The organism is Mycoplasmopsis agassizii (genome assembly GCF_002272945.1).
In the GTDB taxonomy this organism is placed as follows: domain Bacteria; phylum Bacillota_I; class Bacilli_A; order Mycoplasmatales; family Metamycoplasmataceae; genus Mycoplasmopsis_B; species Mycoplasmopsis_B agassizii.
Genome location: NZ_NQMN01000001.1, coordinates 200,326 through 251,848, shown reverse-complemented (window position 1 = coordinate 251,848; position 51,523 = coordinate 200,326). Strand labels below are relative to the sequence as shown.

The window sequence follows — 51,523 nt, the reverse complement described above, 5'->3', positions numbered from 1 at the left end:
GCATTACAATGCTCAAATCACAAAAAGTGTGTTTACACAGTTTAATGATGCCTCAAGTGTTAAATATGATTTACAAATTATAGGTGATCTAAAAAAACCTGACATCGAAACAATTTTCACTGATGGTGGCGATGGCAAGGGAGGAGCAGATAATTCAGGAATAGACCCTAAAATTGTAAAATATATTGACCAGAAAAATTCAGAATTAAAAAATGAGTTAATCAATACCATTGATCAAAAAAATTCAGAATTAGAATCTAGACTAGTTGCAAGGATGGATCATAAAAATCAAGAATTAGAATCTAGATTAGTTGCAACTATGAATCAAAAAATTGATGAAGTTCGTCAAGAATCTAGAGAACAAAATCAAGTTCTAAATCAAAAAATTGATGAAGTTCGTCAAGAATCTAGAGAACAAAATCAAGTTCTAAATCAGAAAATTGAAGAAGTTCGTCAAGAATCTAGAGAACAAAACGAAAAATTGAACAAGAAAATTGATGACCGTTTTGATCAACTTCTTGAAGCTATCAAAAACATTAAAAAATAAGTTCTTAATCACCAAACTATTAACAGATTTTTAAAATCGTGCAAAAAATAGCGCGATTTTTTAGCCCCTTTAAGATCTTAATAAACAAGATTTAAAACTATTTTCTACCTTATTTAAATAAAAACCTATTTCTCTTTTACAAGAAATAGGTAGTTTTTAAGTTGTTTTAAACTTGTTGAACTTGTTTAACAGCCTTTTTACCAATACGGTAATTAAAGGCAGTAAATGAGTAAATAAAGCCAAAGATTAAGTTTAAAATTCCAAAGAATAATAAGAATAATCCATAAATATTACTTTGTCCTCAATTAGTTTTTGTAATCGAAGTTGCTGTTGTAGCATCATTTATATTATTTTGGAAAGCTTCTATAACAGCTGAAAAATTCAAGGCTAATAAAACAATTCCGATGATTAAAGTAATTACTCCGAGTACCATAAAGAAATTAAATGCTACTAATTTTTTATGTTTTTTCATTGTTAAATTAACTTTTGAATTAGCCATTTTAACTCTAACTGAATGTTTTCAAGTTGCAAAATTTGCCATTTTTGAAACTTTAGTTTCACTAACTTTAACTTCTTTAGTTTTAAGAACTTTTAATAATAAACCATAAACTAAAACAGTTGTTGCTGAACCAGCGATGATTGCAATAAAGAAGAATAAAATACCTAAACCAAATTGCAATCCTGAATTACCTACACCGATGAAATTACCACTAATTCCCCCGACAATTCCAATTCAAGGTCCACCATGACCTACGGCTGAAGTAACTCCTAGAGCACCAGCAATTGCTCCTGCAACTGCTGAACCAATGATATTTGCTGGGAAAACACGTTTAGGATCGGCCACGGCAAAAGGAATTGCTCCTTCAGAAATCCCAACAAATCCCATGATAATTGCACTAATTCCTAAACCACGTTGATTTGCATCAAATGATTTTCTGTAAACTTGGCTAGCAATTCCCATGCCAATAGGTGCAATTGGAATTGCAGCTGCGACAATTCCCATTGGATTTTGAATATTTTGGTTTAATAAAGCAACTGATAAAACAAAGGCGATTTTGTTAATAGGTCCACCCATGTCAAAGCCGATCATGGCTCCAAGTACTAGCCCTAGTCCAATTCCTACACCGACCCTTGTAGCAATTGCTGAAGATGCACTACCTTCAAAAGCGCCTCTTAATAAGATACTGATTTGGTCCATCACATAACCTATCGGTGCACCGATCACAAAGATTGCTAAGAAAGCATAAAATAGGGTAACTAAAACAGGGATAATAAAAATTGGAACTAAAGCAGAAACATTTTTATTAATTGTTCAAGAATTAACTCATTTAGTTGAATATCCGATTAAAATCCCGAATAAAATTGCTCCAATGAACCCCATTGGTGTTGTCACTGCTGTTCCAGTGATTGGGAATAATAAGGATGCATTATTAGCAACTAACGAGACTATCATAGCAGGTGCTATCGCCGCTCTACCACCAATAGAATGGGCAATATAAGCACCAAGCACACCAATCATTACATTAAAAGCAATTACCCCTGCTTGGAAAATATAGTAAATAAAAGTTCCTTCAGGTGTTGCGCTTGAACCATATAATGCATTAGCTAGTCCAAGGGCAATAGCGATTAATAATCCACCAAAAATAATGAAGGGGATTAAGTAAGATACCCCTGCTAATAAGTGTTTAACTACGTAAGATTTTTTCTCACTTGAGCCTGTATTTTGACTCTGATTTTTATTTTCAGAAGCAATTACTTTAGCTTCTTTAAAAGCCTTATCAACTAATCCTTTAGGATCTTTAATGGCTTCTTTAGTGTTAGTATAATAAACCTTTTTATTAGCAAAACGGCTCATATCTAAACCGATATCACTAGCGATTACAATGTAATCTGCTTGATCAATTTCTGCTTGGCTAAAAACATTTTTAGGTCCAACTGATCCATGGGTTTCCACCTTGACATTATGACCTAATTCCTTGATTGCATTTTCAATTTTTTCAGCAGCAATATAAGTATGAGCCACACCTACAGGACAAGCTGTAAGCGCTAAAACATTTAGCGCTTGATGATTAGGTAAAACTGAAGTTTCGACTTTAGTTTCAGTTTTTGGTTTTTCTTCGATTCTATTTAAAATCGCTTCTTTAATTTGTTGGCGATCTTTTGAATCTACTAATAAGTTTTTAAAATCATTATCTAAAAGCGCAATAGCGATTTTCGATAAGACTTCAACTTGAGAACTTGAGCGCTCTTTTTGAGGGATAAATAAAGCCATAATATAACGGCTATCTTTGCCATCGAGCGCTTTTCAATCTAGACCCTCACTTACTCTAAGATAAATTATTGCACTTTTAGTAATTTTATTACTTAGAGCATGAGGGATGGCAAAGCCATCTTCAAGACCAGTAGTTGTTTCATCTTCACGATGAATAAAGGCTCGATAGATTTCTTCTTTTGAACCTTGTTCAATGATGTTTAACTTTTCTGCTGCAATTGATAATAATCAAAGGCATGGTCTCGTGATTTTAAACTTTTGTCTAAAATAACTTCTACATTCATGTAAATCCTTTCAGAAACTATTTTAAACAAAAAAGTTTTTTATAGCGAAAATAGTTTCAATTGTCGTTTTTTGTGAAAAATATTTTCAGTATTTGAGTCACTAGCACTAGCAAAAATGTCAATTGTTAAGGAAACAATTGAAACATAGCGAGGTTGTAAATCTTTTAAGAAGGTGATTACTATTTCAGTAATTTTATCGTTAAAAATGATTTTTTGAGTTATATATTTGTTGATTTGGCTTAAGTTATTTTTTGCTACTTTTACATAGATAAAATCACTACTATTTTCTCTTTTATACTTAACATTATAAAAAGCATCGTGTGCTTCTTGGTTAAAATAATCAGGTGAATTTTTAAATAATAAGTTTAAATTAGCAATATTAATAGCACCATTTTTGGCTTTTAAAGTAAAAGTAATATCTTTATCATCACCTTCAGCGATTCAAGAATTTATTGAATTAGATACAAAAACATTTTTAGGTAAATGGTTTTTGTATCATCTTGATAAATAATCAGAAGCAGAAACATCTAGTAAAGATTTAGTTTGTTCATTACTTAATAAGTAAACTTTATCATCATCTTTTAACTCTCTTACTTCGTTAATAATGATTGCATTTTTAGAAATTTTTTCAGTGTTTAAATCTTGTCTTGAATAACCCCTAATAATGTAATCAATTAAAACTTCTGACATATTTTTATCAGGTTGAAATCGATCAATTGTTGGTTTTTCTGATGAACCTTTCATGTAAATATAAATTAATAATTGGTCACTAGAATATTCTTTGAATTTAGTATTTTTATCTTGACTTCCATACATTGATTCAATTAAGTTATCATTCAATAAAAAGATGTCGTTTGTATCTCGATAATTATTAAAAAATGTAATTCCTTTTTTAGTTGCACTAGAAATTCTTCGTTTCAATAAATAATAAATTCCGTAATTTTCTCTTGCTCAATAAACTGATTTGACAGGTGTATTTTCATAAACAATTAATTGCAATAATGCATTAATTCTAAACATGTTTCTATATGATCTAATTTCATAATATTTGCGCTCAGGAAATTTAATTCTTGTTAGTGTATAACATTTAGCTAGAGAGAAAAAAATTACATCTATAAATTTATTTAATGACTCATTTAATTTAAGTGCTCTTCTTCCAAAAGAAATTGACTTAGAAGTATTTTTTGATTCAAAAATATACTTTTGAAATAAGGTGTGAACAAAACCACCTCTAACATTTGCATCAGTAAAAAAATCTTCAATTCACTGATTAAAAATTTCAGTATTTTTTTGATTATTAAAAAAGTCTTTGACTCATTCTAAAATAAAATTTATAAATTCTGTTCTAACTACATTTTTTTCTTTAACTATATTTGATGATGTTTTTTTAAAAATTTCTAAATAATTATTTGAAGATATATCATAAAAATTAATATTATTTAAAAATGATTTTGCAAAATTAAAAATCATTTCTTTATTATCAAAAACTTTAATTAATTCTTTAATTAATAATTGTGTTGATGAAATGAATTTTTTGTCAATTACTAAATTATTAAATAAATTTGAAACTTTAAAACTAAGCGATTCTAAAACAAATTCATTTGTTTTTATTATTCTAGTTATTGATGGGATATAGTGAAAGAAAGTTTTTAAAAAAGCTTCTTTAATAACTGAAATAAAAAATAATTCTTCATCATCATTTACACTACCACTATTTGCTTTTTCTTTTAATGTTTTTATTACGTTTTTAATAACAGCTGAAATATTATCAAATGAAAGTAATTCATCAAAAATGTAGCTAGCGCTATCGTTTTTGATATCAATTCAGTTTTTAAATGATTCAATTAATTTAGATTTTATTTCAGTTTTTTCATTTATGTATTGGTAAATTAAAACTGAAATTATGTTCGTAAATTTAGAAATATTTGAAGGAGTTTTCATTAATTCACTGTTTGCAAATGATTCTAATAATAATGATAAACTTTCGATATTACTTAATGTATTTGCTACTGTTTTTGAAAGCTCTTTAAAGTCAATTGTATAAGAAACATCTTCTCTTATATTTGCATAAATTTGATTTTGAATTAAGACATATACATGATTAAAATAACGATAATTAATTATCGAATTTAAAAATTTAATTATGTTATCACCTTCTAAGATGAAAGATTGTAACATCTTGTTATCATCAAAAGTAATCATAAATTTTGATGCAAAAATACTTTGCAATAATGAAGGAATATATGTCTTAAAAAAGACACTACCTGAAACCGTTCTATTTACTAAATTTTCAATATTGAATTGGTGTTCATATTGTTCAATTGATGAATCTTTAAAGAATAAATAATCATTTGTGTTTCCATAAATTATTAATTTAGTTTTATCAATTTGATTTGTAATTTGTAAAAAAGGAGTTAATGTTTTTTCATCGGCTTCTAAATATTTTTTATTTTCAGAATTAGTTAACCTTCCTTTTTTAGAAACAAGAATTTTAGAAATAATTTCTTGTGCAATTTTTTTATATCCATATTCATTAGGGTGGATATCAAAGGTTGCAGAGGTTAATAAATTTTTATTTTTAAGTCAAAATTCATCGTCATAAATTTCAATATAATTTATTGATTCATCTTCTTCTTTTAATTTAGAAATTACTTTTTTTAATGTTCCATTTAATCAAGCCAACATGTCTTCAGAAAAATTATTTCTGACATGATGAGCAATTTTAAATTTCTTATCTAAAGCATTTACAAGTTGAATCATGGGCATTGGATATGAGATAAAATTAATTACGACTGACTTGTTATTTTGTCGAATATTTTGAACTAATCTTTTAACCCCATTTGTAATATTTGCAATTGTTTTTTGCTTAACACTTTTTAAATTTTTAAGTGCTTCATCAGAAAATCTAATATCAAAAAAAGTTCATAAATCATACACAAATAATTCTTCTAAAAAATCGTTTGCTCCTAATGAAATTGTAACTAAATTTGCCTTCTTTAAATTATCAATAAATTCATCTTCGTTTTCTTTAAGTGGTTCATAAAATTTTGTTTCTTTTAGTTGTTCATATTTTTTTTCAAACAACAAATTTCAATGTTCTAAAGTAGATCCCGATAAACCATAATTATTAAAAGATTGTAAAACTCCTGAATCAATTTCATCAATAAAACGAGCTAGATATGAAGGATATGAAAGACCTATAATTTTTTTATAACGGCTTGATTGTTCACCAAGCATTTTACCTGGATAATCTTGAGGCAATTTTGCGTTTCAACCTGCAGAAATTGAGTCACCAAAAGCAACATAACGAATGTCTTTTTTAACAATTTTTACAGGGTTAAATGATTTTGTTTTCTTCTTAGTTTCTTCTTGCATATTTGCCTCTTTAAATTATTTATATTTATTATTTTATAATTACTAATATAGTAATTATTTTACTATAATAGGTTATATTTATATAGCATCAAAACAGTTATCAAGATGCCATTTATTTATTATTTTAAAAGAATAAACATCAAAAAGGAAAAAAATGACAGCAGTTTTAGTAATTTTAATACTACTAGGTTTAATCATTATTGTAATTTCTTTAATTATGTCGCCAGATAGTAATGGTTTTTCTGGAGCCTTAGTTGGTTCAGGAGACTTAGAATTATTCAAATTCTCAAAAGAACGTGGCTTTAAAAAATTTATTAAATATGCCATGATTATCACTGGAATAATTTTTATTATTTTAGGCATTGTAATTAGAATTTTCTTTTAAAAAAACAAGACAACAACCAAAAAAATTTAGGAAGCAATGAAACAAGAATCAAACACATTAAGAAATCAAATATTAGACTTTTTAATTAACAACTCACCAAAGGCATTCACTTTCTTAGAAATCGTTAAATCTCTAAGAACCTTAATAAGTGAAAATCACGCTGTATCTGACACACTAGCATCACTAGTTGAAGAAAAACAGATCATCCGTACTTTCGAAGATAAATTCGTTTATCTAGAAGTTATCAAAGTAGTTCAAGGAACTTTTAAATTATCACAACGAAGCTTTGGTTTTGTTGATGTCAGCGAGAACGAAAGTTATTTCGTTGCTCGTGAAAACTTTAATAATGCTTTAGACGATTATTTTGTCGAAGCAAATATTTATCGTGATACAAAAGATGAAAATAAAACTTTTGCAATCATCACGAAAAATATTGAAGAAAAAGAAACTTATTTAATCGGAACTATTGAAGAATTTAACAACATTAAATTCTTCAGTCCTTATAATTTTCAATATCGACCATACCGTATTTTCTGAGATCGCCGCTATGTCGATGCTATCGCTGACATTGTCCACGGTGACATTGTTAAAGCATTAGTAACTTCAGTTAATCGAGATCGTTTAGAATTAAAATTTATTAAAAAAATCAGTCAAGCTGATTTAGTACTTTCACCTGTAGATATTATTTTAGAAAAATATCAAGTTGATACTGCTTGACCAGCAAATGTAATTACTGAAAGCGACCAAATTGAAAAGGAAATTAATCCTGATGAGATTGAAAATCGTAAAGATTTAAGAGAACAATTAATTGTTACAATCGATGGTAATGACACTAAAGATTTTGATGATGCAATTATCGTCACACGTGAAGATAATTTATTCAAATTAGGAGTGCATATTGCTGATGTTAGTCACTATGTTAAAGAAGATAGTGCAATCGATTTAGAAGCATTAAAAAGGGGTACATCAATTTATTTACCTCATGCTGTAATTCCGATGTTACCCGAAAGTTTATCAAACGGCATTTGTTCGCTAAATCCCAATGTCGATCGTTTCACTATGTCTGCTGAAATTTGAGTAGATCAAAACGGAGAAGTAGTTAAAAGTGAAATTTTTGAATCAGTTATTAATAGTAAACATCGTTTAACTTATGAAAAAGTGAATGAATATTACAAAGCTAAAACAGAAAATACTTTAGAAGAATTTAAATCACAAACACCTTCATTCAATGATGAATTAATGGCTATGCTTGATGATGCTTTAGCATTATCTGAAGTTTTAAAAGCTAAAAAACTACGTGATGGTTTTATCGAATTAGAAATTGAAGAAGCTAAAGTAATTTTAGATCATGAAGGTTACACTAAAGAAATTAAAGTTAATAAACGTGGTTTAAGTGAAGTTTTAATTGAAAACTTCATGGTTTTAGCAAATGAAGTTGTTGCAACTGAATTTGAAAAACGTAAATTACCAGGAATTTTTAGAATTCATGAAGCACCTGATTTTGATTCATTACAAAATCTTGGAGCAACTTTAAAAATTTTAGGTATTGATGTAGCAGTGCCTCAAAGCGTTGACCCAAGACAACTTGCAAAAGTTATTGAATCAATTAAAGAAAAAAGTCATTTTGACAATTTTCTAAAATTAATGATTCTTAGAACCATGCAAAAAGCGATTTATTCAGATGTTAATCGAGGGCATTTTGGTCTAGCTTCAAAAGCATATAGCCACTTTACAAGTCCAATTCGCCGTTATCCTGACTTAATTTTACATCGCATGATTAGAAGAATGATCTTGACAGATAAAAATAAGGAAAATGTTGAACATTTTCACCAAATTTTATCTTCAGTCGCAAAACAATCAAGTGAACAAGAGCAAAATGCAGTCACAATTGAGCGTGCTGTTAATGATATTAAAAAGGCTGAATTTTATAAACGTAATATTGGTGTAACTTTAAGAGCACAAATCGTTTCTATTTTAAATTTTGGACTATTTGTTGAATTTGAAGATACTGTTTCAGCAATGATTCATATTTCAAACTTAATGGGTGATGAATACAAAGTTAACGAAAACAAATTACAAATTAGTGGACATCATAACAGTTTAAAAGTTGGTGACATAGTTGAAGTTATCGTTGTTAAAGTTGATGAAAAACTAGGGAAAGTTGATGCTGTTTTAGCAAAAGACTATGATGCCTATCTAGAAAAAGAACGTTTATTTAAAGAAAAACGTACTAACGATCGCTCAAAAGGTGGCGTGAATCAAAAATTTCTAGATCGCAAAAAAATCGATAATCAGCAACGTGATGAAAGAATTCGCCGTGAATCTTATTCAGAACGACCACGTTTTAATTCTGATTCAAGAAGACCTTATGCAAATAATCATTCAAGCGACAATCGCCGTTTTGAAAGAAATGACCGCAGTGAACGACCTAGCAGAAATAATTATTCTAATGATCGCTATGGACAACAAACTCGCAGTTTTAATCCAGATTATCGACCTCGTACTAATGATTCGTATCAACCTAGAGAAAGCCGTAATAACTATTCAACACCTAGAGAAAATGGTTATAGAAATAATAATTATGGTGATAAACCTAGAAGTTTTAATCGTGAACCTAATCAATATAATTCATACAGAAATAATGATGATAGACCACGTTCAAACTATGGAAGAAGTGATCAAGAAAGACCACGAACTTATGAAAAACGTGAGCCTTATTCACCAAGACCAACTTACAATAATAATGTAAGTTCGCCACGATCTTCATTTAATCGAACAAGTACTTTCGATAAAGCACCAGTGCGTGATAGTTATACAAGAACTAGTTCTTTTGATAATGGCTTTAATAATGAATATAAGCCCCGTTTTAGCGACAATTCTTATCAAAACAGAAAAACATATGGCGATAAAAATAAATACGCTGATAATCGCTTTAAACGTGAAGAAAAAGGTAGAGAAGAAGCTAGACCTTATAAAAAAAGAAGTAATTCTTTCTGAAGCGATAAGGATAACGATTAACAAATGAAAGTCATTGCTAGTAATAAATTTGCACGCAGTGATTATGAAATTCTTGATACTTATGAAGCAGGCATTGAACTGCTTGGTTGAGAAGTAAAATCAATTAGGGCAGGCAATATTAATTTAAAAAATTCATATTGCACTTTTAAAGATAATGAATTATTTTTAACTAATGCTTTTGTGAGTCAATACATGTTGGTTGAAGCAAATGAAACAAGAAGCCGTAAACTTTTACTTCATAAAAATCAACTTAGAAGAATTCAAACAAAAATTGAAACACAAGGTTTAACCATGATTCCTTTAAAAATTTATTTTACTAAACGTAGTTTAATTAAACTAGAAATAGCAACTGTTAAAGGAATTAAAAAACATGATAAACGCAGAGTTTTAAAAGAACTTGAATTAGCAAAAGAAGTGCAAAAATATCGTTAATAAAAAAGCAAATCAGCATCACTTTTAGATGCTGATTTTTACATATTTTTTTAGGTTAGATTTTTAAGTTTTTATTATTTTCTAATTCAATAATTTCAGTGCCAATTAAGTCTGTATCATCAGGATGAATTGTGCTCATGATTTTTGTTTTATTAAAAAATTGTTCATCAATATTTTTACGATTCACTTTCTCATCAGGGTAAATTAAATTACGACTTAAATATAAACTTTCCATGTGTAATGATTCAGCTTTAAATTTAAAAGGTGAAAATAAAAAGATCTGCACAAACGATAAAATAATTAAGAAAATATTTCACGCTAGAAATAAATATATAAATCAGAAAGTACTTTCTACTTTTGCAAATGAATAAAATAATAATGACATTGAAAACGCTGCACGAAGGTGTTTAAAAATTTGATAGTAAAATCCAATTGAACAAATATTAATTGAATGTTTAGGATACATTTTTATTTTTTTACCTAGCAATAAATCTCTATGTCTTAGCTTTCTAAAAATATAAAGTCTAATTTCTTTAAAAGTAAATTTACGTATTTTGATGTCAATTATGATCATCATAAAAAGTGTTGAAACGCCCGTAATTAGGGCAATTACGATCGCTAATGTCTTGACATTTTCATCACCTTCTCTGTTACTAATAAAGTATCAAGCTCCGACTGCTAAAAAAATGGTTATTAAAATAAAGGCTACTAAAATGATTAACATACCTTTAATAAAATCATTGCTAATATTAAAATTGAAGTTTAATCTTTTTTTCTTTTTGTCTTGTTCGGGGTAATTATTTCTCATCTCTTAATTTTAGTTTAAAATTTAAATGTAGGTGAAAAATGAATAGATTTTTTGTAGATAAAAAAACTGATAATTTGTTCATCATTAATGATGAACAGTATAATCATTTAAAAGTAATTCGAGCATTAGAAAAAGAATTTATAGTTGTTTTTGAAAGCAGATTTTATAAGGTAAAATTGGTTGATAAAAAGCATGCAGAAATTATTGAAGAATTAAATTTAAATCATGAATATGATCAAGAAGTAGTTTTAGCAGTTGGTTTAATTGATTGAAATAGATTTGAATTTATTTTAGAAAAAGCAACCGAATTAGGAGCAACTAAAATCATTCCTTTTACTTCTAATTTTACTAATTTTAATGAGCAAAATTTTGAACGTAAAAAAGCAAGATTTATGAAGATAATTAAAGCTGCTGCTCAACAATCTTTTCGCAATCAATTACCTATTTTAAATGATGTAATTAAGTATGAAAATTTATTTAAAAATAACCACTTAAAAAATATTTATTTGGCTCATAGTGACTTAAATGATAGTCAAAATAAAATAACTAGTTTTGATCAAAATTGCTTATTAATAGTTGGTCCTGAAGGTGGCTTTAATAATTCAGAAATTGATTTTGCTCTTAATAATAATGCAAAAATAATTTCGCTTGGTAAAACTATTTTAAGGGCAGAAACTGCCGCTTTAAAAATGTTAGCGCTTGTAAAATAGCAAATAAAAAACAGCCTTTTTAGGGCTGTTTAATTTTATTCTAAGAAGTAAATTTTTTCAATTCCAACTCGAGCAGTTACTTTGCCTTTGGCATCAACATCATTAACATCTTTTAAGAAGTTTCATGATGTTTCAGGTGCTCATGAACGATATTTACTTTCTGCGTTTGTATCGTATTCATGTTTACCTTTTCAGTATCAAACTCTGAATTGAACTAGATCTCTTTTGACATTTGTAGTTAAAAACATCATGTAAGTAACATCTTTAACTGAATCATAGAATCCAATTGGAATTTGGTCAACGTTTAAAGCATCTGCAGTTAAAACTTTTAAATTTGTAATTGTACCGATTTCACTTCCTGAAGGATAAACAACAACTTTATTTAAGTTAGTTGGTAAAGTTACACCTGAATTGAACTTGTTATCAGGGTCACTAATAACGGCTCATTTAGCATCCTTTTTAGTAGATCAGTAATTCATTTGATCAATTGATTTTAATGATGTACTTTGCTCGTAATAGATTTTTCCATTAACTGATGGATTAACAATATCAAAAGTCAATAACAATAAATCTTGAGGTGTATCGCTATTAGTGATTAAATCTGTACCTACGAAGTTTAAGGTTGATCAGTTCAATGTATCAGGCGCATCCATGATTTTCATTGATTGATTTGCTCACATTAAATTATTGTTTGAAGTTGTTCAAACAATTTGGTAAGCAATAATTACACTTTTAGCTTCAGTTTCTGAATTTTCTTTAACTTTTAAATAAATTGTGTCAACAATTTTATTTGCTTGAACTTCACGTTTGCTTGTTCAAGTTTGGTTATAGTTTTCAGCTGATGTATTAATATCTGTATATTTACTTGTTAATGAAGCAAATCCAGGGGTGTAAACTTGATTTACATCGTTATAGCGATGTTGAATTTTCATTTTTAATAATTCAAGATTTTGTCCTTCTAAAAAGACACTTGGGTTATTAACATCACTTGAGATAGCATTATTATTTAAATTATTAATTACTAAATCAACACCTAAGAAGTTTGAATCATGAACTTGATTATTTGTATTAACTGTTAAATCATCTTTAATAATTTTTACTCTGAAGCGAATTTCACCTTTAATAGGATCCATACCTGCAATATCAACATTGGTTTTATAACCTTGTTTTAATAAGTAACCTTCTAAAGCAGGAACTTTGAATGAAGTTCATTCACCGATTAAAGCTAAACGACCTTCGATGGTTGATTCTTGTAGTGCTTTAATTGCTTCATTGAAACTTAAATTATTAATAGCACTAGCAGTTTGTTTGTAATTTGCATAGGCTTCTTTAACATATTTAGCTCTTGATTTTAAGTTTTTAAAGGTTATATAAACTTTTGAACTATAAATTCCGCTTCCGATGTTGTTGTATCCACTATAACTATAGAAAACTGTTAAAGCATAAACAACTGTACCATCAAAATCACTGGTTTTGTCGGCTGTAGGTTCTTTAACTCAAGTTAAAGAAACATCAGTTGGTAAAGCACTTAAATTTTCTTGTACAAGTTCTTTTAAACTAGCAACACCTGATAAATTTAAATTAACTTCACTAGGTAAAACATTAGCAAAACTTGAACTATCTTTAATAGTTAAAGTTGGTGGTAATAGTTTTAAGAATTTTTCACCGTGATTAACATCTTGTTCACTTGCTAGTTGGTTTAAAATAAAGGTTTTACTTGCATAATTAGCTGAAGGGATGTTTGAATTATTAACGATTCTTCCATCTTTAGCAAGAGCAATTGTGAATTTTAAAACTCCGTTTTGATTACTTTTTTCAACAACATTAAAAACAAGTGTGTAACCACTAGGGATAGTCATATTGAATTTACTTGAAGCATTTAATAACTCATTTAAGTTAGTAAAGTTTTTTTGAATTGGCTGTAAAATCTCATCTACGCCATTTGCTAAAATTTGTTTTGAAACAACTGCTGTTAAGTTAGTGCTGTGTGAAGTTAAAGCATTATAGAAAGTTTTAACTGCACTAGATTGTGATGAATCAACTACTGAAGTTTGTGAACTTCTAGTTGCAAAATTATTGATAAAAATGCTTTTTCCAAAAGTATTTGAATTAACACGACCACTGATATCGTAAGTATTAACGCCGTTTGAAATTCTTAAATTTAAAGTAACACCACGAGTAGTTGTGTTAAATGATGAATAATTTAAATTAACTTCTAATTTATAACCACTAGGTAAATTAGGTAATTTAGTTGTTAATAAACTATTTAAATATGTGTAGGCATCATTTTTATATTGTGCTTGTAAAAATGATTTTAACTCATCAACTGTTAAGGCTTTACCTGTTGAATTTAATGTATAAGCCACATTATTTTTTAAATTTGTATAAAATGAAGTAACTGTTGGTTCAACTTTAGAAAGAATTGAATTATCAACTTCATGTTGTGAAGAACTTACTTTGCTAAAACCTGTAAATGTGACATTAGAGCCTGCAAAACTAGTTGTTAAATTACCTGAAGTATCATATAAATTAGCGTTATTAGTTGCTACTGAACTAAAGACTGTTACTTTGAATGTTAAAGTTCCGTTTGCATCGTTTGCACTTAAAGAATTAGCAACAATTCTTGCTTGTAAACCTGTTGCTAAAGTAGGTAAACTAATTGAGGTTAAATTATTTAAAGCTGAATAAATATTAGTTGTGCTTCCTAATGATTTTAACTCTTCTAATACAAAACCTGCTCTGTTTGAAGGATTACTTGTGCTAAAGGTTTTGTTATTAATTGCTGCATAAAAAGCAGTTGCACTTTGTTTTAATAAAGTATCATTAGGATTTGAAGGAGTAGTTGTAGCGCCACCACCTGTTGTTCCTCCTGGTAATCCTGGAGTAACGGTTGTTGGTGCAGCAAGTTGTGAAATTGTCATTAACTTACCAGTGTAGTTTCTATTTACTAAACCAGTTGTGTCGTAATAATCACTACCTTTTTTCAGTCTTAAAACTAAAACTACACTGCGTGAATTATTATTAGCAGTTGATAAGTTACGATTAATTTCTAAAGTGAAACCACTAGGTAAAGCAGCCACTTGTGTTGTTAAGAAATTATTTAAATTAGATGGTGTGACACTTGTTAATGCTTTTAACTCGTTTAAATAGTCATTGGCTGTTAAAGTGCTTTTGCTTGTGCTAGCTCGATTTGTTGAAGCTAGATTAGCATATCAAGTTTTAACTAAAGCAATATTAGGATCGACTGGTTCTGGATTAGTGTTATTTGAATTAGTTTTAAAGCCACTAACACTCATAGTTGTACCTTCATATGAAGCCTGCACATTACCTGCTGTGTTATATCTAAAGCCAGCGATATCTAATGCTAATTTAAACGTTAAAGTTCCTGTAACATCATTTGTAGTAACTGAATCAGCTACGATTGTAATTGATGATTTATTAGGAAGAGCAATAATTGATTGATTAAAGAAGATATTATATGAAACTTCATATTTGGCTGTGCCACTTTTAAAATATGTATTAACAAAATCACTAGCGCTGGTTAAGCCAGCGTAAGCACTTGTTAATGTTAAACTTGTTGGTAATGAATTATAAAAAGTCTGCGCTTGTTGCTTTTCAGTTGCATCAGTTTTTAAACCATTAATCACAAAAGTTGCTTTTGAAGTTACATTATTAATTGTCACTTCAGCATCAACAGTTACTGATGAAGATTGTTCACTCGGTTGATAAACCTTGATAATCTTATTGACAGTTACTTGCTTAATAGTTTCTTCACTAAGATCACTTGTAAAGTTTTTAAAACTTGAAAGAAAATCACTAGCTGGCAAAGCATTTAGTTGATTGTAAATATCTTTAGCACTAAGAGTTTTTGAAACTGCATTTGCTTCATAAGAGCGTGAAATCGTTTGCGCTGTGATGATTGATAAATTCGGAGGTGTACCAGGAGGATTAGGATCTGCTGGGTTTCCGTTATTTGAACAAGCAATCACAGTAGCCGAAATAGCCGCTACTGAAGTAAGAGCAGAAATAAATAATCATGACTTTCGATTTAATTTTTTCATATATCTCCTTAAAAAAACAAATCACTTACATGCAAAATATATACCAATTTCAAAAAAAACGGGTTAAATAGTTGATTTTGGACTATTTTTCCTGCTTTTAGGATAAATATGCTTTTGCTTGGTATTATCGTAATTTATTTTTTTTGTAAAAAATCGAACTTATATAAAACACCAACAATTAGATTAATTGTTGGCATTAAATTTTTATTTTGCAGTTAGCTCTGTAACTCTAATTTGAATTATTGTTTCGTAGAAGCTGTTTGCATCATCTTCTTTTTGTTTATATGAAACTTTTAAATTTAATAGCCCAGTAGTTAGACCACTTGTTCCAGGACCTGATGGTAATAATGATTCAAAAGTTACTGTTTTAACAGAGTTTTCGATATCAAATTTTGCTAGTAATGCATCTAGAACGCTTGCTTGATCTTCTGGCAATTGTGCTTTAAACTCATCCATTGAAGATTTATCTTTCATTGCATCATTGATTTCAGCAATTGAAGTATTTTCTTTAGATTTTAAAGTAGTTCCTTCATCTGTAGCAGCTTTTAATGAAGCTTGCTCAGTAGTTAATTTAGAAATAATTGCTTCTGTAAGTTGAACTTTTGCAGCGAATTCTTGATTTTCTTTTTTCAGAGTTTCAATTTCTTCATCTGTATAGAATCCAGTAATTGTTAATTCAACATCTTGAGTATTTGATGCACCTACTAAGTTAACTGTTACAGTTGCTTTAACAACTTTGACAGTTGTAGTAGTAACTGCTGGTGTTTCTTCTTGTGGAGTTGTGCTTGAAGTTGAACCATCACCTGAACCTATTCCTGAAGAAGTACCATCTCCTTCTGAACCTACTGTTGATCCACTTGTGGTGTCTCCTGATCCTGTTGTTCCAGCATCTGAACCATCTGCATTACCTGCAGTTGTTCCACCTTCTGAACTAGTAGTTGCATCTCCTGATCCTTCTGTGTTACCTGTAGTTGCACCATCTGTTGAACCAGTTGAATTTGTTCCAGTGTCTGCTCCACCTGTAGTTCCTGTAGAAGCAGAAGAATCTGAAGTTGTTTGTTCTTCAACTTTTAAAACAATGCTTACTGATGTTGCTTCATCTAATTTTGCTTTAATTTCTGTTTCGTTTGTCACGAATTCGTAAATAAAGTCAATGTTTGGATTAGGTGTTGCAGCAAAAGTTGTTGCTGTAAATTTAGTTGCACGATCTTTATCGTAAGTTAAAGTTTTATCTTTAAGTGCATCAACAATTTCTTTTAATTTAGCATCTTGTTCAGAACTAATTGCACCTAATTCTTCAGTTGTGTATAGGCCTTTAATTTTTAGGCTTACAGTTTTAGCACTTGTTGAGCCTTCTTTATTAATAGTGAAACTTGCAGTAACTTCAGTGTTATTTCCTTCAACTGCTTTTAGAGTTAAGTTAGCACCTAATTCTAGATCTGCTAATTCAGGTGTTAATAATGCTTGTGATTCAGAATTTAATAAACTTCTTAGTTTTTCAAGAGTTAAAGTATTATCTGCTACTAAAGTTGCAACTGTATAGTTAGTTGTTCCACCTTTAGCATATGTTAAATCTAGAGCATCTAGTTTTGTAACTTTTGCTTCTAATTCAACATCAACTTCAGTCTTAGCAGCTTCTGTTGGGAAGTTGTTAATTAAAGTTTCAACAGTTTGAGGTGTTGTTGCATTATCTCTAGTAATTGTTGTACTTAATTTAACAGTTGTACCATCAACTGTTGCTTCAATACTTGAAACTGTAACTGAATCAAATGCTGTAGTAACTTTTGTATAGTTATCGTTTTGTAAAACGACTGATTTTAAGTATTCTAATTTTTCAGCTGTTGTAGTTTTTGTTTCTAATGTAGTTTTAAATATTGTTGCAGTTGTATTTACTTCTAATCCTGAATTATAAGAAAGTGCTACACCTGTTAATTCATTTTTTAAATCAAGTAATTGTTTATCAATTACTTTAGGATCTGTTTCAGCTGCAAAACCACTTACAGTTGTTGAAATAGTTCTATCTGCCACTTCTGCAGTAGCATTTTCCTTATTAATAACTGTTGAAATTACAACATTATTTCCACTCATTGTTGCAGTTAAAGAAACTACAGTTGCTTTTGCTAATTCAGTTTCAAATGTAGTTAAATTAGCATTTGCTGTTGAAGCTGCTTTTAATACTGCTAATTTTGCACTGTTATCTGCAGCTCCATTAAAGTCTGTTAAAAACTTGTTAGCAGTTTGGGTTGAAACTGCTGTTAGAGTAACATTTGCAAGTGCTGCTTTAATTGCTGTTAATTCTCTATTTGCTTTTTGGCTAGCTGTTTCTTCTGCTGAAACTTTCAATCCATTTACTGTTACAACTGCCGAGTTCTTAGCATCATTTAATTGAAAACTTAATGTAACTTTTACTTGGTTAGCATTTGTTGAATCAACTGCTGCATTTAGAGCAACTGTTACACCTGAAGTATTAAGTGCTGTTTTTAAATCACTATTAAATTGCGCCTTTGTAGCATCGTTTAATAATGCAGAAACTGAGTCAATTTTTTGAGTAATCGATTGTGTTGCACTAATTCCATTAATAGCAGCTACAAATTCAGCAGCAGTTTTATCTCCTTTTGCTGTTACAGTTTTATTATCGACAGAAACTTTAATGTCAGCAATAATTGTTAAATCTGATCTTTTAGGGTCTGTTTGTCCACAAGAAATGGCAACCGCCGCTACAGAAACAGACATTATTCCTGCTAAAGGTAATAAAAATTTAATTTTCTTCATATTTTATATATCTCCTAGTGTCCTTAAAATTTGCATAATAAGGCTTATTTTTACATTATAATTTTACCAGTTTTTTAAAATTAGTCTATATTTTTAATTGTTCTAATTTTTTTTACAAACTTTTAAAATTTCATGTTCGTTATTATTTCAGGTCTTCTTACAACTGTTATCAGCGAACTTAATCCTGGAATAACTTTTAAATATTACCTTATTTTTCAAAAAAACCTGCTTTTTTTAATTTCCCAGATTTTTTTGCAAAATTTTATTTTATCTGCTTAGTCTGAGTTAACTATTTAATCTTACTAATAAAAAATCTTATTAGATTACTTACAAATAACCTGATTAAATGAATATTAGTAGTAAATTCTAGATGCTTTAGCCAAAAACACTAGCTAGAAGTTCATAAAATTTAAAATAAAAGAGCCACTAGGACTCTTTTACCTGAACGCATGCACCGTGCATGTCAGCCCGTTCCACACTTGAGAACATACTAGTTAGACAGTTTTAAAAACTCTATCTCATATCTTATGCCTTTAGCAACTTCTATCACGGCAACGGGGCAATACTGATGTGATAGCTTTAACACTAATGTGGGGGATTAATTTGCATACATAAATATTACTTATTAATAGATTAATTATATTTTAAGATAATTAATTTTACCTATTTTTGCATCTTATTAGGTGAAGAAATACCGATTAGATCAAAACTTAATTTCAAAATTGTTTGTGTTGCTTTTACTAATGCTAATTTAGAAATTTGATTGTTTGAACCAATAATTTTTTCTTCTGCATAAAAAGCATTAAAAGCATTTTTTAGATCAATTAAATAAGGAATAATTAAGTTAACTTTATAAGTTCTTACAATCAAATCAAAGATGTTTTTAAATTCATTTAAAAACATAATTAACTGTCTTTCTTTATCGTTAGTTAATTGACTAGAAGTAACATTTTTAAGAGTTGCTTTTTCTAATAATGAGACAGTTCTTACATAAGCATATTGCACTGAATAAACAGGGTTATCTTGGCTTGCTTCATTTGCTTTATTTAAATCAAAATCCATTTTTGTATTTAAATCACGAGCGATCATATATCAGCGTAAAGCATCAACTGTTGAATAAGTTAACATCTCTCTAAGGAATAAACCTGTACCTGCTCTTTTTGACATTTTAAATTCAGCACCATCTTTAATTAATCTTACAAGCTGAATAATTTCAATATCATAATTAGAAGAATCATAACCTAAAATATCAATGGCAATTTTGACACGTTTAACATAACCACCATGATCAGCACCTCAATATGCGACCAACTTATCAACGTTTTGAAATTTTTTATTATGGTAAGCAATGTCTGGTAAAAAGTAAGTAAAAGTTCCGTCTTTTTTAATTAAGACACGATCTTTATCATCACCAAAAGCAGTTGTTTTTAAAAATAAGGCACCATCTTTTTCATAAGTATGTTTTTTAATTTTAGCCATTGCATCTTCAATTGGTTTACCATATAAAGTTTTTTCACTGAAAAATAAATCATGCTTAATATTAAAAAGTTGCATGTCTTTCTTAATTTCATTTAAAGCAATTTCTGTAACTAAATTTTTAAATTCAGGATCAGTATAAAAATCATCTTTTTGATTTAAAAATTTATCGTGATATTTATCTTTAATTACTTTTGCAAATTCAATAATGTCTTCACCTTTATAAGATTCTTCAGGTAAAGTTATTTCTTTTCCAAATAATTCTAAATATCTTAAATAAGTACTTTGACTAACAATATCAATTTGATTACCTGCATCATTAACATAATATTCTCTGATTAAATCGTGTCCTGCATGGATTAAAAAATTATTTAATGTGTCTGCATAAATTGCACCACGTGCATGACCAAAATGTAAAAAACCAGTTGGATTAACTGAAACAAATTCATCATTAATTTTCAATTTATGCTCAGCTGAATCTTTTAAATAATTTGTTCCTTGTTGATTAATTAAATTTACAATATCAATTAAAACTTGATCATTAAAAATGAAATTTAAAAATCCAGGAGAGGTTACTAAAACTTCTTTTATTAAATTAGATTCTTCCAAATATGTTTTCATTTTATTAGCTAAATTTAAAGGATTAGTTTTAAAATTTTTAGCATTAACTAAAGCAGCATTAGAACTAAAATGATAAAACTTTTTTTCTAAATTTAAGTTATCAGGAATCTTGGTTTCACCGATAAAAAAGTCATTTATTTTAATTTCTGAATCTGATTCAAAATTAGATTCTTTCATTATTTTATTTAAAATTTCAAGAGTTAAATTTTTAAGTTGTGTTTGTAAATTCATATCTTTTATTTTAACAATAAAAAACGATTTTGAATTAATGATTCAATTAATTTATTTAAGTATTTTTCATTGGTTTTGATCTCATCTAAATAATTAAAAAACTTAGAAAGTAAATCTCTCTAAGTTTTAATTTAATTCTTATAATTAATTTTTTGGATTAAAAATTATTTCTCATTCATTAAAATCAAATTCTGTCAATTTAGTTTTTTCAATTGGAATCATGAATGAATTTAATCTTCCAGATTTATCAATCTCAACTGCTAAAGTAACAGCAAAACTTTCACCATCATTTGTTTCAGGTTTACCACCAGTTTTTAAAGTTAACTTTTTATTTGTAACATCAATTTCATAATCTTTTAAATCAATACCACCATCTAATCTAGAAACTGCTTCGCCATGATTTAAAATTGTTTTATGAAAATCTTTTATAAATAGGTAGTTATATTTTTTAAAATCTAATTTTGATTTGATAACATCAAAATTAAATGTGTTTGATCATGGCATATATCTTTCTTTAAAATAAGCAACTTCATCTTTGACATTTTCAAGTTCACTTTCAGGTGTTATCGCTTTATAATAATTTTGATATTTAAGTTGCTCTTCATCAGTTAATCTTAATGCCTTTTTTAATTCATCATCACTTTTAATTAAACTGATTGATTTTTGATAATCCTCAAATCTTTCTTGCATTGCTTTATCAACTACATAAAAATCTCTTTTTAATCATTCATGTTTAGAAAGTTTTTTGTAATCTCATTTTGCTTTGATTGCAAAATATTGGAAGAGCAATTCATCATTAAAAGCTTTTGCATCTTCACTAGTTTGAGCACCTTGACCAGTGATCACTGATCCATTTGCTTTAACAATTGGAACACCTAAATAAACTAAAGATCTTTCATCTGTAATTGCTCATTTAAAATCGCTAAAAGTGTAATCTTTAAAACCATATGTGTTTAGTTGCACATATGGTTTATCGCCTTCTTCAGTTTTTTTCTCATAAACTGCAGCTTGTTTTCAAATAGTTGATGATTGTTGACTACATGAAATAAAAGTTGCAACTGTTGCAGCACTAGTTAGTGCTGTTAAAGCAAGAAAAAGATGTTTTCATTTTTTATTGCTTCTAGTTTTTGAACGGAACATAAAATCCTACTTTCTCATAAATTGTTGAAAAGATTAACCTTTTCATTTTTAATTATAGCAGTCAAGATTTAGTTGGTTATTATTAGGAGTAAAATCTGTTTAAAAATGAAAAATTTTTCAGTTTTATTTCATAAATAAAAAATAAATTTTCCAAATTTTTTTTGCTTAAAAACTAGTTATTTGCTTTTATCATAATTTTTTTATAGTGGATATAAAAAAATTAAAAGATTGCACTTAAATAGATTTTTTAGCCAATGTGTTATACTGAATATCATGAATAAAAAATTATTATTAAAAATGACTACTCTTAGTCTTTTCCCCTTGGCATCAGCTGTTCTGGTTGCTTGTGCTAACGAACCAAAACCAGAACCTGTAAATAAAGATAAAGATGAAGCAATTGCTTGGTATAAGGAAATCAGTGCAACTAATAATGCTTCAACTACAATTAAAATAAATACTGCAACTTCAATTACAACAATTGATGCAAATTCTTTTGCAACAAAATTAAAAGTTGCACCTGAAGATTTTACTGTTAATTTTTCAATTGTGGCTAATTCTGCAAATGATACTGATGGAACTTTAAAAGTAAAAGTTGTTCTAGCAAAAGCAAGCAACTTTTTTAATATAGATGGTGAAACTAAAACTTCAGTTTCTGAAGCAACTGGTAAAGAAATAACTTTAAGTGGCTTTAAAAAAGTTGACTTATCAACTTTAAATGCTGATCAAAAAACAGCCGTTGAATGATATAAAAAAGTTAGTGAAACTAATAGTGCATCTGCAACTATTAGTGCTAGTTTAGCTTCATCAATTTCAACTATTAATGCAACTTCTTTCGTAACTAGTTTAACAAATACGCCTATTGGTTTTAAAGTAGATTTAAAAGTTGTGAATCAATCTGCAAATGATCAAGAAGGTACTTTAAAAGTAAAAGTTGTTTTATCAAAAGGAAGCGATTTTTACAATCAAGATGGAACAACTAAAACAACTTTTGATCAAGCACATGGTAAAGAAATAACTTTAAGTGGTTTTAAAAAAGAAGTTAAACAAGATGATTTAAGAACTCAGTTAAGTGACTTACTTCAAAAAACAAATATATTTTTAGTAAAATTACACGAAGCAAAAGCAACTGATATTTTTGATGATTTAACATTTAATAATTTAGGTGAACTGAAAAAATATGTTTATGAATCTAATTCTATTTTAGATTCTAAATTTAAAATTACAAATGTTAATATGACATCAATTGATTTTAATAAATTAACTTTTAAGTTTAATTTAGAAGATTATGCTGATCAATACGTAATTAATTTAACAGGTTTTTTAGTTAATGATAAAACAAGTGCAACTGATAATTTAACTGCTGAACAAGTTAAATTATATTTAAAGTTAAACACCTTATTTAGTTTAGATTATAAAATAAGCGATAAATTTAATAATACTTATCAAGGTAAAAATAATGAACTTTTAGTTTTTTTAAAATCTAAATTTCCTGCTTTTAATGAATCTGTAAATAAAATAACTAATGCTACTTTAAGTTTAGAATCTTATACAGTTAAAAGCGAAAGATTAGTTAAAGCAAAATTAAAATTAACTGAAGCTAATAATAGTGTAAGTTATGATTTTGATTTTGAATTTGATAAAGATCAAGCAAATCCATTTGACCCTAATAACCCTGGAAATCCTCCAAATTTGCCTCCTAATTTTCCACCAACTACAGGTAACAAATTAGAATTACCACCTGCTGCAACTGCGACATCAGCTTTATTGACAGAGGCAGAAGTAAGACAAAATATTTTTGATAAAACTTTTGCGATTACTTTTTCTGCTTCTTCAAATGAAGATCCTAATTCTTTAGTTTACAACTATCCAGTTGGTACTGCATGATTATTAGATTATGCAAAACATGATAGAGAAACCAATAAATACACTTTATTTTTAGCAACAAATGCACACGTTGCTGAAAGGGCATATAATGCTTTTCCTGATAATTCAGTTGAAGCAAAACAAAAATATAGTGAATTATTTTATGAGCAAAATGCAAACATGAAGTGAAAAGGTATTGCTTTAGGAGTTGCTGATAAATCTAAAATGGAATTTAAAAATGATAATAAAGACATCAGTAATCAAGTTAAATTTGTAACAAATGTTACTTATTCAGGTGCAGATACTACTAGATATCAAGATATTGGTGATACAGGAATTACAAAGTTAAATACTATTTTTGTTGCTGCTAATTTCCTAGATGAAACATCTAATAGTGCGCTAGAAACTGCAGTAAATGAGCCTAATGGATATATAAAAGATTTTGCAGTTGTCTCTGTTACAGTTGATTTATCAGTACTTGAAAAAACAGAAGGTAATCCAAAATTACTAGCTGCACATATTAAAAAAGCAATGGAAACTCTTGATAAAGAAATTGCTAAATATAAAGGCGAAACTGATATTCCAAACCTATATAACAAAAACCTACCTTTTGTAGATGTTGACCAAGCAAGTATTTATTTAAAAAGTGTTAATGCTAAAAATACTATCAGTGATAAATATAATTCAGTTTTATCTCATTCATATCCTAATACTAGAAAAATTTATATTTCAGGTTATCCAAGTAACGAAAATATTCAAAGATACATGCAAAATAATCCCCAAGATTCTGATGAAGGAATGTTTAACTTTAGAAGTTTTACAAATGGATCAGAAGTTAATTTTTTAGGTAAAAAATATGCAGGTATTTATACCAATGCTTGATTAGATAATTCTAGTTTATATTATGGTTCATCAGGTTCTTTAGCTGTTAATGAATACGGTTTAATTAACGGAATTTATTCAGTGGTATCTGCTAGCGTGAATATTAATGATGTATCTAAAAAAGGTGGCTTTACTTATTTAGTTCAAGCAGGCGATATTCATTATGAACCTTATTCAGGTAAAGGTGCAATTGTTTATGCACATAATTTAATCGATGGAACTAATAAAGATCTTTATCCTAAGCAAACTAAATCATATCGACAAAACTTACAATATTTAATTAAACAAAAAGCCATGACAGGTTTTAGTAAAACAGCTCTTTTTGATAAATTAACTGAAGAAAATAATTAAATGTAATTTAATTAATTTAGCTTAATTTAATTAAAAAAATTAAGCTAAAAACATCTCTTTAAAATTAATTAAAACTGCAAGGTTTTAATTATAATTATTTGAAGATGAATAATAAAAAATTAACAAATCAACCTTACATAAAAAAGTTTTTTAATAAAACTTTTTTCTTTATTCTTTTTGGATTAATCGGTTTAGAAATTTTATTATTCATAATTTTATATTTTTCTTTTGTATCAGCAAGTGTAAAACTAGATGTTATTTCACATATCTATTTTGGAATCTTTGTAGTTTTATTATTACCAAGTATTTTTTATTACATTAGTTTTAAAGCAGTTAGCACTAAAAATTTTCGACAGAAACATAATCGTGAAGTTAAAATCAAAAGTACTGATAAGCGTTTAATAGATAGGTTTTATATTAATGCAGAACATAATTTTAATAATTATCGTCAAGCCTTAATTAGAGCAAATTATTGATATGCAGCAGTTATTATTTTACCAGTTATAGTTGCCTTAATAATTGCAATTGTTTTTGCACTAATTTAAAAAGTTTTTAAAATAATTTATTTCAAAAAATTATTTTATTGAAAAAGGAGTTATTTTTATGAACAATAATTTATCTAAATTAGATGATCATAAAAATAATAATAACTCTAATTATTTAAATGTAGTTAGCCTATTTTCATGTGCAGGTGGAATGGATTTAGGTTTTCGTGGTGGCTTTGAATATCTAGGTGAATTTTATAAAAACAATAACTATAATTTAATTTTTGCAAACGATATTTTTGAAAAAGCTGCAGATGTTTATGAAGCAAATTTTAATCATATAGTTGAAAGAAAAGATATTGCTGATTTAGATTTAAATAATGATTTACCTAATTTAAAAGTTGATGTTGTATTAGGTGGTTTTCCTTGTCAAACTTTTTCTTATTCAGGAAAAAGAGAAGGTATAAGTGATAAAAGAGGACAACTATATTTACAAATGATCAGAGTAGTTGAGCATTATCAACCTAAGATCTTTATCGCTGAAAATGTTGATGGAATCAGAAATGCTAAGAAAAATATTAATGGTGAAAACATTGATAAATCTGCTTTAGAAATCATTATTGATGAGTTTAAAAAGCATGGTTATGATGTTAAATATAAAGTTTTAAATGCTGCAGATTATGGCGTTCCACAAAATCGTAAACGTGTCATAATTATTGGTTTAAGAAATGATTTAGGAAAAATTGATGATTCATTTTTTCCTAAAATAAGTCATGATCAAACAGGTGAATTAACAGGTAATAAATGACTAACTGCTAAAGATGCAATTGATGATTTATGAAATAAAATTGATGATCCATCAATTTTTAATCATACAAGTAAAGACATTTCAAGAGCTAAATTTTATCCCAATAAAAAGATGCAAGGTAATAACAGGATTTATGAAAATAAACCTGCTCCTACGATTAGAGCAGAACATCATGGTAATATTGAAGCACATTATAAAACCTATTTAAAAGATTCTGATGATGTGAGTGGCTGAAGGCGTTTAAGTGTTCGTGAATGTGCACGTTTGCAGTCTTTTCCTGATTCATTTAATTTTAATATAAGTGCTTCATCTGCTTATAAAGCAATCGGTAATGCAGTGCCACCTTTATTAGCTTGACATCTAGCAAGAAGTGTTTTTCTAGCATAAGAAAAACTAGAATTAACTGAAAATAAAATAGTTGATTAACCTAATAAATTAATTGTTTATAAAACAATAAATCTTGATGATTTTTATGTATGAATGTATTAATTTAGTAAATTTTCTAGATTACAAATTGTATTAATCTTATTTTTTTAATAATTTTGAAATAATTTGAAATTGTTACAAATACAAAATATCTCATGTGAAGTTTATTTTTACCAAACATTTACTTTAATCATTAAAGAATTAGAATTAAGATAAAATGCTTATTTTTTTAAATCCTTCTTTTTAATTTATGATATATTAATATTGTTGTATGTTAAATAATGGGTTAAACCAATAAATATATTAATTAATTATTTTATCCATACAACAAAATTATAAAAAAATGAAAGGTTTATTAAACATAAAAATATGAAAAAATTTTTTAAGAAAAAATTATTGTCTTATTCAATGTTAGCAGCAACTTTTATTGTCGCAGGTGCAACATCTGTTTCTGCAGTAGGTTATAAAACAAATAGCAATTTAAATCTAAACCTAGAAAAAAAATTTACAGCAGATGAAATCAATTTGTTAGGTTTTCAATCTAGAACAAATTTTGATGTATTAAATTGAATTGCTGATTTAAATTTTGAAGTAGATTCTTTTGATGAAATTAAAAATAATTTGTTTAAAATTAAGTCTATAACTGATGATCAAAAAATATTTATGTATCAAAATTTAGTTGACAAACATAATACTTACTTATTTAATAAGGAAAATCTAGGTTCAAAACAAAATAATAATACGAACCAATTTGCTGCTAATAATTCAGTAATAACAACTATGCCTTATTATTTTGATGATCCCTCAGATTGACATAGTTGAAAATTATTGAGACATCCTAAATCTAAAAAAGTTTTTATAAATAAAGATGGTAATAGTGTTTTTATTTCAGGGCAGAATTCTAAAACATGAGAAATATACGATTATGCATTCGCAGATGATGTTTCTTACCTTTTTTTAGATAATCAAGAAGTATTAAACGGTTATTTAAAGTCTCTTAATCAATATGAAGTTATTAGGATAAGGGAACTAATAAACAAAATGCATATTTTAACCAAATTCATAGCTTCATTAACGAGGGTACAAAAATATCATAATGCATCCGTTATTAAAGAGATTCAAGATACACTTTCAAAACTTGCTTATAATGTAGGCATTCTTTTAGAAGAGGAAGGTTTATTAAAATCGTTAGGTCTATATAGAAATGATATAATTACTTTTCAATCTGAAATCATAAGATCACTATCTTTGGTTGAAAGAAACTTATCAAGTTCAGCTGATGACTTTGTAAAAAATTCTATCCCTACAATTGCAAGGTCAATAGCAAGATTGGGAAACACAATATTTATAGCATTGGGTAGTGTAACAATGGTTGTTAATGAACTTCTTAGTTGAATACCAACACATAATGGTTATACTGTAATGGAAAATATGCATGATCACGGTTTAAACGATTTTAGATATCAATTAAAATACAATTACAAAAATATGATGGGTATCGCAAAAGAATGATCTGAAGATTATAAATACGGTATTGTTTGAAAAGTCACAGATGGCTGATTCACAGTACCTGAATTGTACATCGCAACACAAAAAGATCCTAATCATTTTAAATATAAAAACTTATCTCCAAATGATGAATTTAATTGAGGTCATCATATTCCTTTTGTAAAAAAAGGAAATAATGATTAAGAAAAGGAAATTAATTGTAAGCTTATTTACAATGATTTCTACACTACCCTTAATTGCAGTTTCATGTTCTGCAAACGAATCTCTAAAAAAGCCTTATTGAGAGGAAACAGAATTTGAAAGTAAATATAAGGATTTAAGAGCTTCATTTAGCGACAATACTAACGAACTATACAAGTACAATGTAAATGCTTTTACATTGTTTACTAAGATAGAACCCAGTGAAATAACCTTATATAAAAATAACATAAAATCTGATTATGATAAATTAAAAGATTTTCTTATTCAAAATAAGAATATGTATGTTGCTCCTTCTGACTTTTTAAATAAGTTAGAGTTACTTGAAGATTGACTAAATAAAATAGTCGGTCCAGATCAAGATTCTTATATTGATCAAATTACAGACTATATTAATCAATATTTTGAGTGAGCGAAAATAAGAATATCTGCTCCTAATTAATTCAAATTTAATTGAATAAAAAGTGTTCGCTTTTGGTGAACACTTTCTTTAGCATTTTTTAATTATATAAATTCCGTTTAAACACAAATTAAAAATACCTTTTTTCATTAAATTTGAAAAAGGGTATTTTGTATCAAATATTTTTTAAAAGCTATTAAGCAATTTTACCTAGTAAATCTGTCTCAATATTTTTGCCTTTAAAAATTTTCTCCATGGTTGATTTATAAGAAGTTTTTTGCCCTTCTACGCCACCATAGATAATGTCATAAGCAGGTGTTACATAACCGTTATAATTATCATGAGCATGTCCATCACTTTTTAGTGCAAAAGCAGTATTATTTTCTGATGAAGATGAGCCCAGCGAGTGAATCCCGACAATTTGATTATCCTTATTAGTTATTTTAGAACCTGATGAACCACCTGATAAACCTGAACGAGAAAATGAATAAGTTAAAGCTCAAGTTGTATGTGGAATATCACGATATTCAATTTGTAAGTAAGGTAAGTTTAATAAAATATCTCCGATACCTTTTTGTGAATTAAGTTCAAAAGCTGAATAGGCTTTATTTTCATAAAATGAATCACCTAAATTATATTTTTTAATCGCTTCATCTAATTCAGCTTGACTTCACTGTGGATTATAAGCAGTTAAATTAGAATCTTTTTCTCCAATTTTTTCTTGGTTAATACGTGGTTTGCCATTAGGAAAACCTGCCATGTAAAAATTGTCTTTTAGATCTAAATTTTTATTTTCATTTGTTTTAGTTAAATAATCTTTATCTAAGAAATTAGCCTGATCACTATCTGATCAAGTAGCATAATTGCTGGTTGCTTCTTTAGCAATTTCTTCATTTTTAAATTTAACTTCTAAAACAGCAAAATCAATTAATTCTTCTTTTAAATTCTGATTTCAATTTGTTGGTGAATCTTCTAAATAGTCAATTCCTAAATAAACTATTTTAGGTAAACCATCAAGCAATTGTTCACCTTCTTGATAAGTTCCTTCTCTATCAACTACTCCACTAGCATAAGCTTTTGCTAGTGAATAATCATCTTCTTTAATTTCTGATTTATAAGGAGTATTTTGATTTGCTTCATCAACTAAATTTCATTTTGTTAAGGAAACTTGTCTAGTTCAAGTAGCATTTGGCTGTTGATAATATTCAAAAACAGGATCTGCTTCTTGATAAGTATTTTTATTATATAAAGCAGAAGCAACATGGACATTTGTTGCAATGTATCAAGTTAGTGGATAAGATCCATCAGTTGTTTTTTGATAATCTAAAATTCAACCTGTACCTAAAATTACTTGTTTATCATAACGGTTTGATTCTTTATTATATGCTTGATTTTCAAAACGTAAGGCAAAGCTAGTTTGAAAATTTCTTAAATAATTAGCATTTGGTGCATATCAACCTTGATCAGGAATTAATGATGAATTATCTTGAGGTAATACTAATGAACCATCATAAAGTGGCATTGATGAGATTGGTCAAATTAATTTATTTTTCGAATTTTGATCAGGGTTAGGAATCATCACACGATAACGTTCACTTTTAGCATCTCAGTTTCAAGTTGATAAATTATAACCAGCACCATCTAATGCATTTAAGTTAAAACAACTAACTGCAACAGCAGAAGGGATTACTAAAGTAGCAGCAAGTGCTGAAAAAATCATGATTTTTTTAGTTCTCAATTTCATTAGTAAACCACCCTTATTTTAAAATTACGTAAAGAATTAGCTACACCTGTTTCACCTTCTTTTAAGTGAAGTGTTAAATAATAATAAGTATCTGTTAAACCAGCAAAAATGCGATAGCCTTTTTCAGCTAGAGAAACTTTAAAAGTATATTTACTTAAATCTTCCTTTTTAAAAGGTGTTGCTTGTCCTGAAGATGATTCATTAGCCAAAACATTTATGCTTGCATTTTCTTCATATAAATATTGACCTTCAAAAATTGAATTGAAAGTTTCTAAACGCTTATTAACTTCATCTTCACTTTGGTCGCTAGAAATTAAATTATCAAACGCACTCTTTGATATATCAACTCCAAAATAGATTTTATAATTGCTTTGTCTAAAATTATAAAATGTTTCTTCTTTTGGTAAGTCAACAGTTGGTCTATAAGTGATTGTTTTATCTTCATCAACTAAATCAAAAGCTAGCATTTGTGAATTAAAGTTATAAGATGAATAAGGCTCACCTACTAGTTTTTTGACAGCTAGCAGATGATTTTTCCTATTATTATTACTACTATCTAAAAAAGTTACATGAGAAAATTCTAATGCATTAACAATCTCTTGACTTAAGGCTAATGACCCTTTTTGATTTTCAAATGTGTTTTCTTGAAAGATTCTAATTAACTTATTTACTGCCTGATATCTTTCATTTTTCTCGATATCAGTAGTTGCAGGAATTAAAATTGCTCTTAATTCGTTAAGGCTTAATTTAATTTTTGCATAACCATCTTGAGTTGAAGCAGATTTTTGAAAAATAGTTCACATGATATCATTATAAACTGGATTATTGGCAGCAACTAATTCTCTTCTTAAAATAGGGTTATTCTCCCTTTCAAAAGTACAAGAAACTGCTGTTGCAGTTACTGCTAGACCTGCAACAGTTAAGGATGATAAAAGAAATAATTTCTTAGTTGATTTTTTCATAATGTTATTTTAATTTAAAACCTAAAAAAATAACTGTTATTAGGTTATTTTTTAGAATTTAAATAATCCTCTATTTTTTCATTTAAAGCTTTTAGTAAAAGTGGTTTTTCTACTTCATAATTTTCTAATGTAGCACCTGAAGCTCAAGCGTGACCTCCACCTTTAAATTGAGCAGCAATATCATGAATTTCGGGTCCATTACTTCTAATTCTTACTCTATAAGTACCATCTTGATTATCCACAAAAAAGACTCAAACATGGTTATCATCGATATTTGCTAGTAAGTTATTAAAATTAGCTGCTTCATTTGGTTTATAAGAAAATTGTTTTAAAACTTCATCAGTGACACTAAAATGTAAGACTCTGCCATCTTTTTTAAAGTTAGAATAAACATAGCCACTAAATTGCAAATCTTTAAAAGTTTTCTTATAAAGATTTTCATATAAGTATTGCACATCAAAATTAGTTTTTAATAAAGTTGAACCATAATATTGTGTGGCAACACGATTTTTGGAATACATGTATCTACCTGAATCAGTCATGATTCCTAGATAAGTTTTTGTTGCTGCTTCTTTAGTAATTTTTAAATTATTATCAATTGCTAATTGAGCCACTAATTCTGCAGCTGCTGCTGCATCAGGATCATTTCATGAATAATCATATAATTCATTTTCTCCTACTTCATGATGATCAATTCTTGCTCTTTTAGTAAAACGTTTATCTAAAAAAAATTCTGCATTAAAAATTCTTTTAGGATCGCTTACATCAACAACAATTGCTAATGAATTTTCAAAATCAAATTTAGTTTGATCATCAAATTTTCAATTTAAAAAATTGAAATTATTTTCATTATCTCCGATGATAAAAACATTTTTTGATGGGTAGTTTTCTTTAATAATTTCAGCTAAACCTGCTTGACTTCCAAGGCAATCTCCATCGGGTCTAACATGATGAAAAATGGCAATATTTTTTGCTTCATTAATTGCCTCTAAAATTAATTTACTATTACCTATTATTCTGTGATTATTTACTTGCATTTTTCTCCTTAATAAAATAGTATAAATTCAGAAATTTATCAACAGATAATGACTGTGCTCTGCTAGTTAAACTGAGATCATTTTGTTGACAAAATAAATCATATTCATTATAATCTAAAACTGTTTTTAAATTATTTCATAATGTTTTTCTTTTAAATTGAAAAGCTATTTTTACAACATTTAAAAATTCATTAATTTCAAAATTTTCTGGCAGTTCATTTTTAATTAATTTGATTACCATTGAATCAACTTTAGGAACTGGATTAAAATGATTTGCAGGTACAATTGATACTAATTCAATATCGTATAACATTTGCAAACTAACAGATAATTTTGAATATTCAGAAGTGCTTTCAGTTGCTAAGATTCTTTCTCCAACTTCCTTTTGCACCATGATCGTAATTTGTTCGAAAACGCCGTAACTCTCGATAATTTTGAACAATATTTGACTAGTAATATAATAAGGAATATTAGCCACTATATTATATTTTTGATCATTATCAAAATTAGCTTCTAAAAAATCTTGATGAATAATTTCAAGGTGATTTTCTGAAACATCTTTTTTAAAAAGTTGATTCAAGTAAGGTATTAAATCATTATCAATTTCATAAACTTTTAAGTGCTTTGCATAATTAATTAATTCCTTAGTTAATGCACCTTTTCCTGGACCTATTTCTAAAATATTATTTATTCCGAAATCAACGCTTTTAATTATTTTATTTATACTTTTTTGAGAGATTAAAAAGTTTTGCCCTAATGATTTTTTTGCTTTCATAATTATAAAAAACACCTTCTAGATTATTCAAATTAAATACACATAAATTATTTTATATTTCTTTATTAAAATTATAAATTAAGGAACTCATTTAATTTAATTATTAATTAAATTATTTTTAACTACAGAAAATAAATTTAGATATGTAGATAAATAAAAAGAGATTTCAATATTTATAAAAAATTTTTTAATAAAAAAGTTACACCATAAAGATGTAACTTTTAGAGTTTCAATTTTTTTGTTCAGTTTATAAGAAAATCTTGTTATGGTCTTAAGAATGATCATTATAGATTAATATTATTTAAAAAAATAAATTCAATATTAATTGGATATTTGTCTTACTTAGATTTTTAATTATCAATCAAGACAATTACAAAATCAAAAGCAGTAAGATTAACAAATTCTGTTAGTAATGGTCGCTAAAAAACTTTTAATAATTTCTTGATTTTGAGACTCCTAAATTATTTGACTCTTTCAAAAAGAATTGGGTCTATGTCAATTGGCACTTTTTCAGGAATTAACAATTTAACAATCTCATTTTCCAATCAAAATAATTCAAGTGGTGGAAAATCTACGTATTTTTTCTCCATGAATTCATAAACATCTTTTCTTGTAGGAATTCTCCCTAATGAATCCAAGTATTCTTTTACTACAACTGTCATTCATTCTAGATACTGTTCTGGATTAAAATGTTCCTCATCAGGAACCCGTTTCATAGTTAAAGGATTACTTGGAAAAATTGGATCAGATGGATAATCACTTACATCCATTGGATTAAATCTAGTTTGTAATACTGAAAATTTTGGTCCTAATGAAGAAACAGTTTCTGTTGAATAGTAAGGATTAGATGATGTGTTTGAAAAATTTCTAAAATCAACACCCTTTAAATTTTCATTATTGAATGGTTCTTTTACTTCTTCAGTGTTTTCTTTTTTAGATTCTGCAACAGGTAATATTGCAGACAAACTAAAAGATGATAGAGCCAACAGAGAAAAAACTATGATGGCTGATTTGAAAAATTTTTTTCTCATTTTATTCTCCTTTTAAAAATTATTGTGCTAAGTCAACACTATAACCAGATAGATCAAAAATTTATTATTATTTGTTTTTCATTAATGTATGTTATAGCCATTTAAATAACATTAATATTATATATTTTGTTTTAAAAATTTTTAAAATTTTTAAAATTTTTTTAATAAATTCATAATTATTTCAAATTTTAAATATTATTATTTTCTAAATATGTTTTTAAATATTATTAAATGCTTTTACACAATAATTAAAATACATTTATATTGAATTAACATTCTATTTGATAAAAGAAAATTATTTTTTTATGATTTTAAACAAGGATTTACATTAATTTATTTTCAATTATTAACATAATTATGTTAGTAATATAATCAGTAAATTTTGATTTGTATCAAATGTTAATGTAAATTATTAAGTAAAAAATTCCCCTTCACCAGGAAAGGGAATTAAATTTAATTATTTTAATTTGAAGGTTTAGTTGGTAAACCAGGTACAGGTGGAAAATTAAAATCATAAGCAAATTGTAGTGAATAAGTATAAGTATTTGAAACACCACCAATTCGTGATACTTCTCATTCTGTATCAATTTCCATTAAAGGAATTACAGGGGCAGCATCTTTAATAATTTTTTCATAAGATGCTGCAAGAGCAAAGTTTTCTTTTTCAGTTCAACCTTCTGCTTTTTCTGCATCGGTGAATTGATATGCAAAGAAAGAATTTACTCTATCTTTAAATTGCTCATCAGTTTCAAAAATATTGTTTCCATCAGCATCTTTAATTAATTGATGAACTGAAAGTTCTTTGATTTTGTTTCAGTGTTTTTCACTAATATCTAAACGTTTTCTAGTTTCTTCTTCAATTGAACCACCTGGATAATTTTCTAAATCGAAGAAGTAATTTTGATAGGTTCATGAACCTGCTGCATTTTGTCTAAATCCAATAGTTTTTTGATCTTCTAAATTAATACCATCAGGGAAAATAAAGGTTTTGATATATGAATCATATTCAGTACCAAAATAGTCAAAGTTAGTATATGCTAGATCAAATTTTCCTTCTGCTCTAAATTGCTCATAAACGTTAGCAGGATAACCCTTAATTTCAATTTCAACAAAACCCCCAAAAGCTTTATTAATTAAATCTTGAAAAGCAACTCCTGCTTTAATGTGTTGTTCGCTTGAATCGTGAACATATTGCATAGTAACTTTTGAAACATTTGGATTTCTCTTTTTGTATAAATCCATGTAGTATCGAGCAGTCTCTAGTGAGAAGTTATTATCACTTCGGTCAACATTTTCAAAGGTATAACTTTTAGCTAAGTGATCTTGATAAGTAAAAGATTGAAGTGGATAAGATTTATCATCTTTCATTTTTACATCAGTATTTTCAAATCATTGCTCAACTGCAATACCATCTGAAGTTTTTGCTTGACCAAAGGCTGTTCAAGTAACAACAGGGAATGAAGTATCAAGTCCTACTAATCTTAGAACATCATTACGGTCGATAGCAAAATAAAGTGCATTTCTAAAGTCACTATCTAATAAAGCCTTAACACGATTAGTGTTATGATCTAAATTAAGTTGTAACCCGATTGTTCCAAAACCGTTTTTCTTATGCATTAAGGTTCTTTTTGCAGGATCTGCTCAGAAACGATAAATATAAGTTGTTGGAATATTGGTTTGCGCAATTAAACCATCTTCAAATAAAGCAGCTTTAACAGTTTGTTGAGTTTGGAAGAAAATCTTGATTCTGTTTAGCATAGTTTTTGCTGAAGAATAGTATGAATCACGTTTTGTTAACATGATGAATCCACCTTCACCAAGTAACATTTCACTAGGATCAAAGGCACCGTTTCAAATAAATGTTTCTCGAGAAACTCCGAAGAAATGAATTCCACCGATACTTTCGATAAACTTACGGTTAACAGGTTTCATATAGTTATTTGTTAATGAGTTATTAAAACTAAAGAAACTAGGTGGGTCAGTTGGTTCAAATTCATAACGAATTTGTCACTTGGTTTGAGCATATAAAGCAAGTGTACCTGTGACTTCGTTATTAGCATCTAAAACTCATGTTTGTCTAGGATCTGCATAACGGTTAGTTGGTTTTAAAACTTCATCAGGTTTAATTGAATCAATATCAATAGGACCAAAATCCCCTGTATAAATTCCTAAACCTAAAACAGCTTGCTTAATTGCTTCAACTTCTTTTTCATCACCTTCTACTTGTGATTCTCATTCAGGAGTTTCATAAATATTTTCACGCTCAACTTGCTTTCCATCGACAACTTTTTTACGGTTGAATGGATCTGAATAAGGAACTTTATGTTTTTTAACATAAGCATTTTGTGCATCAACAACTTTTTGAGCATTTTTAATATTTAAGTTTAAAAAGTCTGTTAAGTATTGACTTCCTGAGTTAATATCTAGAATATATTGAGCTGAATCAATGAAGTCTTGTGGTGTTACACTATCTTTATTTCCTGGTGCATCAGGTTTATATGTTGCTCATGTTGATTGACCATTATTTGCACGCAATTTCATAGATAAAATATTATTACCTGCTATTTGAATTGCAATTGCACTTTGATTTTCTGCAGTAGGCTCAGCAACTCCTGTTGTCATTCCGAAAGTATCATAAGGATAAAATGAATTTCCAAATGTTGTACCTGCAGCAGTTGGATGCTTATATTGATCTAAATTTTTAACGTCAACTCTTTCAACACCAATATTTAACTTAGGCATTCCCCCGATTGCATTTTTAACTTCTTCAGTAGGACCATTTTTAATAAATCCTTCTATGAAAGTCGGAGTAATTATAAAAGTAGACTTATTTTTAATGTAATTCAAATTATTTAAAGGTATTGTTGAAAGACCTAAATCATAAGATAAACCAGTGTTAGTTTTATTACTAGGGTGGTTACCACCTTCTGATGTTGAACAAGCAATTAATGTTGTTGCAGCAGCTACTACTGATAAAGCACTAGCACCTAGAATTAATTTATTTTTCAATTTCATAACATCTCTTCCTTTCTATAAGTTAAATTGATCGATTGAATTAAAGTATAATTTACCATTTTTATCAACGAATGCCATTGTTGGACTTTGAATTTGTGTTTTACCATTTTCAGTAATTGCAGTTCTTGTTCCAATATTTAACAAGCCTTCAATTTCTTTGTTGTTTTCATCAACAAAGAAAATTCTTTGCTTACTATCAGGAATAATGAAAGCATTTGAATATTTAGCAAAGATCGCAAAGTCTGAGATTCAACTTGTATAACCTTCATCTGCTAAAGTACGTTTTGATGTGCTATCACCTTGTGTTTGGAAATAGAATAAGTTATTAGTGTTTTCGAAGTTAACTTTTAAGTATTTAACTTCACCAGTTACAGCATCTTCAAATGCTAGGTTTTTAACTTTTTGTGCATCTTCAAGTTTCATGAAACCTCAAAAGACATTGCTATCTTTTTCTTTATCACGATAAATACCTGTTAAGGTTCTTTCGCTAACACCTTTTGATTTCAATAAATACATTCAAAAAGCACGTGCACGATCAGTTACTACTTTATTTTCTAAGTCAGTAATTCTTAGATTTGTATCTTCAATAGATTTACCTGAATCATCATAAAGTGCTCAATCAACAATTTCTTTTTGTCAACGATCTTTGAAGAAACCGTTATTTAATTTATTAATTTGTCCAAAGTAATTCGAAGTAGCAACTCAGTTACCATAGTTTGTGTTTAAGGCTTCAGCAGTATGAAGTTTTTTAACTTCTCCTGAAACTCTATTATAAACTCCTCTTAATGCTGTTAAATAAGCACCTGATTGAGCAACGGCATTTTCATATGTTGAAGCAGCAGTTAATGCTTCAAGATAATCACTAGCAAACATTGAACTTAATCTTAATAATTCATCTCCTAAAAGTGATCTTTGAATTCTCACTCTTTGAATTGCTTCAATTGTGATTTTTTCTTCTTCAGATAAAGCTGTTACTAAAGTATTCTCAGCATCAGTTAAATCTGTAGCAGATTTAACTTTTTCTAAAGTTGTTAATACAGGAGTGTATTTAGCTAATTCTGTTTGTGCTGCAGTTTTTTGCTCATCACTTGCAGTTTTTGATTCAACAATTTCTTTATTTTCATTAATTGTTTTTTTATATTTTTCAATATATTTATCTAATGAATTTAAATAGGTTCCAAGATCTTGTTGGTTTTCAGATTGTAAGTAATAAATTACTTTTGCAGATTCATAACCTGCTTCTACCAATAATTTATTTAAGATAACTTTATCTTCAGCAGAAAGATCTTTTGTTCATGTTGAATTATCAGAAGCAAGCTGAGATAAGTTAACTGATTTTATTTTTGTAAGTCTCAAGATTTCTTTTACGATCTGGTTTTCCTTAATTGAAAGTGAAGAATCCTGTTCAAGAGCCATTAATTTTAGGAATTGTTTTTTTGCAAGTTCTTTTTCTGCTTCAGATGAAGAACTGCTATTAAATATATCAGTTTTTTCTAAAATAATCGATTGATAGTAGCTAAGAAGCGAAATATATGGAGCAAATTCCCCTGAAGCTTGAATAGCTGATTGGTTAACATGAGATAAAATATCGTCACTACTTGCTGATACTAGATCTACATTTTCATCAAATTCATATTTACTAAAAAAATGTCTAAATTCACCAAATATTCTGTTTGTAAGATTAGAATTTACCCCATACGCTGAAATTAAATTATTTTCTTCATCTGTAAAGCCTCGGTTGTTTTTATAATTTTTTGCTGCTTCAACTAAAATTTTTGCTTTTGCTTTTTCTTCATCACTCGATGATGAAGAATCAACAATCGCTTGATACTTATCTTCAATTGCTTTCACTTGAACTTTAATTGTTTCAGCTGCTTGATTCTGATTATTAATATAATCTTGATTTTTTGCTTTAATTTCAGTAAATAATCTAGTTAACTCTGCAGAGTTAGCACTGTAGTAGTTTTCACGTTCTTGTATTTGTTGCTCAAGTGTAGTAGTTGTAATAATTGTATGTGGTTTTAATTTGGCAAGTTCTTCATTTAATTTTTCATATAAGGTTTTTGCTTTTTCAGCAGCTTCTTTGACATTAGCTCTTGGAGAAGATAATAATTCATCAGATTCTTTTTTGATTTTTTCAAAAACATTTCTATTTTCACTAACACTTAACTGTGAAAATGCTATCGCTAATTCTCTAACATTTAAACTAGTATCATTGTCATTTGCTCTTTGTGAAGCCTGAAAATTGACTTTTGATTCATTTCAAATTAAGGTTGATGAAGGATCTAAGAAGTATTCGAATCCTGTATTTGATTCGGTTGCTCCAGTTAAATAATCAGGTAAATTATGTAAGTCGTTTGTGTCAGGAGTATAGGTAATTTGAATGTAATCTCTAGTTAAAACTTCAGCAATTGAATATACATAGTCAGTGAATTTTTGACTTATATCTGTATCTAATCTTTGCTCATTATAAGTTATTACATCATCTGAAGGTTTTGAGTTGAATATTACATTAACAGTGTCACCATCGTAAACATTAAGTTTTGGATCATTTGTAAATGACCAAATGTTCATTAAATAAAATGCGTCAGAAATAGTAACTTTATTGACATTTTCAGTGTCTAAGTTCAAGCTTTTTAATTTCTTAATTAAACCGTCTTTAACTTCTGGTGCTGTAAATTCTGAAATTGCTTTGTTTGGATTTTCTAAAACAAAACCGTCTTTAAAAAATGAACTTACACCAGTAGCAGGGTCCATTAGTTTTCCTAGTGTTTCAAAATTTTCTCCTAATTTAAGATTTACTAGAAAAACGTTGTATGCTGATTTTTCAAATAAAGACATAAGATGGTTAGCTAATTTTTGTTCATCATTAGCAACTTCATTTAGTTGTGCTTCATCAGTGAAATTTTTTGCTTCAATTTCTGATTCTGCATTTGCTAAAAGTGCAGTTTTATACGCTTCTAAGTCAAATTTTGTTTTTGCATAATTTATGTCAAAAACTTTACCTTTACCATCTTCACTACGTGTAATTTTGGAATAATCTAATGATAAAAACTCGATTGCATCAACTAATCTCTTTGGTTTTTTTACACTTTCATTAAATGCTTGATAAAAGTTAATATTTTGTCCACTTACTTGTGCATTCATCATTAATGTGGTGTCAATATTAGTTACTTGAAAAAGTGCATTTGAATTTGGAGCATTAGTTATTTGAAATAATCGTGTCAATCCAGATCGATTATCTTCAATTCCGTAATCTGCTAAACTTAGAGGAGTAATACCACCTAATAAATTTAGATTTCTGGCATTAACAAATCTTGAACCATTGTAGGTAGTTGGGTTAGGAACAAAGGATTTCATAACATCTTCGCCAGTTTCAAGAGTTGTTTTTGTATCAATAAAGTTAAATGATGTATAACCATGTGATCATTCATCTACTCTCAAATCAGCTCCACCACGACTAGTGTTATTTTCAGCAGTAACTGGAATGTAAGCCGCTAGGTCAAATAAAATTGAACCAGCAGCTGCAGAACTATTTAAAATTGATGTGTCATAAGGTAAATTTAGATATTGTCTAATAACTGGCAATGAATATCTATTACTATTACCTCTTCAATTTGTTGCAAATGGAATATAGTTAGTTTCATTTTCATTGAAATTATTTTCTCAGTATTTAATAAAATACTGTTCAGTTCTTCCTATATAAGCACTTGTATATCCTGTATAGGTAGTAAAAGTTGGTCCATTTGTTAATGATGTTTGATCTGTTTCTCAACCATTATTTGTATAAGGAACTTGAATTAATTCTAAAATTGTCCCTTCAATTTGCTTAATTATTGCTCGATCAGTATCTGTAAGATCTTGACCTACTGCAGTAGAAATTACTGGTGAGCCATCTTTATTATGAATTAAAACTTCGGCCAGTTTTTTCTCAGAACCTTCTTCAAGTCTTACAACTTGAGGCATTCCATCGATAAAAGTTATTGGTTTTCCTTGACCATCTTTTATAAAAGTTGAACCATTTTGAGGAATTTCAGCAGCTTGAAATGATGCTTTACCATTTTCATCAAAAACATAATATTTAGCTTTACCCGAAATTGAAGGATTTAATGTCCCTGAGTAAAAGTCAAAGGCATTAAGTAAGAATAAATCAGATAAAGTAACACCACGCTCTGCTGCTGCTTGTTTTAAACCATCAAAAGTTTGTAAAAATCTTCTTTTGGTATTTGATAATGTTTCATTAATATTACCTGCAGTTTTACTTCCGAAAATTAAATCATCAGTTTCAACAACTTCATTACCATTTTCATCAGTTCAACTATATTGAGGGAATGAACCTGCACCGTTTTGAGTAATATTCTTTTTATCAAAATTAATTTTGCTTGTACGAGCTTTTAAATATAAATTGTAAACATCTGAATCAACAAATGAATCATAGTTCATTCCTGCACGTGGGCTAATACCACCAACAATTGAAGTACCTTTTTCACCAACATCTTTTAAGTTTTGTAATGTGGTGTGGTGTCCATATTCATGGGCACCAACATATTTAAGAAAGTCTGCACCAACACCTTTAAATTTAGGATCAGTTGCTTTTAATAAATATAAGAAACTAATACGGTCACTAGTTGTAAAACCTTTATATGTACCTGTTTCAAGAGTGTATTCCATTATTCCTTTATCATTAATTTTTCTAACGATATGTTCACCTGATAGATCTTTTAATAAGTAAGGGAATTCACGAGCAACACGGTCTAAAAGACCATCATAAATTTGTGTATAAATTGAAAATTCACGATAAGTCTGACCATCTTTACGAGTTTCTAATTCAGAATTGATTAAATAAGGATTAACAACACGTTTATATCCGATTGAACGTACAAAATCATCAAATAAATTCAACTGCGCTTGATCAGTTGTATCTGCTTGAATTTTAAATGATTTAGTAACATTTGCATCATCTTCTTGAACTAAAGAAATAGTTAACTCATTGTTAACAACATCTAAAGCAGTGACTTTATATTTTTTAATATTTTCACTTTTGAAGCTTGTACCTAATGTATTTGAAGCTGATTGTAAGTCTTTAAAAAATCTTTCAACTGTTACTCCGTTAACGGTTTCAGTATTTAAGTGGACAAATGTTTCCTGTCCTTTTTCTTGTGAAGCATATTGCTTAATATTTGCAAAATCTCTAAAGATTACAAAACTATCAGTTACTTCTTTTTGTGCTTTTTCTAAAGCATTTAATACATTAAGCGATTCATCATCAACTGCTAAATCACCTAAGTGAATTTGTGTAGTAAAAGTTTGATCTTGATTAGCAAAATCCAATTCTAATCTGTTAGTTGAAGAAAAATTAGTTGCGCGTTGCACTTCGCCTGATTTATAACTTGTTAAATTTGAACCAGTTAAAATTCTACTATCAGTCAATTTCATTTTGTGTGCTTTTGAACTTGAAAAAGTTAAATTTGGATAAGATGATCTAAATTGTGTTTCTAAATCAGTTAAATCTTTAGCAAAAAATAAATGATCAACAACTGATGCATCAACTGTTGTTTCTGCTTCACGATAAATGTAAAACTCTTTACCTGTCAATAAATTTAAAAATTGAATTGATCTAAAAGTAAGTTTAGCGGCGTTATCTGGAAGTTTTAAATTTGCTAAAGCGTTCATTAAATTAACGTCTTGCAAGTAATCATTAATTTCATCAACGTTTAAAAACTTTTTATTATTTAACTGATATAGCAATTTATCTGATGCATTAGAATTACCTGCTTGAGTTGAATATAGAGGTAATGAACCATAAAATGAATCAGGGTAGAAAACAATTTCAGCATTTTCTTTATTTAAGTTTGAATGTGACCCCAGAGTAATATTATTACCATTTTGCACAACATTTTTCTTAATGTTAAATGCTTTCATGGTCACAAGATCAGGTCCTCAAGCAACATTTTCACTGAATCAAGTAGTGTATTCATGGAATTCTTTAGCAGTTATGGCATCTGTATAGTAATTTTTGAAAGTACTTGGTCCAATTTTAATAAATTGCACTGGAGTTTGACCATTATATTTTTTAAGGTGTCACTCTTTGAATTCAGCAATTGTTTTTTCTTCAGCTTTGCTGTCTTCATATTTATTAAAAATGTTGTATTCCTTATCAACTATTTTAGCGTGTTCACCATCTGGACTAAGAATTGCGATCAAAATATGTTCTTGAACAGGGTCAACAAAGTAACTAATAGGTGCAGTTTGTGAATAGTTAATCTGATTTAGTGAAGGGTTATTAACTAAATCTTTATTATCACTAAATTCTTGATTAACTGCTTTATCAATGGCAATACCTGCAAAAACTACACCAACAGCAGCTGATAAAGATGCTGCAGCAATTGCGAATTTACCTCATGTAGGGATTTTTTTCATAAATCCTCCTTTAATTTATTTAATATTTTCCTTGTTTTCAATCTGCTAATTCATCAGCAGTTGCTAAAATGTAGTGACCTTCACGCACTTTTAATCATTCAGGTTGAATCTGCTGATTATAAGGGTGCATTTCAGGATCATAAACATAACCTACTAGTGAACCTTGTTTAGATTCTAAAGAAGGTACAGCATCTAGTAGTGATTTTGTATAGGGATGATAAGATCTTCTTGCAATATCTTCAGCCTTGCCGATTTCGACAATTCTTCCCTTATACATAACGGCAATACGGTCTGAGACATATTCAACCATCCTTAAATCGTGAGCGATTAACATCATGGTTAAATCATATTTTTCTTTTAAGTCATTAAAGATATTAATAACTTGTGCTTGAATCGATACGTCAAGAGCAGAAATCGGCTCATCTGCTACTAATAAAGTAGGGCGCATCACTAAAGCACGGCTAATTCCAATACGTTGTTGTTGTCCACCTGAAAACTCTAAAGGATAACGATCAAGTACAGAAGTATCTAGACCAACTGATTTTAAGGTATCAATTACTCACTGTTTTTTAGGTTTATCTAATGATTTAACTGTTAATAAGTGATTAGTTTTACGATTTGCACTATCTAGATAGTTTTGAAATTGAGCTAAGGTTTTAGTGCGACTAGGATTAACTTGTTTTAGTTCTTCCATAAAACCTGATTTTAAATAGTCAAGCAAGTTATCATCACCATCGATATTACGATTTAATAATTGCTTACGATTCCATGATTTAGGTAGTACTAATTTAGCTTGAACTAGTTTAGAATCTAAAATTTTTAAGACACTTTCAATATGCAATTTTAGATATAAAGAGCGTTGATGTTTTAAGTTATCAAGCCCTTCTTTAACAACGTTTCAGATGTTTTTATGGGGGTTTAAACTACCACTAGGATCTTGAAAAATCATTTGCACTTTGTTCATTAAAAACTCACTCATGCTACGTTTTGCACTTGAATGTTTTTTAGGAACATGGCGACCAATTAATTCAATATCACCAAAACTACGGTTGACTAAGCCTGCAATTGTATTACCAATTGTTGATTTACCTGAACCTGATTCACCTACTAAACCTAAGATTTCACCTTTATAAATATTAAAAGATACATCTTTAATAGCCTTAAATTTATGTAGTGAAGATCCATAAGTTACATCTAAATGACGAACTTTTAAAACAATTTCTCTGTCTTTAGATTCATCTTCTAAATAAGCTTTTAAGCCTTTAGTAGCATGGCGATATTTTTTATTATCATAGCCAAAAACTTTTAAAGTTTTAGCAAAAATTGAGTTATTAACATCTTCAAAAATCTGCTGATTAGCAAGTTGTTTGTTTAATTCAGCAGTTTGCATTTGTTCATGACTTGCCATTTAATTCCCACTTTCTTGAACTTTAACTGGATCTTTTTTAGGATTGATTTTGATACCTTTTAATGCTTTAAAAGGTGCTAAAAATCTTTTTAAAATGTTATCGTTTGTTTCCACAAACGGTGCTTTATTTTTGAAATAGCGTAGTTTTGCTAGTTCGGCTTTAGTTTTTAATTGTTTTCAACTTTCTTGATCTTTTTCAAAATAATCTTTAACCAAAAAAGTTGGATTTAAGGCTTCTTCTAGTTGAATTAGCCCTTTTTGAGCAATTCTTTGAGGATTTTCCATTTTGTTTTTGCTTCAAATTTGCTCAATTAATTCAGGTGGAGTAATTGTTTGTGCTTTTTCATTGTATAGTCATGAGCGCACAAAATGCGTATCACTAAAATATACATAAGGAGGTTCATGCTCAAAATCTATATCTAGAGCATAATCATTACGAACAGCAAAAGCATCTCCACGAATTGCATTTAACGAAGAAGGCACGTTTCCTCTAATTGTTTTTAAGACAGTATCGTTATTAACATCAGGCATTGAAGAAATTAAACCTCAAGTATAAGGATGTAGTGGTTTTTTCAAAATCTCATCACGAGTACCACTTTCAACTACTTGACCTGCATACATAATGCTGATTCTATCAGCTATAGAAGCAACCACTCCTAAGTCGTGAGTAATGAATAAAACAGAAATTTTAAACTGTTTTTGTAAGTCACGAATAACATCTAAAACTAGAGCTTGAACAGTGGGGTCAAGCGCAGTTGTGGGCTCATCCATGATTAGAACTTTTGGTTTTAAACTAACAATAGCAGCGATCACAACACGTTGCATCATTCCTCCTGAAAGTTCATGAGGATAAAGATGCATAACTTTTTCAGGGTTATTAATTTTAGTTAATCTTAGATATTCTAGAGCTTGATTATAAGCTTCTTTACGAGTTTTAACAATCCCGTTGATTAACATTCCTTCAATAATTTGTTTACCAATTTTAATAGTTGGATTTAAAGTTGACATCGCATTTTGAAAAACTGCTGAGACAATTTTTCCTCTATAAGTTGAATTTTCTCAATCTTTAAAAGAAAATTGTTGCACTTGGTTATTAAAAAGTCTAATTGATCCTGATTCAATTACTGAATTAGTTCCAGTTAAACCGTATAAAGTAGAACAGATAACACTTTTACCTGAACCTGATTCACCAATGATGGCATGTACTTCACCTTCATAAAGTTTTAAACCAGTGCCACGAATAACTAAGTTACGATCTTTAGGTCGTGCTGGGTTTTTAAAATATAAAACTAAATTATCAACTTCAGCAACGACTCTTTTAGGCTCACCTTTAATCATTTCTGTTTGCACATTTTTTTCAAAACCTTCTCAATCAAAGTCTTCGACTTTGCTTGAAGGTCTAAAAATGGTGTTTAAAAAAGGTAGTTGTGAAAGTTTTTGTTTAGTGTTTTTAACTAGAATATAACTAGTTTGACCTTGTTTTTTTAATCAAGATTTTTCTTTATCTTGTTTTTTTTGTTTTTCATTTTCCATTAGCTTACCTTTGTCTTCTTAATGCATCTTGAGTTGCATTTCCGAATAATTGAATTGAAGTTGTGAATAAGATCAAGATGAATGAAGGAAGTAAAACATAACGTGGATATAAAGTTATGATTTGTGCTCCTGAAGTAATCAATGATCCTAAAGTAGCAGTGTTAGGTAAACTTAGTCCGATGAATGATAGACCAGTTTCTGCTAAAACAGCACCAGGGATTGAAAATACTAATTGAGTTATTAAGATAGGGATAATAACTGGGATAAATGATCTTAAGATTTTGTATTTAGGTGTTCCTAAAACGATTGAAGCTTTAACTCATTCTAGAGATTTAGCACGTTTAACTTGAGCACGTACCTGATTAGCAGTTCCTATTCAACCCGAGATGACTAAAGAGCCAACGATTGTGAAAAAACTTGGGTTGAAAACAATTGTTGCCAAAATCATGATGATGATTGTAGGAATATTTGACAGAATCTTGATTAAAAATTGTAAGACACGGTCAACTCCTAAAAAGTAACCCATTAAGATTCCTAAAGTAACACCGATAACAATATCGATAATTGCAGCTGAAATCGCTATTGCTAGCGAGAATCTTAGTCCGTGTCATAGCTGTGCTCATAGATCACGACCTAGTTGGTCAGTTCCTAAAATATGGTTTTCACTAAAAAATGGTAAGAAACTTTCATTAGGATTTAAAGTTGCTGGATCAACTGTTGTTAAAGGAATTATTAATGCAGCTAAAACTAGCATGGCAATGATAATTACTCCAAAAACACCACCTCAATTACCTGCAAAACGGTTAATAAATTCATTTAATGGTTTACTTTTAGCATGAATATGTGCCGTTTCTCTTGTTTCAGCAATTTTTTCCATAATCTTAAAAGATAAATAGTTAAAAGGCTGAGCAATCCTATTTGGTGCATAAATTTCACTTGAAATAGTTTTTGCTGATGAATTGTTTGCCATAAATTAATGTCCTCCTCTTCTAATTCTAGGATCGATCAAGCGATATAGAATATCTCTTGAAGTATATGATAAGATCGTTACAAAAACAAATACTATCACTAAAAATAATAAGATTGAATAATCTTGTCCAGTGATTGAATTTAATAATAATCCCCCTGAACCAGGAATATTAAAGATTTGCTCGATAAAAATTGAACCGATAAAACTACTTAAAACAACTGCTGGGAAGAAAGTTGCAATTGGGAATAAAGCAGGTTTTAAAGCATGTCTTCAAACAAATCTGCTTTTGCTTACTCCTTTTAAATAAGCAAATTTAGCATGCACAGAATTTAACTCACGGTTTAATTCTGTTCTAATGTAGCGCACATAAACAACGATTGAACCAAGTGATAAGGCTAATGAAGGTAAGATATAAGTGGCTGCATTATTAGCATCAAAAATATAAGGGATTCCAATTTGACGTCCAATTAATAATAACAATAATGAAAATACTAATGAAGGAATTGAGATCATAATTGAAATCACTAAAGTAGATGCATTATCTAAAATCCCTCCAGGATTTTTACCTACCAGAATTCCTAAAGGAATTCCAATTACTAAAGTAATAATAACTGAGATGATACCAACTGAAAAAGATGTACCAAAACGGGCTCAAATAAATTCATTAATTTCCACAGTTGGAAATAATGACAAAGAAATCCCAAAATCTCCTCTAAATAAACCACCTAAATAGTTTAAATAACGTTGAAAGACTGGTAAATCTAGTCCAAATTGGGCTCGAATAGCAGCAGCTTGGGCTTCATTTAAACCACTAGTTAAAGTTGTAGAACCAGGTACTACTGATAATAAGAAAAATACTATCGTAATAACTATTCAAGAGATGATGACAAATTCTACTAAAATCTTTAAAGCAGTTAAAAAGAAACTTCAGTACTTATTTTTAAAATCAAAGATCTTAGAAAGGGGGTCTTCAACTTGTTGAATTTTTGCTTGACTGAAGATGATTGCTTCGTTTGAAAATTTCACTTTTCCTCTTTTCTTAAAATATTTATGATCACTTTTTCATGATCTAGATGCGAAACTTAATAAAAAAAATTAAAGTATCTGTTTAACACTTTAATTAATTATTATTTATAAAACTTTTTATAACTTGTTTTAAATAGCATTTACTTAATTTATTGTGATTTTATTGATTAAGTAAAAAATTATAACTAATTAAAGTATTTAACTTTTCTTCATCCACCATATAGCGTTTAAGATTATCAATCTTAGTAGTGTTTGCAGAAATATTAAAAGTATTAATGAATTTGGCAAATTCATTAATTAATGTTAGTTTTGCGTTTCATGTTTGAAAACTTAACATTTTTACTTCCTTTAGTTTTATTAAAATTTCTAGACTTATTTTAACACGATTTTTAAAAAATGCAAATAAAAAATTCACAAAGTTTATTACTTAAAATTTCAATGGTTTTTTAAGGAATTTGAGTTGTTAAAAATAACTAATTTATTAAATTTGCTTTGTTACTTTTAATCACTAAAAAATAGCATTTCAATAGTTAACGATATAGAAATTTTTTCAAGGAAAATTATTTTTATGGTTTATTTGAAGTAGTTTTATAAAACATTTTCAAAACTAAAATTAAGTAAATTCAGTCCATCAAATACAGAAAATGCTTAATTTTGTCTATTTTTAACATAAACTAGCCACTAATTAAAAATTTTTAGGCTAATTAAAGTCTTTGAATTCAAACTAATCAGCAAGATTTTTCAAGCAGTTAAATTTTTAATTATTTGTTAAAAAAATAAATTTTATTGTATAATAGTGATGTCAAGTTGCTTAGATTTCGCACTTGACCTCGATCTAATGATTTTGAGAATATATGAAATCTTATATCTCCTTACACAAATTGCAAGCACATTGTTTTTCAATTGTGCTTTTCTTTTTACCTTTTTTATAAAGCTAAAAAAATAATGACATGATTAACTCATGTCATTTTAATTTGTTTTAACTAAGACTATTTCTTTGATAAGTTTTCAATTCGTGCATCAAGATCACGAATTAACTCAAGGATTGATTTAGTGCGTTCATTATAATCATTATCAAGAATTCCGTTTTCAATTTTGAAACTTTCTTCAGTAATAGTAATTTTAATAGGTGCTAATTCACCAGCTGCTCGAGCAAGTTTTAATTCTTCATCATGCTTTTTACTTAAATTAATTTTATCTTGCTCATACTTGATTTTGATTTGCTCAATATTTTTAATTCAACTATCTTTTTCTCTTTTAAGTTCTTCGATAGTTTGGGCAGTACTGTTTTTATAATTTGTTCAAATTGGCATAGTAATAACATTCCTTTTCAGATATAGATATTTATTAATAATATACCTAATTTTGAAAACTTTAATAATTTTTTTGGCTTTTTTATTTTATGGTTTTATCAGTTTATAGTGATTAATTATGGATTTAAAGTAAAGAAAAAAACTGGCAAAGCCAGTTTAATTATTTAATGATTTTAACTATTTTTTAGTCTTAAGAATTTCTAGAATTTGTTTTAAAGTATCTTCTATACCATCAATTCTTTTGTTAGTCTGTTTGTTGTTTTCATCGATCTTTTTATTAGTTTCATCTATTCTTCTGTTAGTTTGTTCATTGTTTTCATTGATTACTCGGAGAAGTCGAATTTCTGTTTCAGATAATTCTTGGCGAAATTCATTTCTTAGTTCGCTTAATCCTGTTGATAATTCTTTATGAAATTCTTGTCTTAGTTCATCTCTAACTTGATTCATGTATATTTTTCATTCAGGATCATTTGTTGAAGTTGGTTTGATTTCTCCACCATCTCCATTGTTTCCATCTCCATTGTTTCCATCTCCACCTCCTGGAGTATTAATATCTTCTTCGCCCCCATCAATAATAATAACTGTTTCTTCTCGTTTTTTTAATTCACCGATTACCTCATAAATAAGTTTATATTTTGTTCTGTCATCACTAAACTTTTCAACTAAATGTACTTCTTTCAAAACATAATCAATTTTTCGAGCTTTTAAAATACTATGAATTTTGCTGATTACAAATTCATCTTTTTGGTTTTTATTTTTGGAGTTATTTTTGCTAGCCATAATATTTAAATTATAACCAAAATATTTTGAATTAAATAAGAGATTTTGCACAAAACAAAATCTCTTATTTTTTATCTTTAAGAATACTCAAAATTTGTTTTAAAGTATCTTCTATACCATCAATTCTCTTGTTGGTTTCATTGATTACTTGAAGAAGTTTAATTTCCGTTTTAGATAATTCTTGGCGAAATTCTTTTCTTAACTCAAAAGCTACTTTATTTGTGTATATTTCTCACTCAGGTTTATTAGATGGCTTTGGGTTAGTTCCACCCCCTTGTCCATTTCCATCTCCACCTCCTGGAGTATTAATATCTTCTTCGCCCCCATCAATAATAATAACTGTTTCTTCTCGTTTTTTTAATTCACCGATTACCTCATAAATAAGTTTATATTTTGTTCTGTCATCACTGAACTTTTCAACTAAATGTACTTCTTTCAAAACATAATCAATTTTA

The 51,523-nt window shown here is 28.3% G+C and carries 32 protein-coding genes; 10 read left to right on the top strand and 22 right to left on the bottom strand.

Annotated features, from left to right (window positions below):
• On the top strand, positions 1–547 hold a 547-nt coding region (locus tag CJF60_RS00910), incomplete at its 5' end, for a hypothetical protein (protein WP_214608174.1).
• Between the two features lie 166 nt (positions 548–713).
• Here the strand turns inward: CJF60_RS00910 and CJF60_RS00905 are convergent.
• Together CJF60_RS00905 and CJF60_RS00895 are read right to left on the bottom strand one after the other, a co-directional pair.
• Complete coding sequence (locus tag CJF60_RS00905; protein WP_334293357.1) at positions 714–3,014, bottom strand: PTS fructose transporter subunit IIABC; 2,301 nt, start codon at positions 3,012–3,014, stop codon at positions 714–716.
• A 128-nt stretch (positions 3,015–3,142) separates the two neighbouring features.
• Positions 3,143–6,478: an SGNH/GDSL hydrolase family protein gene (locus tag CJF60_RS00895; RefSeq protein ID WP_084232558.1), complete on the bottom strand. Its 3,336-nt coding sequence runs from the start codon at positions 6,476–6,478 to the stop codon at positions 3,143–3,145.
• 154 nt (positions 6,479–6,632) lie between these two features.
• Here CJF60_RS00895 and secG point away from each other — a divergent pair, with 154 nt between their 5' ends.
• The 3 genes from secG to smpB are packed head-to-tail and all read left to right on the top strand — an operon-like array spanning position 6,633 to position 10,313.
• Positions 6,633–6,863: a preprotein translocase subunit SecG gene (gene secG, locus CJF60_RS00890; protein ID WP_084232560.1), complete on the top strand. Its 231-nt coding sequence runs from the start codon at positions 6,633–6,635 to the stop codon at positions 6,861–6,863.
• 36 nt (positions 6,864–6,899) lie between these two features.
• Complete coding sequence (rnr, locus tag CJF60_RS00885; RefSeq protein ID WP_084232562.1) at positions 6,900–9,881, top strand: ribonuclease R; 2,982 nt, start codon at positions 6,900–6,902, stop codon at positions 9,879–9,881.
• Between the two features lie 3 nt (positions 9,882–9,884).
• Complete coding sequence (gene smpB / locus CJF60_RS00880) at positions 9,885–10,313, top strand: SsrA-binding protein (protein WP_084232564.1); 429 nt, start codon at positions 9,885–9,887, stop codon at positions 10,311–10,313.
• Between the two features lie 55 nt (positions 10,314–10,368).
• On the opposite strand, the gene CJF60_RS00875 is transcribed toward smpB, so the two are convergent.
• Positions 10,369–11,121, bottom strand: coding sequence for a hypothetical protein (locus CJF60_RS00875; RefSeq protein ID WP_084232566.1), 753 nt, complete (start codon positions 11,119–11,121; stop codon positions 10,369–10,371).
• Between the two features lie 38 nt (positions 11,122–11,159).
• On the opposite strand from CJF60_RS00875, the gene CJF60_RS00870 reads away from it, so the two are divergent.
• Positions 11,160–11,831, top strand: coding sequence for a 16S rRNA (uracil(1498)-N(3))-methyltransferase (locus tag CJF60_RS00870; protein ID WP_084232567.1), 672 nt, complete (start codon positions 11,160–11,162; stop codon positions 11,829–11,831).
• 35 nt (positions 11,832–11,866) lie between these two features.
• Here the strand turns inward: CJF60_RS00870 and CJF60_RS00865 are convergent, their stop codons facing one another.
• The 4 genes from CJF60_RS00865 to CJF60_RS00850 all read right to left on the bottom strand — a co-directional run bounded on the left by CJF60_RS00865 (position 11,867) and on the right by CJF60_RS00850 (position 22,132).
• Positions 11,867–15,892: an autotransporter outer membrane beta-barrel domain-containing protein gene (locus tag CJF60_RS00865; RefSeq protein WP_084232568.1), complete on the bottom strand. Its 4,026-nt coding sequence runs from the start codon at positions 15,890–15,892 to the stop codon at positions 11,867–11,869.
• Positions 15,893–16,096: 204 nt separating this feature from the next.
• Entirely contained in the window at positions 16,097–18,664 is a 2,568-nt protein-coding gene (locus CJF60_RS00860; RefSeq protein WP_084232569.1) for a hypothetical protein, read from the bottom strand.
• Between the two features lie 663 nt (positions 18,665–19,327).
• Positions 19,328–20,992 carry an arginine--tRNA ligase gene (gene argS, locus CJF60_RS00855; RefSeq protein ID WP_084232570.1) on the bottom strand — a complete coding sequence of 555 codons (1,665 nt, stop codon included), beginning with the start codon at positions 20,990–20,992 and terminating at the stop codon, positions 19,328–19,330.
• A 144-nt stretch (positions 20,993–21,136) separates the two neighbouring features.
• A complete protein-coding gene (locus CJF60_RS00850; protein ID WP_084232571.1) occupies positions 21,137–22,132 on the bottom strand; it encodes a hypothetical protein in 996 nt (331 codons plus the stop codon).
• 273 nt (positions 22,133–22,405) lie between these two features.
• Between CJF60_RS00850 and CJF60_RS00845 the strand changes: the two genes are divergently transcribed.
• The 5 genes from CJF60_RS00845 (at position 22,406) to CJF60_RS00825 (ending at position 29,096) form a co-directional block, all read left to right on the top strand.
• Positions 22,406–25,228, top strand: a complete 2,823-nt coding sequence (locus CJF60_RS00845; protein ID WP_084232572.1) for an MIP family Ig-specific serine endopeptidase — start codon at positions 22,406–22,408, stop codon at positions 25,226–25,228.
• A gap of 104 nt (positions 25,229–25,332) precedes the next feature.
• The gene (locus CJF60_RS00840) at positions 25,333–25,773 is read left to right on the top strand and encodes a hypothetical protein (protein WP_084232574.1); all 441 of its coding nucleotides are present in this window, start codon (positions 25,333–25,335) and stop codon (positions 25,771–25,773) included.
• Positions 25,774–25,831: 58 nt separating this feature from the next.
• On the top strand, positions 25,832–26,908 hold the full coding sequence (locus tag CJF60_RS00835; protein WP_084232576.1) for a DNA cytosine methyltransferase: 1,077 nt from the start codon (positions 25,832–25,834) through the stop codon (positions 26,906–26,908).
• A 408-nt stretch (positions 26,909–27,316) separates the two neighbouring features.
• Positions 27,317–28,639 carry a hypothetical protein gene (locus tag CJF60_RS00830; protein WP_084232578.1) on the top strand — a complete coding sequence of 441 codons (1,323 nt, stop codon included), beginning with the start codon at positions 27,317–27,319 and terminating at the stop codon, positions 28,637–28,639.
• On the top strand, positions 28,632–29,096 hold the full coding sequence (locus tag CJF60_RS00825) for a hypothetical protein (RefSeq protein ID WP_084232580.1): 465 nt from the start codon (positions 28,632–28,634) through the stop codon (positions 29,094–29,096). Before CJF60_RS00830 ends, CJF60_RS00825 begins: the two co-directional genes overlap by 8 nt.
• 154 nt (positions 29,097–29,250) lie before the next feature.
• Here CJF60_RS00825 and CJF60_RS00820 read toward each other — a convergent pair whose 3' ends face one another.
• The 15 genes from CJF60_RS00820 to CJF60_RS00750 form a co-directional block, all read right to left on the bottom strand.
• Complete coding sequence (locus tag CJF60_RS00820; protein WP_084232582.1) at positions 29,251–30,798, bottom strand: MIP family Ig-specific serine endopeptidase; 1,548 nt, start codon at positions 30,796–30,798, stop codon at positions 29,251–29,253.
• On the bottom strand, positions 30,798–31,760 hold the full coding sequence (locus tag CJF60_RS00815) for a hypothetical protein (RefSeq protein WP_084232584.1): 963 nt from the start codon (positions 31,758–31,760) through the stop codon (positions 30,798–30,800). The genes CJF60_RS00820 and CJF60_RS00815 overlap by 1 nt, the downstream gene beginning before the upstream one ends.
• 44 nt (positions 31,761–31,804) lie before the next feature.
• Positions 31,805–32,797 (bottom strand): DHH family phosphoesterase, encoded by a 993-nt coding sequence (locus CJF60_RS00810; protein WP_084232586.1) that lies wholly within the window; start codon positions 32,795–32,797, stop codon positions 31,805–31,807.
• Positions 32,784–33,572, bottom strand: a complete 789-nt coding sequence (gene rsmA / locus CJF60_RS00805) for a 16S rRNA (adenine(1518)-N(6)/adenine(1519)-N(6))-dimethyltransferase RsmA (protein ID WP_084232588.1) — start codon at positions 33,570–33,572, stop codon at positions 32,784–32,786. The genes CJF60_RS00810 and rsmA overlap by 14 nt, the downstream gene beginning before the upstream one ends.
• Positions 33,573–34,033: 461 nt before the next feature.
• Entirely contained in the window at positions 34,034–34,603 is a 570-nt protein-coding gene (locus CJF60_RS00800; RefSeq protein WP_084232590.1) for a hypothetical protein, read from the bottom strand.
• Between the two features lie 462 nt (positions 34,604–35,065).
• Positions 35,066–37,618, bottom strand: coding sequence for a periplasmic substrate-binding domain-containing protein (locus CJF60_RS00795; protein WP_084232592.1), 2,553 nt, complete (start codon positions 37,616–37,618; stop codon positions 35,066–35,068).
• A 15-nt stretch (positions 37,619–37,633) separates the two neighbouring features.
• Positions 37,634–44,038 (bottom strand): PDxFFG protein, encoded by a 6,405-nt coding sequence (locus tag CJF60_RS00790; RefSeq protein WP_084232594.1) that lies wholly within the window; start codon positions 44,036–44,038, stop codon positions 37,634–37,636.
• A 19-nt stretch (positions 44,039–44,057) separates the two neighbouring features.
• Complete coding sequence (locus CJF60_RS00785; protein ID WP_234805286.1) at positions 44,058–45,446, bottom strand: ABC transporter ATP-binding protein; 1,389 nt, start codon at positions 45,444–45,446, stop codon at positions 44,058–44,060.
• Positions 45,447–46,979, bottom strand: coding sequence for an ABC transporter ATP-binding protein (locus CJF60_RS00780; RefSeq protein WP_084232596.1), 1,533 nt, complete (start codon positions 46,977–46,979; stop codon positions 45,447–45,449). It abuts the gene before it with no gap.
• Positions 46,980–46,983: 4 nt separating this feature from the next.
• Positions 46,984–47,949, bottom strand: a complete 966-nt coding sequence (locus CJF60_RS00775) for an ABC transporter permease (RefSeq protein WP_084232598.1) — start codon at positions 47,947–47,949, stop codon at positions 46,984–46,986.
• A gap of 3 nt (positions 47,950–47,952) precedes the next feature.
• A complete protein-coding gene (locus tag CJF60_RS00770) occupies positions 47,953–48,975 on the bottom strand; it encodes an ABC transporter permease (RefSeq protein WP_084232600.1) in 1,023 nt (340 codons plus the stop codon).
• Positions 48,976–49,135: 160 nt separating this feature from the next.
• A complete protein-coding gene (locus CJF60_RS05205) occupies positions 49,136–49,312 on the bottom strand; it encodes a hypothetical protein (protein ID WP_159444212.1) in 177 nt (58 codons plus the stop codon).
• Positions 49,313–49,964: 652 nt separating this feature from the next.
• Complete coding sequence (locus CJF60_RS00760) at positions 49,965–50,288, bottom strand: hypothetical protein (protein ID WP_084232604.1); 324 nt, start codon at positions 50,286–50,288, stop codon at positions 49,965–49,967.
• 177 nt (positions 50,289–50,465) lie between these two features.
• Positions 50,466–51,068, bottom strand: coding sequence for a hypothetical protein (locus tag CJF60_RS00755; protein ID WP_143823571.1), 603 nt, complete (start codon positions 51,066–51,068; stop codon positions 50,466–50,468).
• Between the two features lie 64 nt (positions 51,069–51,132).
• Positions 51,133–51,523 (bottom strand): hypothetical protein (locus CJF60_RS00750; protein ID WP_180737972.1); only part of this gene is annotated, 391 nt, incomplete at its 5' end.